This is a genomic window from Fulvivirga imtechensis AK7, from assembly GCF_000331535.1.
GTDB lineage: Bacteria > Bacteroidota > Bacteroidia > Cytophagales > Cyclobacteriaceae > Fulvivirga > Fulvivirga imtechensis.
Genome location: NZ_AMZN01000046.1, coordinates 57672 through 99991, shown reverse-complemented (window position 1 = coordinate 99991; position 42320 = coordinate 57672). Strand labels below are relative to the sequence as shown.

Below are 42320 nucleotides of genomic sequence, written 5' to 3'. Positions count from 1 at the left end.
GGTGCGTGTGGCATTGAAATTCTTAACGCCATTTTCTCAAGGCCGTTCTGAAAGCTATGTCATTATCCTCAAAATCAACTAAAGTTGTTGGTTGCCTCGGGATGACGTCTTAACTTAAGAGCATTGGAAGGGCCAGGGGAGGTTTGGGGAGTCCGAAATCCGGGCACTGTATCGAATTCAGGTTAACTTAAGAGCATTAAGGGCTCCCTAAAAGGAGTTAGCGAAAAGCAAAAAAAAGAGGCTTTCTCAAGCCCCCGATTATATGATATCCTGAGGGGGGACCTTGAGCTAGCCTCCGATTAAAAGAAAAGTGTTACCCTAATTAGAAAGATGATTATAAGTCATCTTCCACTTCTTCACCTTCCTCATCAAATTTTACCGCTTCAGTAACACCTTGTGGGTTAATGAAATGGATTTCGTAAACTACAGCGCCAGTTCTGGGATCGGTAGTTTTATAAGCTTTCGATGCTTTTCTGTCAGCATAGTCAGCTTGAATAGACTCATTTACAGCGGAAGGAAGCTGAGTAATTTGCACTTCAACTTTTTCTCCTTGTTGAGGAGTCTGTTTTTGCTCCATTGTTTGGTCACCTTGATCTTCAACTTGAGCTACTGCCGACTGATTGAACGCTACTACTCCGAATATCAACGCAGCAGCTATGGTTTTGATTAAAGTTTTCATATTCATTCTTAGTTTTAAAGGTTTACTAATTATTTTTTTAATCTGCTTAGCCATAGTATCATAACCGTGCCAAATACAGGCTCAGGCACACAAGAAACTGTATATCAGCAAGTAAGAAAAATAAGGGATTTTAATACCGGAAGATGCTGCTTTAAAGTTGTTGGAAAATCCAACACCTCGTAGGGGCGAAAGCGGAACAAGTGTGGCCGTAGAGTACTTTTGCTATGAGCTGTGTAGGGATGGAAGCGCTGCTAATTTTCACAAAATGAGCCTTTGCCTACCCATATTTTTTTAACATCTGGTTTTATGATACCGTCTTTTACAGCCGGGTCAGCCGTCAACACCTCATCTTCGACAGCACCTTGCATTACCATAATGCCTCCGTCACTGTTGTCGAAAAATCCTTCCACGATCACATTACCCGTTTGCAATAGTTCTTTTAGATATGCATCGTGCTGTCGCAGTAGCTCGGGGGCCTGCTGTACGTTAAATTTTGTTATAAAGGTATTGTACCTGATAAAGGTATAGGTTGCAAACTCAGCATCTTCATTTACCTTACAAGCGCCACCGTGCCGGACGTTCCAGGGCAGAATTTCGATATTGTAACGATCAGCCCTGATAGCAGGATCGGTATTTATCCATTCGCTGGCCTCTTTAGCGGATTGCGTATTTAGGATAAAGATCCCTCCGCCCCCTTCGAAAGGCCCTGCCACTATTAATTTGTCCTCTTTTGCAAGGCGCAGAATATTGGCCATATGACCGGCCTGTAAGCTATCTACCTGCTTTTTAGGAAGCACTTCTTTATCAGGTTTGCTGTTGAGAAATACAAACATGTATTTTTCCTGGGCTGCTGCTGTAATGCTAAACAACAGCAATGAAATCGAAAATAGTTTTCTTAAGATCATAGGTGAATGTAGAGTAGCTGCCACATTAAAATTGCACGGAGGAACCAAAAATAAATATAAAACTCGCAATAACCACATGTAGACTCGGAAAAAGCGGGTTTACATATTGCTCAACATCAAAGGAACGATAATTGATTTCAATTGTAAAACGTTCGATTAATTAAAATGAAATGATCAAAGCATTGGGAATAATACTGCTGCTGACCGGAGTTGTTGGCCTTATTCTGGGAGTATTTGGCATATTCGGAACACCACTTGTTGTGCTCAACTCATGGGCGTTGGCCATACTTGGGCTGATATTTTTCTCCTCAGGAATTGGGTTACTAAAACGAACCGGTGACACCAACAGATGAGCCTAAAGTTGTAGCAAGCCGTCTATCAGCCTTTCCATATCATCACTGGTATTATACAGGTGTGGCGCCACCCTGACCGCATCTCCACGCACAGACACCAGGATGTTTTCCCGGGCCAGCAAAGTCTTGAGCCGTTGCTGGTTGATACCTGCTTTGGCTCTTATTCCGAACAAATGTTCTCCACGATAGCGACTGTCTTCCACGATAAAATTGCTGTCATTTAAGCGCTTCAGCGCCTGTGCTGTAATTGAAGCACAATACTCCTGTATATTGGAAGGTTTCCAGGCATTGATCTGTTTCAGCGCTTCCAGCATCATAGGCACAAGTATAAAATTACTATGTTCCCCCACTTCATACCGCAATGCACCCGGTTGGTACGCGTCCTGATAGCTGACTAATGAAGCAAAATCCTCACTATCAGCCCTGTTGATCCAGTTTTCTTCAATAGGTTTTCCATAATCAAAATACTTACCATAGTAGGCCAACCCTATGGAATATGGTCCAAAGAGCCATTTATAACCTGCGCAGATCAAAGCATCAGGGGCTATTTCTTTAATATCGAATGGCAGTGCGCCTATAGATTGGGTGCCATCTATGACAAGTAACGCACCCACAGAATGGGTTTTTTCTCTTATAGCTTTTAAGTCGAACAGCGTGCCATCTGCCCAATGAACGTGAGCCATGGCCACAACTTTGGTGTTGGAATCAATCGCATCAAGTATCTTTTGATTCCACAACCTGCCCCTGTTTTGGAATGTATCCGGTGCCTTGATAGCTTTTAAGGTGGCTCCACTTCGTTCGCAGAGGTTTTTCCAGGGATAATAGTTACTTGGAAATTGCTCTCCCATAGTAATAATGCTCTCCCCGGGTTTAATATCTATGTTATTTGTCACAGAGGCTATTCCATAAGAAACTGAAGGAATTACTACAATTCGCTGATACTCTTCAGTGCCAATAAGTTTGCCAAATTCCTGTCTCAGTATCTCCGTTTCTGAGAAGAAATCCTCCGGGGCCACACTGGCAGGGTTTCTCTTTCTTCGTATTCCGGCTATACCCGCTTCTTCAACGCTTTTAAGCATTGGAGACATATAGGCGCAGTTCAGGTATATCTGGTTATCCGGCAGGTTGAACTTTTCGGATTGATTCTTTAATAATTGTTGTACTTCCATATTAGTGCGAATATAGCTACTCAAGGTTCAATGAATCTCTTAAATAGCTATCAGTAGTTTTATTTCTGGACCAGTAATCTATGTGGAGTTTCTTGTCAAAAACTGCCTCTGTAGTTAATAACTTACCCCCAAGGCCATTATACGATTCTTTCCAGGAAAGGATATGGTAAGGAAAAGCAGCGCTAAAACTTATAGATAGTTTGCGATTAGGGAAAGTCAGGGTATAAGTGGCTGTATCAGATTCTTGTATCAGCTCAGCAGTAGTGTCAAGAGGTTTTAAGTTATCATGAGCCATGCGAGTAAAAAACAGTCCCGGTACTACTTGTATGTTCCCGGTAGGCAGCGATTTGTAATTTAGCCTGATCCGGTTCCAAAGCTCGTCTTCAAGCAGCGCTGCATCTACTTTAGTTTCAAGATCTCCCTCCTGTTCAAAATACGAATAGGATCTTGTATTATAATGTTTACCGTCCAGATTCATCTGAGAAAATACATGTCCGCACCATTCCTGGCTTGACATAGTTAGCTTTAAAGTTTTGGGATGGTGATAGCTATCTATTGGCGTAAATGATGAGAGCATCATGGAGTAGGGATAGATACCCGTAGTAAATTTTTTAGTATAATTAAGCTTCATTACCGTTACATGATCGACTCCCGCTTGCTCCGGCTGATCCAATTTCACCTGTTTTGATCTGGAAAACGGTTCGGTTACAAAGATCAACACTGCCTTTCCATCATGGATCTCTCCGTAGCGTGACTGTTTTAAATTATAAGTAGCCACTTCTGCTTTTCCGGTGTACCAGTAATCATGAAATTGATCTTGGGTGTATGGCACGGCTACAGTATCTGAAATAGATCCTGTGCTTTTCTGACAATGGCTCAGGCTGGCGATGGTGAGCAGGGAGAGTATAAGATACGGCATAATTTTCATGGTCGGCTATGATTCACAGGTTAGAAAAATGTTCATTGGCTCAACTTTTACCAAAAGATACATATTTAACATTTTTATTAATAACTAACATGCTCTTTTGCAATTGGTATTAGCATCATATAAAGTTCTATATTTACCGGGGTTAAAGAAAATCTATATTTACTAAACAATTGGAGTGAACCAAAAAACCATGAAGATCTTTGGCCGGGGATGGTAAGAATTGACATTATTGTGTTACATCGTTGCGTGATACAAAAATTTGCCATGCCTTGTGTGAAACGTCAAGCCATTCTGCAGTAATGAGTTAAGCTTGTAGAAAAAGATACAAATGTTCAATATTCAGGAATTGCAGATGACAAAAACGAAATTTGCCGGATGGTTTTAGATCAATTTGTTGTATATTCAGGTATAACCTCTTTTTAACCGGGGTTACTTATATACTATAAGACTTATTAATGAAATGTATAATTAATATAAGTTGTTAGTTGGATGATAGAAGCGAATACATATCGTGGGATCGACTACGTGAGGGTTGGGGACTTGCCAAATGATCAAAAGGAAGCTATTCAAAATTGGCTGAATGAGGATGTGGTGATCAAAATACAAACGGAAACAGCACTATTGTCAGATTGTATTTTATACAAGGATTATCAACATTGGTTTGAGAAGATATTTACCAGTATAGTTCCGGTTGAAAATGAAAAAGTGAAGCCTGAATTTAAAACCCAGGCCAATCCTGTAGGAACACTGGCACTTGCTAATCCCAAACACCGATAGGAACAAATTCCAGCACATTGCCTTCCGGGTCATTGAAATAAAAAGATTCCTGGCCGCTTTTCCAAACCAGTTGATCGATGATTTTTATGCCCAATGAGGCTATTTGTGCTTTCACCGCATCATAGTCTTTTTGTTCTACCTCAAAGGCAAAGTGTTGATTTCCCTCTGCATAGTGTGGAGGAGGGGATTTTTTTGCCTTACTGTCCTCGGGATTGAAACATAGCAATACAGATGACCCTGCTCGAAAGAAGATATGCTTGCCGGGCTCATGGTGGATGATGCCTAAGCCCAGCTTTCCATGGTAGAAATCCTTGGCTGCGTCTAAATCTTTAATATACAGGCAGGTCTCTTTAATTTTTGTGATCTCTTTCATATCCGATTCTTTTGACAAAACGCCTCTTTTAATTGTACATATTCCTCCCAGATGTTGATGAGGATCTTTCCGGCAGGCAATACATCGTTTATCGCAGCAGAAATCTGACCAATTTCAAGTTCGCCTTCCTCGAGGTTGCCTTCAAATATGCCCAGGCGCGATCTCCTTTTACCGAGTATTGCCATTAATTCTTCTCTGCTTGCCCCCAAAGCTTCCGCATTGCGAACAGTTTCATAGAATTTGTTTTTTATTAATCTTACGGGAGCCAGCTCCTTAAGTGTCAATATGGTATCTCCCTCCTGGCTGTCCACTACCTTTTGCTTAAAGTTAGGATGCGCGGAAGACTCTTCACTAACGGCGAACCTGCTGCCCACCTGAACGCCATCAGCTCCCAGCGCCATGGCGCCTAACATACTCCTGCCAGTGGCCACACCTCCGGCTGCAATTAGCGGCACCGAAATAGCCTCTCTTATCATGGGTAGCAAACAAAATGTAGTGGTTTCTTCACGACCGTTGTGCCCTCCGGCCTCAAAGCCTTCAGCCACCACGGCATCCACTCCCACCTCTTCGCATTTTTTTGCGAATTTAATACTTGATACTACATGCACTACCGTGACTCCTTCGGCCTGCAGGGTTGCAGTCCATGTTTTAGGATTGCCAGCCGAAGTGAAAACAATTTTAACACCTTCTTCAATTATTACCTTCATTAACAGGTCGATATCAGGGTATAACAAGGGTACATTAACACCAAAAGGCTTTTGTGTGGCTTTCTGACACTTTTGGATGTGTTCACGAAGCACCTCCGGATACATAGAGCCCGAGCCTATAAGCCCAAGTCCACCGGCATTGCTTACCGCAGAGGCAAGTCTCCAGCCACTGCACCATACCATTCCGGCCTGAACGATCGGATATTGAATCTTAAAAAGCTTATTGATCCTGTTTTCCATAGTATTCTTTGTTGACTTAGCAAGGTGGTTTTTTCAAATGTAAAATTATTGAAAGACAAAAAGCAACCGCTTATAGGTTACTTCGGCCAAACTAACGGAATTTAGAGCAGGAATACTGTTGTTTAAAGGCTATTATTCTAACTTTGCAGCCAACCATTTAATGATCACGGAAATACGCTTATAGTGAAAATCGATAGCTTGCTGACAAAATTTCTCATTTGGCGCATTAAGCATGTCAGCAACAAGAATTTTGTATTATTTCTTGGGGGGATAATTGGAGTTATTGCCGGTTTTGCGGCGGTACTGCTGAAAGAAACCGTACATTTTATCCAGCACCAGCTCATCAGTGAATTTAGTGTTGAGAGCGGCAACTATTATTACATTGGCTTCCCGTTGGTGGGTATCTTAATAACCGTGGCCATTGCCAAATGGCTCCTCCGGGAGCGATTGGGGCATGGCATAACCCAGATCCTGTACGACATATCCAAAAACTCCGGCATTATTAAGCGGTCTAAAATGTACTCCCGTATGATTACCAGTGCCATCACAGTCGGTTTTGGGGGTTCTGTAGGTTTGGAGGCGCCAATAGTGGTTACCGGCTCTGCCATTGGCTCAAATGTGGGCCGGCTGATGCACATGAACTATAAAAAACGTACCCTGCTTATAGGCTGTGGCGCTGCCGGGGCTATTTCGGCTATATTTAACTCTCCTATTGCCGGGGTAATATTCAGTATGGAGGTGATACTGGCAGATGTTACCATTGCCATGTTCATTCCACTGCTGATCGCTTCGGTGACGGGCGCCCTCGTATCGCTTACACTTCTTGGAGATGATGTGTTGTTTTCATTCAGGCTGGTGGATAGTTTCAAAGCTAGTGATACCCCCTACTATATTTTGTTGGGAATTATCTGCGGCCTTGTATCAGTTTATTTCACCCGCATGACCTATAAAATAGAGGGCTGGATCGTAAAGGTAAAAAACGTGTTTGGCCGGGCCATCGTAGGCGGTATTTTGTTGGGCCTGATCATATTTTTATTTCCTCCGATCTATGGAGAAGGTTATAACACAATAAAATTACTTCTGGCAGGCAGGGAATTGGAGATCTTAAATACCAGTCTTTTTTTTGATGAGATAGATAACGTTATCCTGGTATTTGGATTTATATTTTGTGTGATACTTATAAAGCCCATTGCCTCGGCGCTCACCATCGGGTCAGGTGGTAGCGGAGGTATTTTCGCCCCCTCATTGTTCCTGGGTGGTGTCACCGGATTTTTCTTTGCCGCTGTTCTTAATGTTATCACGTGGGGTGATGTAAGTACCAGTAACTTTACCCTGGTAGGAATGTGTGGGGTGATGAGCGGCGTGTTATATGCGCCACTTACGGCCATATTCTTAATAGCTGAGATCACCAGTGGCTATGAACTGTTCGTTCCCCTGATGCTTGTCTCTGCAATATCTTTCAGTACCAGCTCTTTCTTTGAAAAGCATTCGCTATATACCAAGCATTTAATCGAAAAAGGCGACCTTATACAATACGACAAAGATAAGCAGGTACTAAGTCAAATTGATCTTACAAAGATCATTGAAACAGATCTTCTTCAGATTCCCCCTAAAGCCACCCTGAAAGAGCTCGTTGACCTCGTGCGTGTCTCAAAAAGGAATATTTTTCCAGTGGTAAATGAAAAGCAGGAACTACTGGGAGTGGTGACTTTGGATGATATTAGAAATGTAATGTTTGACAGAGAAAAGCAGGAAAAAACCATGGTGAAAGCTTATATGCATAGCCCACCTGCTTCAGTATCGCCTCATGAAAATATGCAATCCGTAATGAGCAAGTTTGAGATATCAGGAGCCTGGAATCTGCCGGTGATTGATCATGGAAAATATGTGGGATTTTTATCTAAGTCCAGAATTTTTAACACATACCGGAAGAAGCTCATCCGCTCTCATCAAGAGTAAAAAACCCCCTGATAATCTGACATTTTTACCTCTCGATTGAATAAATTTTTATTTTCGTCATTTAAGCCTTGACAAATTCCCTGAAATGGTTAATTTCGCAGCCCCTGAGTTGTACCTTCCAAGTTGTCCACAAAGTGTCCATTAAATTTGATGCATATAACTAACTGTATTACAGCTAGTTATACAAATCACCTTTAGCTATGTGGATAACTTTCGAAAAATGTGGAAAACTTTTTATTGACTTTTTAGATTCTTTATTTTGTCTAACTGATCATCAAAAAGCCAGCTATTTTTTATAGCTGTAGATCAAAACATTACATCAATCATACATGTTGTTCTGTGTTTAAACATATAAATTTTTCTTTACTTTAGTCAACTATATATCCCGGTATAAGGCGATCTTTTTATGTTACCGTTCTGTTAAGGGAATATAAACGCATTATTATTGCAGTCAGAATTTTCATAAATGTGTTTAAACACAAGAAATTTGCTTTTTCTTGAAAAAATGCAAATTCGAACTTGGAAAGGCTCCCGTAAAGGAAGAACTTTATTGCTTTAAAATCGTATGTTATTTACATTGGAATAATTATCCCGATAGAGGCAGGTCCTTGATAGAGGATCGGGACAGGCGGATGAAGAAGTTGGAAATTGGGAAGACCAAAGATCGAGGCCAGACTGGAAATATCAAACACAAAGTAGCAACCATTAACAATTTAGCAATAACAGAAACATCAAACATGAAAAATATTTTACTCCTTTTGTTTTGTTCTGTCGTGATGTCCTTTTCGGCTCTCGCCCAAAAAACGGAGGTAATTAAATTTGACCGGCTTCAGGCTTTGATGGATAAGAAAGGTGATAAAGTCACAGTAATCAACTTCTGGGCGACATGGTGTGGGCCTTGTGTTAAGGAATTGCCCTATTTTGAGTCCGTTGCCGCTGTGCGTCAGGATATCGAGGTCTACCTTATCAGTCTCGACTTTGTGGAGAAGTTGGATCGTGTAAATTCTTTTATTGAAAGGAAAAAGCTGAAATCCAGGGTGCTGCTCCTGGACGAAATAGACTACAACTCATGGATAGATCGCGTGGATAAAAGCTGGTCAGGCGCTATTCCTGCTACATTATTGTTGAATCCTGCTACCGGTAAAAGAAAATTTGTTGAAAGTGAGCTGGAAGAAGGTGAACTTGAGCAGTTAATTGAGGAAATATCAAACTAAACCATAAATAAAGTCATGCTAAAGATCAATTTATTATCTATTCTCTGCCTGCTGGTGTTTTTTGCAGGAGCTGATGTTAACAGCGGTTACCAGGTGGGTGACATGGTAAAAGATTTCAAACTCAAAGGTGTGGATGGCAAAATGGTGTCGCTATCTGATTATAAAGACGAAAAAGGGGTGATCCTTATTTTTGATTGTAATACATGTCCTTTCTCAAAGGCATATCTGGAGAGAATTAAAGGTCTTCATACTGCATATGCTTCCAAGGGATACCCTGTTGTTGCGATCAACCCGAATGATCCCGGGCGTTCTCCTGGCGATTCTTTTGATGCAATGGTATCTTATGCAAAAGATAATGGCTATGAGCATGCCTATTTACAAGATGCTGAGCAGGCGGTAGCTAAGGCTTTTGGAGCCTCTAACACACCACATGTTTTTGTGCTGGAGAATGCAAAAGAGGGCTTTAAAGTGGCTTATATTGGAGCTATCGACAATAATACCAAAGATGCTGAGGCCGCGGATAAACGATATGTAGAAGATGCCGTGGATGCCCTGCTGAAGGGGAAAAAACCGGAGACCTCAAATACTAAGGCTATAGGTTGTACCATCAAGTGGAAGTCAGTCTAAGCTAATTTTCAACTCATTTACCGGGTCTGTCAAAATGTGGCAAAAATGCTTACATTTGGCAGACCTGTTTTTATTAGCATAAACATAACTCTCATTATAAAATGGCAAAACCAGATTTGTCTTCAATACCGGACTTTTATAAAAACTATGTTCGCAATGTACAGGAAGAAGATCTCATTCCGGCTCTGATCAATAATGGCAACCTCACTATCGACCTGATAAAATCAATTCCGGAAGCCTCGGGGAACTACCGTTACGCAGCCGGCAAATGGAGCATTAAGGAGGTACTGGCACATATGATCGATGCCGAACGGATATTTGCCTACAGGGCGTTGCGATTTGCCAGAAATGATAAGACAGCGTTACATGGGTTTGAGGAAAATGATTATGCCCCTGAATCTAATGCTGAAAATCGTAAGTTGTATAAAATTCTGGATGAGTATAACAACGTAAGGGCCAGCACGGTTGATCTTTTTAGTAGTCTCAGCGAAGAGATGCTCAACAGAACGGGAACCGCCAATGGCAACGAAATGTCAGTATATGCCATCGGGTTCGTTATTGCAGGTCATGATGCACATCACCGAAAAGTTCTGAATGAGCGTTACTTATCCAGTTGACTCCTATATTTCTCTGTATGAAGTTTAACCACTGCCTCGTTTTTGCTACCATTATTTTTATAGCCTGTGCTCCTGTAAAGCGGGGCCCGGTTGTTAAATCAATTGAAGCATTTGAAAAGGAGTTTAGCCATCACACGGGCTTTGTGCTTTTCGACCCCGATAATAATGAAATGCTGATCAATTATAATGGAGAAAAATATTTTACCCCCGCTTCGAATACGAAAGTACTTACTCTGCTGACAGCCATTAAAACCATTGGTGATTCTATACCGGGTATATATTATACTGAAGCTGTAGATTCGCTCATGTTTTGGGGCACGGGAGACCCATCGCTTCTCTACGAAAAGCTACCATCCAGCGCAGTGTTTAGTTTCCTAAATGATACAGAAAAAGACCTTTACTTTTCTTCATCGAATTTTTATGACGATCATTTCGGTCCTGGCTGGGCCTGGGATGACTATAATTACACCTTTTCAAGTGAAATATCCCCCATGCCGGTGTTTGGCAACTACCTTACCGTAAGCAAAATGGCCGAGCGGGATTATCTGCACCTGGAACAGCCTTATTTCAAACAATTCTTCTGGTTGGGGGATAGCATAAAAGATGATACGGAAATAGTAAGAGATATTAATTCCAATAATATAATCTACTTTCCTTCCATCAAAGGCCGCTCTTTCAAAGAGCAAGTGCCGTTTCACTATTCTGATTATCTATTGACAGACCTTCTGTCTGACACCTTAAACAAAAGAGTAACTCCTGTCAGAAAGGCCTTGCCCTCAGACCGAAAAATATTACGAAGCATACCAGCAGACTCGGCCTACCGGATAATGATGCAAGACAGCGACAATTTCATAGCGGAGCAATTGCTTTTGGTGGCTGCGGGTCTGCTTACAGATTCGTTAGACGCGGAAAGGGCGATAGAATACTCCATTGAGCATTATCTGATGGGAATCCCGGATAAACCAGTGTGGGTGGATGGGTCGGGTTTATCAAGATATAACCTTATTACACCACGCTCGATGGTTTGGATATGGAACGAACTTTATAAGGCTGTGCCTCCAGAGCGCCTGAAGTCCCTTTTGGCTGTTGGTGGTCAGGCAGGAACACTCAAAAATTATTACAGAAGCACTGCCCCTTATATTTTCGGCAAAACAGGTACATTAAGTAACAATCACAACATCAGCGGCTTTATATTAACAAAGAAGGGTAAGCTATATATTTTCGCTTTTATGAATAACAACTATCCTGTGAAGGCCATTACAGTAAAAAGAAGAATGGAGCAAATATTGTGGGAGTTGCATACTAATAATTAGTGTCTCTAAGAAAACGTCAATGTTTGCGTTACGCTGTCCCAAAAATGCACTTCCCGACAACTGTACGGGACTACCGCTTTTTGGAACTTCGTCCCGCACTTTGTCAGGAACGTTTTCTTAAAGCCACTTAGAGTTTTCTTACAAACACTAATTAATTAAAGTTTTTCTAATGAAGAAAATCATATTCGGTAGTCTATTATTTCTTACTACTTTTTTCGCCCTGGGCCAGGAAGTGGTGGATAGCCTTGATTTTAAGATTGGCCAGATGCTGATTGTTGGGTATCCGAAACAAGACATTGGGCCCAACGAGCAAACGATTGATGATATTGCCAAAGGCAGGGTTGGCGGCATCATTCTCTTTGAAAAAAACATCAAGGCTGACAATTCATACATCAAGCTTAAGCAAATGACCTGGCAACTCCAGAAAAAGGCGCCTCTGCCACTTTTGATAGCGATTGATCAGGAGGGTGGCAAAGTCAACCGGCTCAAGGAAAAGTATGGCTTTCCTAAGACAGTTTCAGCTAAATATCTCGGAGAAACAGCTAATTTGGACACTACAAGGTTTTATGCGGAAATAACCGCTGCCACGTTGGCCGGACTAGGCTTCAATGTCAACTTTGCTCCGGTTGTTGACTTGTCTATATTTAAAGATAACCCAGTGATAGCCAAGATCGAAAGGTCATACAGCGCTGATCCGGATAGTGTGGTTATGCATGCAGCGGCCGTTATTGATGCCCATCGCGAATTTGGTATCATCAGTGTGCTCAAGCATTTTCCCGGCCATGGCAGCTCTCATGCTGATACACACCTGGGCATAGCTGATGTAACCGGTTACTGGCAGTCCAAGGAGCTCACTCCGTATCAGAAACTGCTTGCTGAGGATAAAGTTGATGCCATTATGACCGCACATATTGTAAATAAACGCCTCGATGAAGAAGGCCTTCCCGGTACGCTTTCAAAAGCCATAATGACAGGACTATTAAGGGATAGCCTTCATTATGATGGTGTGATTTTCTCTGATGACATGCAAATGCACGCAATCACCAAGCACTATGGCCTTGAAAAGGCAATTAAGCTTTCTATTTTGGCAGGCGTTGATATACTGATGTTCAGCAATAACATCCAGGGGAGTGAAAGCAGGACAGTGGATGCTGTGCATAACATAATAAAGAAGCTTGTAGTAGATGGAGAGATCACCAGTGAAAGGATCGATCAATCTTTCAAACGCATTTTGGAGCTAAAATCAAAGCTCAATGAAAAACAATAATACCAAAATGGCCGTTCTCCTTGCACTGTCAAACCCTCGTGAGCGTATTGCTCCTTTTGTATGCGTTCATTCAGAAATCAGAAGCTGAGAGCTTCGAATGAGGACAGAAAAAAATTAACGATTCAAAACCAATTGTTGCAAATACAACTGGATAGCCTTCAGCAACTGCAAAAATATTAAAGCAACTGAACAGAGGCTCATAGGCTCGGCCAGTAGAAGTTTGAAAAGTAAATACAGATGAACGAACAAGAGATACTACCATACCACGTGATAGAACCTGAAACCGGTCGGGTGCCCATACTGATCAGCGTTCCACATAGTGGTACGGCTTTTCCTGATAATATTAGAGATCACTACGATCAAAAACTAATAGAAGCCCCTGATGATACGGACTGGTTTGTGCATAAGCTGTACGACTTTGCCCCCGCCATGGGTATTACTATGATACGCGCGGAATACAGCCGATGGGTCATAGATCTTAACCGTGATCCTGAAAGCGCTCCATTGTATGACGATGGCAGATTGATCACGGAACTCTGCCCTACCTCAACTTTTGCCGGTGAACCTATCTACAAAGATCACCACATGCCCGGCAGAAAGGAGATAGAGAGAAGGCTTGAGGTGTATTACTGGCCCTATTACAATAAAGTGTCAGAAATATTGAAAGCCCTGAAAAGTAAGTTCGGAAAAGTGCTTTTGTGGGATGCTCATTCTATCAGGCAGTATGTTCCGCTGATCAGAAAAGAAGTTTTCCCTGATGTTATCCTGGGAGATAATAATGAAAAAACCGCAGACCGCCTTTTGATTGAGACCGCCTTGGTATCTCTGAAAAATAGTAAACTGAAAGTAGAGCACAACTATCCGTTTAAAGGAGGACATCTTACCCGGTATTTTGGTAAACCGGAAGAAAAACAGCATGCTTTGCAACTGGAGATGACTAAGATCAACTATATGGATAACAAAGAGATCCATTATGATATCGACCGGGCCAATATAGTTCGTAAAAGGCTTAAGGCAACATTTGATAACCTGATCAAACAACTCAAATCATTGTAATGAAATGAGTATACCTGACATAGCCATCAGGATGAATAACCGGCAGTAGCAATAGAAGTCGGAAGCATCGGGCCAACTTTCAAAAAAACAGGAAACAGGAAACTGAATACTCAATACTAAAAATATACGCATGAAATCCTACAAGTTCAAAGCACTGCTGCAACAGGAGGGCTGGATTGATAATGCTGTTGTTACTATTGACAACAGCGGTATAATTAAGGAAATATCTGCTGGCACTGCCGGTGAAGCAGAAGTAGTCAATGGATTTGCCATGCCTGGATTTCAAAATGCGCATAGCCATGCCTTTCAGTATGCTATGGCCGGTATTGCGGAGCGTCATGAAAACCATGAAGCGGCAGATGACTTTTGGACGTGGCGGGAGGCCATGTACCAACTGGCCCTTACCATGGAGCCTGAAGATATTGAGCATGTAGCCACTATGCTATATGCAGAAATGGTGAGGCACGGTTATACCCATGTGGCGGAGTTTCACTACCTGCACCACGATAAAAACGGACAGCCATATAATAACCTTGCGGAGCATGGAGAAAGGCTGATAGCAGCAGCAGCGAATGCCGGCATAAAAATTACGCTGGTGCCAATGTTCTACCAAAAAGGTGGCTTTGGCATGGACCCTCAGCCACGGCAGCGAAGATTTATCTCACCCACCATTGCCGACTACTTCAGGCTGTTGGAGGCATCCCATAATGCAACAAGAGCCTATGAAGGGGCATCCCTGGGCTATGGTATCCATTCGCTACGTGCGGTGCAGCCCTCAGATATTAACACGACCATAAAGGAAGGCCCTAAAAACATACCGTTCCATATCCATATAGCAGAACAGCTAAAGGAGATAGAAGATGCTAAAATATATCTGAAGCAGAGGCCTGTAGAATGGCTGCTGAACAATACTGAGGTAACGGATCATTTCCACCTGGTACATGCAACACACCTTACAAAAGAAGAAATTCATGGCATAGCTCGCTCAGGGGCTAATGTGGTATTATGTCCCTCTACGGAAGGAAATCTTGGAGATGGTATATTTCCGCTGAAAGAATTTCAGAAAAAGGGAGGCAGATGGTCTATCGGCACAGATAGTCATGTAGGATTGAACCCACTGGAAGAACTGAGAATACTCGATTACGGCCAGCGACTGACTTCACACCAGCGCAACACTTTTGTTGCTTCAGGTGAGCCCGATAGTGGCGCTTATGGCTATAAACAGGCGCTGCTGGCAGGGAGAAAAGCAATGGGTAATGAGAACACTTACTATTTTGAGGCAGGAAAACCTTTCGATGCTGTTGTTTATAATGCAGAAGCTGCGCTGTTAGCCAGTTCTTCGGCTGAAAACAGGCTTTCCTCCATAGTTTATGCTGCTGATGTAGCTATGACATTGGGCACCATTATCAACGGAAAATGGAAGGTAAAAAATAATATACATAGTGATCACCGGGATATTGTGAACAACTTTGTGCAGTGTGTAGCCAAGCTGAAGATCAGGTAATTTTATTTTTCAGAACATCACAATCAGGTATTTGTTACAGTTTAAACCCCGTAATCTATGAAAGATGTAAAGCTAAAAGTATATCTCTCCGGTGAGATCCATAGCGACTGGAGGGGTGATCTGATCAATGAAGCAGAACGCCTTTTGTTGCCTGTGGAATTTCTGACGCCAGTAATTACTCATGATGCCAGCGATAATGTAGGAGTAGATATTCTGGGCGTTGAAGAGAACGACTTCTGGAAAGACCACAAAGCGGCTAAGATCAACGCTATCAGAATTAAAAATGGAATAGAAAAGTCAGATGTTGTTATTGTGAAGTTTGGGGAAAAGTACAGGCAATGGAATGCGGCCTTCGATGCGGGATTTGCTGCGGCCATGGGTAAGCCGTATATCGTTATACATCCGAAAGAGTTCACTCACGCACTAAAGGAAGTGGATGGCCAGGCAATGGCCGTGGCAGAGCATACTGATCAGGTGCTTAAAATTCTTGAATATCTGACACTGCAGGAGTAAAAGATCACTCGCTGCGTATACAGCGGCATCTCCGAGCCTGATTTTTGGTAGTTTCGTTAGGAGTTCCGGTGCTAAAGCTTATCCCCCACGCCATGTTGGTAGTGAGCTCGGTGGAAGTCCAGTACGCTTCCAGGGAATAGTCGCTGATCAGGTAATTCTGTTTAAATACTGCATCTAACTCCGCTCTGGAAGGTAAATACCAGTCGTCATAGCCATAGGCATTTAGGTCGTCACAAAGCTTAGCCGCATAGTTTCCGTCACCGTGCGCCTGTATCAAAGCGGCAGTATTAGCGGCCCCATCATGGTCAGAATCTGCAGCGGTATCTCCAAAAGGAGCGAAGATGATCCCGGAAGCATTATCGGTAGGGTATACGTAAATGCTCTTTCCTCGGAATCGTATGGCCACAGGTTGGGTTGGGTCAGGCAAGTGACCACCTGCCGATGGCAAAGTAACTGTGTTGCCGTTGGAAATGGAGAGCTGATTCCCATCAATAGACAAAGTTTGACTGTCATTATCAAGCGGCAAGGTAATAGTATTCCCATTGCTGATAGTCAATTGTTGTTCCTCAATGCTCAAAGTCTGAAGCTCATTGGTAGGGTCGGCATCTGCGTCATCCACATTATCGGCTGTTCGTGCATGGATGGCATAGGGGACGCTTAACAGTTGCACTTCGTTCAGTAGTTTAAACTGTGTGCCTCCGGTTTCATCAATTTCTATTTTTAGAAAATGATCACCACTCCCCCAGTTAATATCCCGGAAATTTTTGAAGACAGGGTTTCCCTTTCCTATCTGGAGGCTTACCATTCCGAATTCATCCGTGTTGGCTATGTGAAATTCGGCAAATACACGTTGTTTGTCCGTTGCCGACCGAAGTATTGTTACAATAAATGATACCTTTTTATTGGCCAGAGGCTCTCCCCCGGCACCTTGGAGTGCCGCCTGGTACCTGAAAGATGCAGGGCTTTGTGCTACCACTTCAAAAGAAGTGATACATATGAATACCAGCAGGATAGCAGTTAATCTATTCATAGCTCAGGCTTTTTGTTACTTTTAATTTTATCGGCTGTTTCATGGTACTTCCTTCCACTACCAGTATGTATATCCCCGGAACGTATGGTGACATTGATATTTGTTTCAACTGAGCCTGCTCGCCACCAAGTGTTTCCAATAAGGTTCCCCGGGTATCATATATTTTATACTGTAGGTCTGTTACACCTATTGGATTACTCCACTTGATATATAAGAAGTCTTGAGTGGGATTAGGGTAGATTTCATAATATACATGTGCCGGTTCAGTATCGATACTTGTTACGGTAAGGATAAGATTACTTCTGACAAAGCCCTGGCTGATGGTGACGCCACGAACTGTTGATGTACCGCCGGTTACTTCTCCTACACTCCATACTCCCTTTATGCCGTTGCTATGAAATGACCCTCCCGCAGGAGAAACCAGATAGCTATTGACATCCTGTGCTTGTGCCAATGCGGTAAACATAAAAGGTATAAGAACCAGAAGCCGCAGCATAGTAAATTAGGTTGATTTTTCGTCAGGACACACCTGTCTGTCGATTAATACAACACTTTATCGAAAAGTAACCGGAAACCATCCGGAGGGTAAAGTTGTTGATAGAGATGGCTAATAAGCTTAAAATTCGCTATTAAATTTCGTGGCAATTGCGTAAGTTAATATTCATAAGCGTGTTGTCTATGCCTTATTACAAACATTTGTTTGCGCTTCTATTAGTGTTTTTTCAGTTGCCTGTAGCCGGGCAACAGGTGGATACGGCTATGGCAGCCAGAGAATTGGTCAATGATATTTTATTAGGGAATGGTGTAGCCGTTGGCAATGTGAAATTTAAAGGGGCAAAATATGCCATAGGCATCTACGAAGATAGTTTGAACGAAATCGGAATGACGAAGGGCATTGTGCTAACCTCTGGTAGTGTTTTATTGATAAAAGGGCCTAACAAATCACCACGGACAGGCTGGGCAAGCAATGCCCCCGGTGACGATGACCTCAATGCAATAGCCAGAGGAGAAACTTATGATGCCTCGGTGCTCGAATTTGATTTTGTAACCGCCTCTGAAAACCTGGTTTTTGAATATGTATTTGCTTCGGAAGAGTACCTTGAATATGTGGGGTCCAAGTTCAATGATGTTTTCGGCTTTTTTATAGAAGGCCCCGGGCTTCCTAAAACAAATATTGCCAGGCTGCCTGACGGGAGGACTCCCATTACAGTAAACACAGTCAATAATGAGCAGAACAGCGAGTATTATCGCGATAATACTTATGTAAACACAACGGATCCTTTTGTATGGGATGTCCGAAACAGAAAAGTAGTGCAGAATAAATATTACCTAAAGGAGGAGATCCCTCCGAAATACAATATACAATTCGATGGATTTACCACAGTACTTGAAGCACGGTGGAAAGTAATCCCTAACCAGGTATATCATATCAAACTGGCCATTGCGGATGTTGGGGACGGCATTCTCGATTCGGGGGTAATACTTAAGGGTGGCTCTTTCAGAAGCTATGGTGAGCAACAGGTGGACATCAGCGCTCACTTCAAAGAAGTACCGGAACCACAAACAGCCATCACGAAAAAGGCATTGATACCGACAAGTACCGGTATTCGCACGAGAGGTATTCCCAGAGAAATGAAGATCGGGAATATAGAGTTTGATTTTGATAAATACGATATTCCTCCGAAGGCCAGCGATGTACTCACTCAAGTGATCGACCAATATCACCAAAATCCGAAGTCCACCATTTTGATCACCGGACATACTGACAACTGGGGTTCCGATGATTATAATGAGAACCTGTCTAAAAACAGGTCTGATGCAGTGGCCACAGCACTCCAGGCTCTGGGCATACCACAGGAAAGACTGGTAATCCAATATAAGGGAGAGCGGTTGCCACTATTGCCTAATGATACCTCGACCGGCCGGGCGAGAAACCGAAGGGTAGAACTAATAGTTGCGTACTAGTTGCTGGTGTCTGGTCACTAGCCGCTGGTCGCTGGTTACTGGTTACTAGTTGACAAGTGAGGTTAACAGGTATTTCTAGAAACTAGTCACACTAGAAACTGGAAACTGTGAACTGAGAACTGTGAACTGAGAACTGTGAACTGAGAACTGAGAACTGAGAACTGAGAACAGTTAAAGCCTCACCTCGTCTTCGTAGTCCACAGGCACTTTGATGGGTAAGCCATGCACTGTCACTTTTATAAAACCACGGTAGTGTACCTTCATTTTCTTGCCTCCCAGCATACTCAATACGCTTTTTAGAAGGCCTACCTCTTTCATATTAAAAGTAGCATCCAAAGGCACAGTAAACTCTGCATTTGCGGGTATTTTCGTTTTCATCGAATGCTCGATCTGGCCGATCTTCTTGCCTTCCAGCTCCACATCCACTTCTACCTTTCGAAGCTTCATGCTGACACGGTTCGGATTAAAAAAGATAGCGTCAGCATTAAGCAATGCCTCCTTCCCTGTTACTTTGGTCACCTCTACATTGGTTACTCTTTTTAGTACCGGAGCTTCCTCAGGTCTGGTGCAGCCGGTTAAAACGATTACAATAGCTATTATTGATATTAAGCATTTACTCCTCATAGGTCCAAGACGCATGTTGATTCAGTTTGTTACTTACTTAACTATAATCATACCAAATTATTTTTAATCAGACACAACGATCGTACATTTGCTGTGTATATACTACAATGAATATTACTACCGACTCACTGGAGTTCATAGCTGATAACCTGGCCAATCAGGATTATGCTATCGTGGACCATTTCCTTTCTTTGGAAGAAGTAAATGCCATTCTGGAAGTTTTCGCCCTTCATCAGGACAATGACAAGTTTAAAAGAGCCGGCATTGGAAAGGATGAAAACCTGCAGTACGACAGGAGCATCCGTGGCGATTACATCAAATGGATTGATCCGCAAAATGCTATGCCACCAGTAAAGCTTTTTTTAAGTAAAATAGATGAACTGAAGGATTATCTCAACCGTACCTGCTTCCTCGGCATAAAAGATTATGAAACACACTTCACGATCTACCCTCCAGGGTCATTTTACAAGCGCCACCTGGACCAGTTTCAGAACGATGGCGCCCGGAAGATCTCCTTCATATGCTATCTCAATAAAAACTGGCAGTCCGGTGACGGTGGTGAGTTAAGGCTTTATCTCGGTGATGAGGTAAAAGATGTGGCCCCCACAGCCGGAAAACTGGCATGCTTTAGAAGTGAGATCATTGAGCATGAAGTGTTGCTATCGAAAAAAGACAGGTTCAGTCTTACCGGCTGGATGCTGAATCATCCGGTAGGGCTGGGCTTTGTGGTGTAGGTGTGCTTAAGTTATTCTTGCAGAAAGTGGCAGGTTTTTCATTCACCATTATTTATCACTCTTCTATTTCCAGTTCTTCATAATAGTTTTGAAGCTCCAAAGCCCTGCTTTTAACAATCCGCATCCTAGTGCCAGCCGCAATCGGTCGCCACATGGTCCCCTCCAATTGGTTATAATAATGGGCATCAATGAGACTGAACTCCTTATCCCTGTACACGATCCACTGTCTTTGAGCCTCTTTTAGTGTTTCTTTATTTTCTTCGTTTAACGCAGCCAGATATAGCTGATAGTATTTGTTCAATTCTTTATCCCATGCTTCGCTAGCCTTTGTCATGCATTCTATTGCTGCCGCAGTTGGCGTAGCTTCTTCCAGGCATAGATCTAGTTCCTTATCTATAGGATGTTTGATCTGCGCAAATATTACTGAGGTAAATGATGAGAATACAACAGCCAATAAAATTCTTTTCATAGATGACATACATTAAAATAAATTTGAATGTACTAAATTTTCCGTTACCGGCTCACATAAAAACTGATTGGAGGTAAGCGACCCGCTTTATTTATCTTGTAAGAGTTTGTTTAACTCACTGATCCTCGCCAGGTGATGGTCATCGTGCTCTGCTACAAAAAGGAAAAGATCCACCACACGCATGGGCTGATGTAGCCTGGGGTGCAGGGCATACTTAAAAGCGTCTTCTTCGTTTAGCTGAGTTAGCTGTGCTACCGTTGTTTTCCGAAGATTCTGAAAGTCAAACAACAGTTGATTCACATCCTTTTCGTTATGCCCGGCAGCATCGGTTTTCTTATTCTCCAGGTCTGCGGTTCTCAAATATTCAGCGCCACCCAAAATATCCCCAAGTCTGTCTTGCCAAAGTGGCTCAAGGTCAACAAGGTGGCCGATATTCTCCTGAATTGACCATTTTTCCTCGTGTTGTACGGTCAGGTGTTCCTTAGGAATTAAGCCGATTTTATGATTGAGGCGAATGGGGGTGCCTTCCAGTCTTGCGATTATAGAAGGCAAAATATTCTGCTCAGAGGTAAACTCAAATTTTCGATCAAACCATTTTACTTGTTTCATTTCAATTGTATTTTGTTTTCCAGGTGTGTTTACATAGGCCTGCTTATGGCTAATACCATGTTATCTTCATTATCCGGGTCTTTTTTCTCACAAATAAGGCTAAAACCATTCTTTTCTAATAGAGTAAGAGAAGCTTTGTTTTTATAATGAGTATATGCTTCAATTTCAACAAGGGTTAATATTCCGAATCCAAAATCCAATACTGCCTGTAAGGCTTCCTTCATTATACCCTGATGCTGATATTTTGGATCCAGTTCGTATCCTATCTCCGCTTTTCTTTTGTCAACTGAGAAGTTCCATAAGCAAATAGAACCGATCAATTCAGGAGTCTCTTTTAAGGTGATACCCCAATAGAAATTCTCTCCATTTTCTATCCCTCTGATGATCCTTTTCAAAAAAGCTCTGGCATCTTCGAGACTACCGGCCTTTGCTCTTTTGATATACTTATTTACCTCCTTGTCAGACCGGAGAAATAAGACAGCCTCACCATCTTCTTCAGTTGGTTTCCTGAGTAAGAGGCGTGGTGTGGTTATTTCAGGGAATGGTACGAGTCCAGGCTTCATCCGATATGATGCTTTGCCAACTATTCCGGAAACAAAGACCGGTCAATGTTGGGAATTACATTTAATGCATTTTTATAATACAGTTTTTTCAGCACCTCATCGTCAAGGTCAAGGCCGTACATGCGCCAAAAGGCATGATAACGCTTGTAATACGGAAAGTATTCATCTGCAGTCTCCAATACGCGGAAATAAGTGTAATATTCCTCGGGATTCCAACTGTCTTTGCCAAACATTACCCTGTCCTGGTATTTCGAGAGAAACGCCTTGGCCGCTCGTGGCTGACGTCCCAGCTCGGCTATTACAGCGCCTATTTCCGAATACATATTCGGGTATTGGTCCATCAACTTTCCCAACTGTTCCAGGTCATTGCCATACCAGCCCAGGTGTGCATTAATAAATTTGGTGCTGGGGTGCTTTTCAAAAATATGGTGCTGTTCCTTCATTATTTGTTCCCAGGGAGCGGGGTCCGTGTCAGTACGCTTTCTGCCTGGCCTTACTTTGAGCTCCAGCCAGCGTTCATTTTGCTCATCATGAGGCTCCCAGAATTGCCTAGGATCAGCGGCATGGATCAGCACAGGGACCCCTAACTCACCACATTTCGCCCATACCGGATCCATTCGCGGGTCATCGATCGCTACACGCTGACCATCGATAACTGCCATGGTCTGGCTTTTATATATCTTAAGCCCGTTAGCTCCCAATTTAACATCATCTTCAATCTGTTTTACAGTGTTTTCAGTCCAGTCGCGCTCATTAATGTTGCTGATGTCAATGTTGGTGAATACTATAAAACGATTTGGAGCTGTTTTTTGTGCATTTTCCAAACTTCCTTTCAGGTGCTTTTCCGATCCTCGTCCCCGTCCGCTAAGGTTGACCATCACAGCCATATTAAGCTGGTCCATCTCCTTTATCAATAGCTTAAGATCCTGGTCAGGCATGTTAAACTGGTGATTGTGTACATCGATGAAAGGAAATTTTGCCGTGGTAACGATATGTTCCGGTACCACCAGGGTAGATGGTGGATCGTATTTTTCCCAGTCCATTCGGGGCTCACCGGTATCGCCATTGCCTTGTGCGGAAGCATAAGAAGTGGTAAATAGAAAAGATAGGAACAAAAGATATCTGTACATAGGAAAATTGTTTACACTACTTACGTATCCGGGAGACGGATGTTTTAAAAAAATGATGTGGCATGTGGGAGAGGAAGAGGCTCCCGTCAAAGGGGGAAAATGCTAGATCAAATTATCGTGAACTTTATTAGCACTGTCCTCCGCAGGCGGAGGTGGCCAAAGGCCGGAGGTGGAGAAATGCACTCAGGAGGAGAGTAGTGCAGTGTTTTCGATGCAAACTTGTCTTTCACTCAATACTAGCAGTTAGGTTGCCTGCTGCTTCTGCCGATTGCCGACTTTGTTTTTGAGGATCCTGAATATTTTCTCCGTTGCTCTACGAAAATTTCAGGATGACGTGGTGGTTTGCGATCGCTGTTTCCTCAGTTTCTTCTATGGTTAATGATGTATCATTATTCACAAAATCAACTGAAGTTATTGGATGCTTCGAGATGACTGAGCTTCTTAAAAGAGCTTTTCTTAAAGCCACTAACTAAAGAAAACATTGGGAGGGGAAAGAGGGGGCCGGGAGGCTTGACATTCCTCCACAGCACCCGTGCAATTTAATCTTTGAAGTGTCCTGACATAAATAGCGCTGCGCCGGCCAAAGCTGTATCTTTTAACAGGCTCGTCATTGCATTCTGATCACCTCCGATGGCAGCGGGCAAATGAATAGTCAGTACAAAGATCAATAGCATTGCTGCCAGAAGCAACGTAGCCAGTGACGCCTTCTTTTGAATAATAATGCTGATACTGGCGGCAATAAGTCCCGCGCCTGTGAGATAGATCCAGAATATGCCTCCGGGGATCCAGGATGGTACCATTCCGGCCATTTGTTGCCCGTTAATAAAATGAAATGCTCCAAAGAGCAAAAATGGGATGGCATATAGGTATTTTCCTATGGTAGTTTTCATGATATGTGGCTTTTAGGTGGTCGATCGTTGAAATGTTAATTTACTAAAAAATGAACCAGGAAGCAATGGAACCGGATTTTACAGTGATTTATCAATATTGTTTGAAATGGTTTATATTTGGTGTATATGAAAAAGAAGACGCATATTATGAGAACGCTGATAGTGTTGCTAGTTATGTTAATGCCATTGTCTGCCCTGGCACAGTCAGCAGATGAGTTATATCAAAAGGCGCTAAAAAGTATCGAAAACGATCAATATAAGGAGGCAATAGAACTTTTGAACAAAGTTGTAGAGTCTAAGCCGAAGGATAAAGAAGTATACAACAAACGAGGATTTGCCAGAAATCAGTTGGGCAACTTTTATGGAGCTATTGGTGATTATAACATAGCTCTTGAGATAGACTCGACTTATGCTGATGCGCTGCTGAACCGAGGGGAGGCTAAGTTTAACCTGGGCGATGATTACGGAGCGCTTGAAGATTATGACAAGGCTATAAAATACGAGCCCAAATCGGCACAAGCATATACGAGCAGGGCCTTTGCCAAATACAACCTCGAGGATCTGGAGGGTGCCTATTTCGATTTTTCAAAGGCTATAGAAATGGACCCTAACGATGCTGATAAGTACTTCAACAGAGGTGTTATCAAAGCTGAATTGGAAGAATACATCAGCGCCATTGACGATTATAATAAAGCCCTTTCTCTGGATGATTCAGATCCCGATATATATAATTACAGGGCGGTAGCCAAGTTCAACATCGATCAGGTAGAAGAAGCCATGAAAGATTATAACAAAGCTATTGAAATGGATACCACTGACCCTATCAAATATGAGAATCGGGCGCTGGCTAAAAGTACCCTGGAAGATTATGAAGGAGCGCTTGCTGATTACGATAAGTCTATTGAGCTTTTTGATGAAGACCCCGACACCTATAATCTTCGTGGAGTGGTAAAATATAACCTGGAAAACCATGAAGGAGCCATTGAGGACTATAGCAAAGCCATAGAGTTGGACCCATATAACCCCGTGTACTACGATAACAGAGCTTTGTCCAAAGTGGCTATTCAGGATTATAAGGGAGCGATAAGGGACTATTCTTACTCTATTGAGCTTTTTCCTACTGACCCTGAAACATTTCACCAAAGAGGCTTGGCAAAAATAAGCAAAGGGGATAAATATGACGGGTGCCTTGACCTGAACACTGCTGTTGAATTAGGCTCTGAGGATGCAAAGGACTCCATTAAGGAACACTGTAAGTGATCAAGTTGGCAGTTGGCAGAAGCAATAGGCAATGGGCTGAGCCTATTCATTTTGCGTATGTTTTGCCAGGTCGCTGATGGATTTTAATTTCAATTGTTCAGCATGCTCCTTTCTCATCATAAGGGCAAAGGTATTGTTGAAGCCAAGAGGAGGAAGCCAGGCAATCCGGTAACGGCTATCAAACTCCTTTTTTACATAATTATAGACGGTATCCTTGTGGTAGGGAAGGTTTTCAACGTGTACAGATCGCAATATTACCAATAGGCCTGTGCCGGTATATTCGGGATAAATATCTACCTCTCCTGTGTTTAAGGCATCAAAAAGCAATTTGGTGCCTCCAAATCCTAATTTTAGCTCCGTGGTGAGGCCGGTATAGTTTTCAATCACTATTTTGAACATCTCCGCCAGCAGAAAACTTTCAGTAAAATTTTTAGACCCGATGATAATATCCCCGGGGCCGGATCTTGTTAGCCCTGTTTTTAACCCTTCATTTTTCAGAAAATCTGCAGCAACTGCACGTATCTCCTCCCGCCTTTCATCTATGCGGTAGTTCATCTCGGCCATCTCTTCGTCCGTAATGAGACCGGCCAAAAGCATGAGTGCATACCGGATTTCAGGATACTTCTGCAGCATTTGTTCTCTTACAATAGGCGCAGCATGATAGGGTGGAAAATATTGCTTATCATCGTTGAGCTTCACCAGATCAAATGCTTCAATGCGACCATCAGTTGAAAAGCCGCTGATAACATCGACCTCTTTATTTTTAACGGCCTGATACATGAGGCCTATCTCCATTTCTTTAACATCCAGATGGAGATCATATACATTTTTTAATCCCATATAGCCATCTCCCCGTTCTATAAACTCGGATGGGAAACCGGCAACTATTTTTGACGGAGATGAGTTGGAAATGATCCTGGAAAAGATTACGACAGCTATAAGCATGGCAAAGGTGATGCTGATCGGCTTGATGAGCATATACACATGCTTTTGAATATAGCCCATCAAAATATCAAAAGTGAGCGCCATGAGCGCTGCAGGGATGGCTCCCGCCAGGATCATGTACGGATTGTTGGTACTGAGGCCCCGAAAAATAAATTCACCCAATCCTCCGGCAGCAATAAGGGCACAGAGTGTGGCTATACCTACATTGATAACAAAGGCTGTACGAATACCGGCAAAAAGTACCGGCATAGCCAGAGGAAGCTCTACCTTGAATAATACCTGCCTTGGAGACATACCCATACCAATGGCCGCTTCTTTTACCACAGGATCGACCTCAGTGATACCTGCATAAGTATTTCTAACGATGGGCAACAGTGCATAAAGAAAGAGTGCGACTATTGCCGGAAATACTCCAATGCCCAGGAATGGCAACAGAAAGCCCAATAAAGCAATGCTGGGGATGGTTTGCACAGCATTTACAAAGCCGATAACAGAGGAAGAGAGCGCCTTTTTCTTGCTGATGACGATACCAATGGACAGGCCAACGGTGGTAGCCAATATAAGAGACGTTACCGTTAGCCATAAATGCTCAACAGTCTGATCCCACAGCTCTGCCTTGTGCGTAGAGACAAACGATAAGAAGTTTTCAACCTGCTCCATGGGTGCTTCGGATCTTTTTACGATAGTTAAAGTACATCTGTAGCAATTCATGATCTTCATGAGTTTGCATGTATTCAGCCAGGGTTATGTCCTTTTCAACTTCAGCCTCACCAGCCCCGGCAGCTCTTTGCAGATCAGACAGGGTGATCAAGCTTAGCTCCAACTGAAGTTTTTGCCGGCCAATGAATTTTCGCACAAATTCAGTTTTAGGATGAAAAATAATCTCCGCGGGGGGTCCCAGTTGCTGCACCTTTCCTTCATCCATAATGCAAATGATATCTCCGAGAATAACGGCTTCCGTTACATCGTGGGTTACTAATACCATCGCTTTGTTCAAGGCGCCTTCAAGACGTTTGAACTCCATTTGCAACTCGTGGCGTGTAATCGGGTCCAGCGCTCCGAAGGGCTCGTCAAGCAGGATCAGATCCGGGTCGGCTGCCAATGCTCTGGCGATACCCACCCGCTGTTGCTGCCCACCGCTGAGCTCAGCAGGTTTTCTGTTCATCAGCTCGCCGGAAAGTCCCATCATTTCCATGAGCTCTTCAACCCGCAATTCGATCCTGGATTTAGCCCAGCCCAATAGCTCGGGAACAACACCAATATTCTGGGCTATTGTGTAGTGCGGGAATAAGCCGACATTTTGGATAACATACCCAATCCTTCTTCTCAAATCTACCGGCTTTAGCTGATCTGTATTGGTACCTTCGATCACCACAGTGCCTGTTGTTTTTGGCACCAGGCCATTGATCATTTTGAGTGTGGTCGTTTTTCCTGAACCACTCGTGCCAAGCAGTACCAGTACCTCTCCTCTTCCCACCGAAAAAGTGACGTTGTCAACTACTATGGAGCGGCCATAGGTTTTGGTAAGTGATTGGACTTCGATCATCTGTACAGGTAAATTTAATGCGAATTCGATATAAAACACTTAAAAATAGACGGTCATCCTGAGGTAGCCAACAACTTCAGTTGATTTTGATGATAATGACAAGTTAACCGAACGGCCTTGAGAAAATGGCGTTAAGAATTTCAATGCCACACGTACACTTGTAAATCACACTGTTTGAGCCCGTTGTTTCAAACGGGGCGAGTTTGTGTTTTATATCGCAGGCATTGAAATTTAGCCATTTGCTCACAGCCTTGACTTTTTTTGTTACTCTTTTGTGTCAAGGCAAAAAAGTAAGACATACGCTATGAAAAGTCAAAATAGACAGTTACAAACTGAACAGTAGGGTGTTGTCGTCTGGCTGTCAGCATGTAATGAAAACCCGTCATTGATAAGAGGAGGCTTAGCAAGGACACAAGATGAAAATCTCTGCAAGATGATAAGTCAAAGTTTGTAACCGCAGAGATAGCAGAGGCTTACTGGAGAAACACCGAGTGATTTCTCTGTGACCTCTGTGTCTCATCAGTTTGTTAGTATTACCTGATATTCATTACAATCCGGATCAAGGTTGTTGGTTGCAGTCCTTGAACCCGGGAGCCTTGAACTCCCTTGGGGAATATGCAGATTTACCTATAATTACAATACCTATTTTACTTCCACGCCTTTCCAAAAAGCCACACGTCCTTCAATTTGCTTTGCTCCTTCTTTCGTTTCCGGATAGTACCACGCTGCATTTTCATTGGTTTTACCGTTTACTTCAATATCATAATATGAAGCAGTTCCTTTCCATGGACAAACAGAATGGTGATCTGACTGCACAAAATGCTCTTTTTTAATAGCTTCTTTCGGAAAATAATGGTTTCCTTCTACCACTATTGTGTCGTCACTTTCAGCAATCACTTTATCGTTCCAAATGGCTTGCATAGTTCAATATTTTAATGATGTTGCGGACAAATATAAACCAGTAACAACAAAATGTGTTGTCTGTTCCCCGACAGGTATATACTTTAGGGCTTTTAACTGATACAAATATGTTAAAAGTTGGCTTTGTTGTTAACGGAAAAAAGAGGGTAAAGGATCGCTTTTTCATTGAATATAATACTGTGAAAGACAGTGAAAAGCAATTTGAATTTCAGGTGGCAGAGACTACCCATATTGGTGAGGCTACCGGGCTGTCACGGCAACTAATTGATCATGGCTGTTCGTATATCATTTCAGTAGGAGGGGATGGTACGCTGCACGAAGTGGTCAATGGTATTATGCAATCCAATAATTCTCAATGCATCTTAGGCACGTTAATGTATGGCACGGCCAATGATTTTTCCCGTACGGTACCGGCACCGAAGACAGTTGCGGAATTACTACGTGCGATTAAGTATGGAGCAACAAGAAAACTCGATATAGGCCTGATCGAATTGCCTTTGAAAGATGAGTCGCGTTATTTCATCAATATTGCCAGCATTGGTATGAGTGCGGAAGTGGTGAAAAGGGTGAATAACTCTTCCAAATCGTTAGGCCCGGAGCTTACTTTCTTCAGCGCTATTGTTCGTACTTTTATGGACTACAGTAATCAACCGGTGGCTTGTCATACACCCGGATGGCAATGGTCAGGGAAAGCCAATTCGCTTGTAGTGGCTAATGGCAAGTATTTCGGCAATGGCATGTGCATTGCCCCTGATGCAGATCCGGCCGATGGACAGTTTTCTGTGATGATCAGCGGAGATGTGAAGCTGATTGACTACTTGAGAAATGTTGTCAAGATTAAGAGAGGAAAGAAAGTGGATCATCCTCAGGTATTGTACAGAGCGGCAAATGAACTCCATATCACTTCAGCAAGTGACAACTGCTTTATTGAGGCAGATGGTGAATTTATCGGGACCTTACCGGTAAATATTTTTATGAAAAAGGAGCAACTGAACTTGTTGATATAAAAAGGACTGTCTCAAAATTTTACATGATCAAATGATAATGCTTTTTTGAAACAGCCTTCTATTCTTAATTATAACCTCCCAATCCTGATAATATTGCTGCTCCGAATACAACGGCAATTAGAATATACAGACCAATAAAAATGGCCATCCAGATCAATGTGGCTTTGGCCCAATTCGCTTTGTTGACATTCGTATCACTTCCAAAGCCCCATACAAAGAGCATGATAAATCCGATTAATGGAATTGCTGCTATCAGGATGGTGATCATCCAATCTTTGACAGACATAGCTTCTGTTCTGGGATTTACTCCTGCGGGAGAGTCTAATGTAGTTTCCATAGGTGATATAAGTTTTGGTTAATACAATCTATAAATTATTCTGCAATCGTCAAAGCCGCCTGGTGTTCAATAATTGGAGATTGAGGCAGGTGATTTCATTACAAAGGCAGGCTAGACAGAAGAGCTGCTGAGAAATCTTTATTAAGTAATGTCTCTAAGAAAACGCCAATGTCCGCGTTACGTTCGTTCCAAAAATGCTCTTCCCGACAACTGTAACAACTGTACGGGACTACCGCTTATTGGAACTTCATCCCGCCCTTTGGCGGGAACGTTTTCTTCAAGCCACTTAGAGTTTTCTTTCAAACACTAAGTATATCTAATCTAATTCTGAATCCCGGAGACTTTTAGTGAAAAGAGGCTGTCTCAAAAAGTCAATTCGTCATTCCAAATTTGATTGGAATCCCCTAAAAATATGTAGAAATTAATGGGGGATTCTTAATCAAGTTTCGGATGACTGCCAGAAGGAGACTTTTGAGACTGCCTCTCTATTTTTAGAATATTTATCTAATTACTTTTCACAACCAGGGTACTCGCAAGAATATCATGCAGCGCCTGTTTCTTTTCTGTAAAACCAGCCATGATATATCCGATCAGTAGGATTATACCTGATACGATCTTTCCAAAGTAACGTCCTGTGGCCTGGCCGAAGCCTATTCTCTCACCATGCATGTCTGTTACTCTCAGGCCTAAGGCGATCTTTCCGATAGTAGCCTGTTTGCTACTTGATTCCATAAGGGCGAAGTACAACCAGTACAAAACAATATTGATGAGTTGAATAATCATCATAGACCCCGCGAATAATGAAGCAAAGCCAGCGATCTCTTCATCGGACATTTCTCCTCCCGGAAATGTTCCGTAAGCGCTAAAGCCAAGCAGTCCGAGGATAGGCATGATAATAATCCAATGCGCAATACCCAAAATGATGGCATCAATGATGTACGCTACAAATCTCAGCCAAAACCCGGCATATTCGGTCGGGGCATGTGTTGATACAGGTGAATCTAATGTTGTATCCATAGAAAAATTTTGATTGATAAATTTAGTTATTTCACTACATATGTGCTGGCAATCATATCATGTAACGCCTGCTTCTTTTCGGTAAAAGCTGCCATAATATAACCGATCATTAATATCATACCTGATATGATCTTGCCAATATACCGCAATACAGCCTGTCCGAAATTGATCCTTTGTCCGTCTTTGCCAATTACTTTAAGCCCCAGAGCCATTTTACCAACAGTACCCTGTTTGGCACTTGATTCCATTAAGGCAAAATACAGCAAGCCAATGCCTATTTGTATTAATTGAAGCACCAGGCCGGCACCGGTTAACATTGCTATCATAGCGTCCATCTGGCCTTGGCTAACCTCTCCCCCTGACATACTTTCGTAGGCCCCGAACCCTAAGGCCCCAAATATGGGGACAATGATAACGAAGTTGACAATGGATAGCACAATTGCGTCAATAATCCATGCAACAAATCTGATCCAAAAGCCAGCATAGTTGCCGGAAGAGGCTCCTGCCGATGAGTCTAATGTTGTTTCCATAGTTTAAAATGAATTTTGGTTGGAATACAATCTATAAATTATCAGACAATCTTCAAAAATAATCTTGGATTACTTCTCTAAAACCATTACACACATGGAGCGTTGGTCTTCAACCACAACGGTTTTGAAGGGTTCAAGCTTTTTCAAACCCAGGTCTTCTAATAGGTTTTCAATATCCTCAGGTGCAAGCCTATAGGAAAACGAAGTGTCTGATGGGTCCGGCAGGCCTATTGTGGTGGCCATTCGTATAAACAGCACCCCTTTTTTATCCAGTACCCGGATGAGTTCATAGATCATTTGATAAAAGGCTGTCCTATCTTGCGCAAAGTGAAGTACGGCACTGCAAATAATGGCATCAAAGAAATTGTCCTTCCATGGCAGCTCCTCAACGGTCCCATGAAGAAAGTTATCCTTTGGGGTTGATTTATACATCATTTGCACCATTTTTATAGCCATAGGATTGGTGTCAATACCGTAGATGTCATACCTGTTTTGCTCGAAATATCTAAGGTTACGTCCTTCGCCACATCCTGCATCAAGTATTCTTTTACATCCCTCAAACCGGCCCTTCAGTATCTGGTCCAGCAGGTAAATATCAACATTGCCAACGGCATTATTCAGATCTTTGTAGTGCATCTTTTAATGATTTATGAAATTCCTGTTTGCCACAGTCAATTAATTCTTTGCTTCTATAAAATTCGAACATACCACATGTTTCCCGCGAGATTCTTACCACGACATCTGGTTGGCTGTGCTCAATAATGTATTCCGAAATTCTGTCTTGCATGAGGTCGACAGACTTTACTACCAACTCAAAATAACTGAGCCTTTTCTGTTTGGTGCTGTTCTTTGGAAAGAAGCTGTTCCATTTTTCTATGAGTGGTGCAAATCGACCCTTTTCCTCTATCAGGGTTTGTTCCTGCTCTTTCAGCATACAAGGTACGGCTGCATTGACATCCGAAACGACAACAACATCACATGCTGATTGTTTAACATACGCTATGGGAATAGGGTTTAACACCCCTCCATCAACTAATTCAATGCCTTCCACCATACTTGGTTTTAACACAGAAGGGATGGCTGCTGAGGCCCTCAACGCTTTAAACAGGCTACCTGACTTAAACACCACCTCTTGTTTATTGACAATATCAGTTGCCACAGCAGCAAACGGGATTTGCAGGTCTTCAATATCGCAATCGGGGATAAAGGCTTTCATCTCATTAAAAACACGATCTCCGCGTACAAATCCCTGGGTACTTAATGTGAAGTCCATAAGCTTAAATACATCGATTTTATCCAGGTTACAGACCCACTCTTTAAATTCAGGCAGTTTACCTGCGGCAAACACTCCTCCTACTACTGCCCCCATGGAGCTACCGGCAATGGATTTGATCTCATATCCTTCTTCAAGAAGGCCTTCTATCACTCCGATATGTGCTACTCCCCTTGCGCCACCGCTGGAAAGTACCAGAGCTGCTGTTTTTTTAGTCATCATGCTGGTTACTCAATCAGGTTTAGGTCATATTGTCATCTGTAATTTCACAACATCTTATTAGTGTCGCAAGCTGAACCGGTATTTATTTATAAATTAATGGCTACAATGAAAGAATCACTGAAAAAAAGATTTGAAACCCTCGAGGCATCAAAAGCCAACCTGCTGTCATTGGTAAGTGGTGTGAGCCAAGAGGAGTTGAACAGCCCCCCTGAACCGGGCAAATGGTCAGTAGGGCAGTTGTTGCACCATTTGTTGCAAGTGGAGGTGCTTTCTTTACAGTATATGAGAAAGAAAGGGAGTAACCTGTCGGATAATGATAATACCTCTGTGCGGGAGCGACTTCGCATGTTTATGCTGAAGACTTCTCTTGCTCTTCCGCTTAAGTTTAAGGCCCCAAAAGTAGTGAGTGAAAACATGCCTGAGGAAGTTGATCTTCAGGACATAAGGGAGTCGTGGGAAGCAATAAGAAGTGAATTGGATCTTTTTATAGCTAACCTTCCTGATGATAAGCTCCGGCACAAGATCTTCAGGCATCCTTTTATTGGTATGATCAACATTAGTCAGGTACTGTCTTTTTATCAATCCCATTTTGATCACCACTTGCCACAGATTAGGCGCCTTTTGTCAAAAATAAAGAATGAAGCAGATCGAAACTGATTGTTAGCCAGTGGTTTTTTATATAAATTCCCTGCGAAACTTAACCGATATGAAACGACCTTACTTGCTTTTCATCTTATTGAGCCTTTTTACAGTCGTCCAGGCACAAACACTTCAGTCTCCTGAAGAATTCCTTGGATATGAGCTGGGGGAGAGGTTTACCCGCCACCATAAAGTTGTGGAATATTTCAAACATGTTGCTGAAAGCCAGCAGAATGTACAATTGCAGCAGTATGGGGAAACCTATGAGCATCGACCATTGATCATGGCCATTCTTTCTTCACAAGAGAATATGGCCCGACTTGAGGAGATCAGAATATCCAATCTGGCTCGCACGGGTTTATCAGATGGACAGGCATCTGTTGGAGATGTGGCACTCGTATGGCTCAGTTATAACATCCACGGCAACGAAGCCTCTTCCATTGAGGCTTCAATGAAAACCATCCACACGCTATTGACGGATAGTAAGGCAAAGGAGTGGCTGAAAAAGACCGTTGTCATTATCGATCCCTGTGTCAATCCGGATGGAAGAGATCGTTATGCAAACTTTTATAATCAATACGGGAATAAAAACTTCAACCCTGACGGAGATGCCATGGAGCATCACGAGCCCTGGCCGGGAGGGCGCCCTAACCATTACTTGTTCGACCTGAACAGGGACTGGGCATGGCAAACGCAGAAAGAATCGGCAAGCCGGTCAAAGGTATATCACCAGTGGATGCCTCATGTACATGTCGATTTTCACGAACAGTTTATTAACAACCCTTACTATTTCGCCCCTGCAGCGGAGCCTTTTCATGAAGTAATTACCCCGTGGCAGCGGGAGTTCCAGACAACGATTGGTAAAAATCATGCAAAATATTTTGATGCTGAAGGCTGGTTATATTTCACCAAAGAAAGTTTCGACCTGCTTTATCCCAGCTATGGCGATACTTATCCTACCTACAATGGCGCCATTGGCATGACCTATGAACAGGCGGGTCATGGATATGCAGGCCTTGGTGTACTAACCGAATACGGTGATACGCTTACGCTAAAGGACAGGGTGGCCCACCACTTTACCACCGGCATTTCCACGGTTGAAATAACCGCGCAAAATGCACAAAAGGTAGTTGAAGAGTTTGCCAGGTACTTCAAGCAGAATATCAACAGTCCCGCAGCTACTTATAAAACCTACGTGGTGAAGGGCACCAACCATGCTGATAAGATCAGGAGTTTGGCGAGCTTTCTCGACAAGCACCATATCCAATACGGCACTACACGCATAAGCAAACCTGTAAAAGGATACAGCTATCTGTCCAAGTCATCAACATCAGTGTCTGTTGGCGCTAATGACTTAGTTATCAGCACGTATCAACCCATGTCTAAATTGATTACGGCATTGTTTGAGCCTGTTGCTAAACTCTCCGATACCCTTACGTACGACATCACTGCATGGTCGCTACCTTATGCCTATGGCCTCGATGCGTATGCGCTAACAGATAAAGTGGATATTAGCGGCAAGTACACAGTGAGCCCGGCCACAACACCGAAACCGGAAAGCAAAAATGTATATGCCTATATGTTGGAATATAAAAGCCTTCAGGATGTGAAATTTTTAGCGGCTGTTTTAAAAGAGGGTATTAATGCACGGGTGGCTCGCAAGCCTTTACAAATAGAGGGTAAATCTTTCGGGCGGGGGTCTATCGTAATAACCAGGAGAACCAATGAGCGGTTGGGTTCGGAGTTTGATAAAAAGATAGCGCAGTTGTCAAAAAAATATGACAGAAATGTGGTGCCTGTGTCTACCGGCTTTGCTGAAAACGGCACCGACCTCGGTTCGGCTGATGTAGCGCGGATAGAGACCCCAAAAATTGCGGTACTGGCAGGACCCCAAACTTCATCGCTGAATTTTGGTGAGATATGGCATTTCTTTGAGCAACAGATCGATTATCCAATCACCAATATTGGTATGGATTATTTCAGTTCAGTAGATCTAGATGATTATAACGTGCTGATTGTACCCCATGGATGGTATAGCGTGTTTAATGACGATATATTGGCAGAGATAAATTCCTGGGTGAGAAGTGGTGGCAAGCTGATAGCCATTGGCTCTGCGCTGAATTCGTTCAAGGACAAAAAGGGCTATGCACTGAAGGAATTTGCCACTGAAAAGGAGAAGAAAGAGGAAGAAAAAGAGCCTACTATTGAAGAGCAATTGCAAACCTACGCTGAGCAGGAGCGGGACCAGTTGAGCAGTGAGATCTTCGGAGCCATATTTAAGATCAACCTGGATAATACTCATCCCCTGGCGTATGGCTACGATAAGGAGTACTTCACTTTGAAAACCAACAACCTGAAATTTGCTTTCCTTGAAGAAGGTGGCAACGTGGGCGTTATCAAAGGAAAAACCGAACCTGTAAGCGGTTTTGCCGGCTACAAGGCCACGGAACGCCTGGAAAACAGCCTGGTGTTTGGTGTTGAAAACAAGGGCCGGGGGCAGGTGATCTATATGGTGGACAACCCACTGTTCCGTGCTTTTTGGGAAAATGGTAAGCTGCTGTTCTCCAATGCTGTTTTTATGGTGGGTAATTGATGGGAAGATTTGCTCCTTTTCCTGGCCCAAGTGTTACGCAATAGCGTCACTTGTGTCTCCATTTCAGTTTTTAAGCCTGGTGGATTAAGCGCGGAGGAAACGAAGGAGCAACAGAAATTATAAACCACCACGTCATCCTGGAATTGACGGTAGTGGATAATTGAATAATCATCTGACTATCAGCATGTAATGAAAACGTGTCATTGGTGTCCCAAGGGAGAGATATATACATCTTTAAAGCAGCTACTTGTGCATAGATTCCTCTCCCAATATGAAACTAAAGAACATTATGCCCTCCTTCAAAGGAGAAAAATACTAAACCAAATTATCGTGAAACCTTAAAACACTGTCCTCCGCTGGCGGAGGTGGCCAAAGGCCGGAGGTGGAGAAACTGAAGAGCACCGAACGTCATCGCTAAAGTCTCCCCGATCTGGGAAGATGCCCGAAGGACAGAGGGTACCCCTTACCCACCTCTGTATCTCCTCCCAGGAGGAGAGTAGTTCGCGTGCTTTGGATGAAGATTCGTTTTTCACTCAAGACTCACGACTCAATACTAAAGACTAAAAAATTGCCGACTTCCATAAACCTACCGGGCTTCGAAAGCTTGTCGCTAAAGTAACGTACTTCCGACTTCGGTCTTCCGACCCCAAAACCTCCCTCTGCCCCTCTAAGGGTCTCCAAAGGGGAAAATACTAAACCAAATTATCATGAAACCTTAATAGCACTGTCCTCCGCTGGCGGAGGTGGCCAAAGGCCGGAGGTGGAGAAACTGAAGAGCACCGAACGTCATCGCTAAAGTCTCCCCGATCTGGGAAGATGCCCGAAGGACAGAGAGGTACCCCTTACCCACCTCTCTATCTCCTCCCAGGAGGAGAGTAGTTCGCGTGCTTTGGATGAAGATTCGTTTTTCACTCAAGACTCACGACTCAATACTAAAGACTAAAAAATTGCCGACTTCCATAAACCTACCGGGCTTCGAAAGCTTGTCGCTAAAGTAGCCTTCTTCCGACTTCTGTCTTCGGGCTTCCGACTCAATACTAATAACTAAAGTACGATAGCCAACTTCGGATTTACCGATGGCTTCGATTCCTTGCGATGACCGTAAGAGATTGGTGTAGATTAGATTGAATCGTCAATGAAATAGAGTACTCAAGACCAACATAGAGAAAAATCTCTGCACCCTCTGTATTTTCTCTGTGCTCTCTGCGGTTAAAACCAACTATATAAACGAACACCCGTCTATTTCCAGGATTACATCCTTTCCAAATGCAGTTGATGGAGTTTGATAACCCGGAGTAAACTCTCCCTGTAGGATCTTTTCAGCAAACAACACGGCTGTTTTATACGTGAGGGTATACCCATTGGGCGTGATGAGGCGCAACTCTTTGCTTTGACCATCTTGTTCCGCCTTGCCCCACAGATACATTTGGCTTTTCTGACGCCTTACTTCTGAAGGTCCGGCCGGTTTTTTATCCGCCTGTTTTTTGAGGTAATTCTTAACCCATTTCATTCTGACCAGGAACCTGAGCCTATGCATCCATTTAAAAAGGCGCACTTGTTTGGGAGTGGCGCCAATATACACTTCGATGTTTGGGATTCCAGTGCTAAAATAAGCCGAAGCCACATCACCCCAGGAAATGCCCATTGAGATCTTCTCAAAAGGGCCATAATTTATCTTTTTTACACGCTGGCCCAGCGGATAGCTTTTCAGTTGATGTTCCTTACGAACGATCTGCCCTTCTCCCGAGCCTTCAATGGCTGTTTTTGCAGTACCCCGGGAGCTAAATCCGCTGGTGCTGGTAAACGCCAGCTCCAAATTATTAGCTCGTGGAACAAATGATTTGAGGTGCGCAGCCAGGCAGTCTGAAGGTACAACGTCAAAACCAGAGCCGGGAAGCAGCATGACCTTCTTTCGCCTGGCCTCATCTCCATAAGCATGCGCCATTTCAAATACCTGATACTCACCGGTGATGTCCAGGTAGTGTGTTTTGGCTTCGAGGCAGGAATGGATCATTTGGCGGGCGGTATACTTAAATGGGCCGGCACAGTGGATCACCACTTTTACGCGCGACAGTAAGTCAACCAGACGATGGCGGTCATTGAGGTCCACGGCATGGAAGGGATAACCGGTTTCATGAGCTATTTTTTCCAGTTTTTTCAGATTTCTACCGGAAAGGATAGCTTTCAAGCCCTTCCTTTTGGCTTCCCTGGCTATGAGCTCACCTGTATATCCATATGCACCATAGATGAGTACGTCTGACATTAACCCAGTCTTATATCATCAGATAATTCATTGCGGTTGTCCCGTGGTTTATTAACCCCTGCACGCTCTAAAAGTTCTCCACATAAATGAATTCCTTTGATGATACCACTGGCCGGATCTTTCGCTTTTATACCTTCTATGACTAGTTTTACTACAGCCTGCCACTCTTCCTGCTTCACGTTTTCGTTGATGCCGGAATCACCGATCACCTCTACCATATGCTCAAAATGGCTAACAAAGATCAATATCCCTGTTCTTTTTTTGGTGTTGAACACTTCCTCCTCCAAAAAAGCGATCAATGCCTTCTGTTCTACACGCTCGACCATAAGCTCTTTGGGCACGAATATTCTTTTTACTGTTTCCGAATACCTGGCCAGAACAAAGCCTAGCACACCCATGGAAAGTGTGAAAATAATGATCTCCAGGGGAGTTATTGGAAAAGGCAGTGCCCAGGTATAGGATAGCAACCCTACAATGAATAGCGCTGCTATTACGAATATGATCGCCCCTCGAAGGGCAGCTATCTCATACTCATCACTCTGATCAACAAAAAACGGAACGATCTCACCGGAAGTTTTACTTTCGGCTGCTTCTACAGCTTTCTTTATCTGCTGTTTTTCTTCTGCTGTAAATTTAAAACTGTTTTGTGCCATAATATTTTTACTTTACCAGCTACCTGAGGCCCCGCCACCACCAAAGCTACCACCGCCCCCGCTGAAACCACCGCCTCCGCCAAAACCTCCACCTCCACGGCCCCCAAAGCCACCTCCGTAGTATCCGCCACGGCTTCCACGACCCCCGGATAAAGCAAGTAGCGATATGAATACATACATGAATATCATAATAAATGCCGCACTTAAGCCGGCAAACAACAGCCCGGTGATCATAGCCCCTCCTGCTCCCAGCGACAACCCCTTCCATTTGCCCATTTTTTTACTGAGAACCTGCCCGATGATCACAAATACGATCACCAAAAAGAAGTAAGGGATGTCCGAGTCTTTCGTTGATGTGCTCTGTGGTGAAGGCTCGGGCAATTCTTCACCCTGTACCGCGCTCACTAAGGCATCCAGACCCTCCTCGATACCCGCATAGAAGTTTCCCTGACGGAAATTGGGTGTAATATAGGTATCGATGATCCTTTTCGCTGTGGCATCAGGTATGGCGCCTTCCAGCCCGTACCCTACTTCAATTCTTATGCGCCTGTCATTTTTGGCAATGAGCAGGATCACTCCATCGTCCACGCCTTTCCTCCCTATTTTCCACTGCTCGGCCAGCCGGATAGCATAGTCTTCGATCGGCTCAGGATCGGTGGTGGGTACGATCACGACAACGATTTGGCTGCCCTTATCACTCTCAACAGCCTGTAGCCTTCTTTCTAACTGCTCTACCTCGATGGTAGACAGCGTATTTGTCAGGTCAGTTACTCTATGCCAAAGTTCGGGAACAGGTTGCAGGTCCTGGGCATAAACAAACAGGACGGGAAACTGTAAGAAGAAGAGAAGGAGTAGCTTTTTCATCGGAGTATGTAAACTCTTTTTTAACATGTTGATAAACTTACTAAATAATCATTAATTTAAACCAATTGTAACTATCTAACTATGGCAAAACGAAAAGTACTGGTACTGACAGGCGGTGGCGACTGCCCGGGCCTGAATGCCGTAATACGAGGTATCGTTAAAAGAGCCAGAACCGAATCGGATTGGGAGGTGATAGGAAGTATGGAAGCCTTTAACGGGGTGATGAAGGAGCCGATGGAGCTAATGGACCTTAATGAAAAAACCACGGCAGGCATTCATGTGAAAGGAGGAACTATCCTGAAGACGACAAACAAGGGAAATCCATTTGATTTTCCTGTAAAGCAACCTGATGGCACTTATAAGATCGAAGACCGCTCCGGTGAGCTTATCGACAGACTAAAGAGTATTGGAGTAGAAGCAGTGATAAGCATTGGCGGTGATGGTTCGCAGCGGATCTCTCAGATGCTGTATGAAAAGGGGGTAAATATCATAGGTGTTCCTAAAACCATTGATAACGACCTGTCGGGAACTGATTTCACTTTCGGTTTTCGGACGGCCGTCCAAATAGCCACAGATAGTTTTGATAAACTGGTGACCACTGCTGAGAGTCACCATCGGGTGATGATCATGGAGGTGATGGGAAGAGGCGCCGGATGGATAGCTTTGCATACCGCTATAGCCGGGGGAGCAGAGGTATGTTTGATACCGGAGATCCCGTATGACATTAAGAAGGTGGTAGAAAGGTTAAACCAGCGCTACAACGAAGGAAAAGGTTTTGCCCATATTGTAGTAGCGGAGGGGGCGGTACCCATAGAGGGTACTGTTACCAGCAGGGAAAGCAAAGAAATTGGTTATGAGCACAAAAGGCTTGGAGGAGTGGCCTACAGACTTTCCGATCAGTTGAAAGAGGCCGGCTGTGAGGCTGATATAAGAGAAACCGTGCTTGGCCACACCCAAAGAGGAGGTACACCCATTGCCTTCGATAGAATACTGGCAACCATGTTTGGTGTGAAGGCTTTTGAATTGGTGCTGAAGGGGAGTTATGGAACGATGGTTTCTTACAAAAACAATAAGATCACTTCTGTATCATTGAAGGAAGCTACCAGCGAATATAATACGATCAATACTTCTTCATTTATGGTTCATGCGGCCAGAAGCATCGGTATTTCGTTTGGAGATTAATCCCGGAAATTGTCAGTCAAAATAGTGTCTCTAAGAAAGCGTCAATGTTGCGTTGTGCTTGCCCCAAAAGTGCTCTCGTGCCCTTAGTACGCTCCGTTTTTGGGGCTTCATCCCGCTCTTGGAGCGGGAACGTTTTCTTAAAGCCACATAGAGTTTTCTTACAAAAACTGAATACTTTATAAATAAGTATAGGAAGTATTTTAAAACCAATAGACAGATAAACAGTTTATCTGATAAACAAAAATTCATTTTATGGCGGATGAAAAGGAAATTCCCGGATTGAAAAAGACTACATTGGGAGCAGGATGCTTCTGGTGTGTTGAAGCTGTTTTTCAACAACTGGAAGGGGTGGAATCGGTGATATCAGGGTATACGGGTGGTAAAATTAAAAACCCTACCTACAGAGAGGTGTGTAGCGGGCTGACAGGACATGCCGAAGTGGCCCAAATCACCTATGATCCACAGGTGATCTCTTTTGAGGATATACTGGAGGTTTTTTGGAAAACACACGATCCTACCACACTCAATAAACAAGGAGCCGATGTAGGCACGCAATATCGGTCGGCCATATTTTATCATGACGATGAGCAAAAGAGAATTGCGGAGGTCATTAAAGAAGAACTAGACAGATCCGGGACCTTTGAAAAACCGATAGTTACAGAGATCACTCCTTTGGAAGATTTCTATCCGGCAGAAGATTATCATCAAAATTATTTCAACCAAAATCAGGAGCAACCCTATTGTCAATATGTAGTAGGACCAAAGGTTGAAAAGGTAAAAAGAGTATTTAAAGAAAAGCTAAAAGCATAAAGAAAGCTGCTCAAAAGTCATCCGGTACAGGATAACTTTTGAA

Annotated in this window: 44 protein-coding genes; 19 read left to right on the top strand and 25 right to left on the bottom strand. The window is 43.2% G+C overall.

Going from position 1 to position 42320, the window contains the following annotated elements; all coding sequences use genetic code 11:
• Positions 1 to 334: 334 nt before the first annotated feature.
• The gene (locus C900_RS13660) at positions 335 to 733 is read right to left on the bottom strand and encodes a hypothetical protein (RefSeq protein ID WP_157494026.1); all 399 of its coding nucleotides are present in this window, start codon (positions 731 to 733) and stop codon (positions 335 to 337) included.
• A gap of 197 nt (positions 734 to 930) precedes the next feature.
• Positions 931 to 1584, bottom strand: coding sequence for a YciI family protein (locus C900_RS28475; RefSeq protein WP_009580553.1), 654 nt, complete (start codon positions 1582 to 1584; stop codon positions 931 to 933).
• A gap of 170 nt (positions 1585 to 1754) precedes the next feature.
• Between C900_RS28475 and C900_RS13650 the strand changes: the two genes are divergently transcribed.
• Positions 1755 to 1937, top strand: coding sequence for a hypothetical protein (locus C900_RS13650; protein WP_009580552.1), 183 nt, complete (start codon positions 1755 to 1757; stop codon positions 1935 to 1937).
• Between the two features lie 2 nt (positions 1938 to 1939).
• On the opposite strand, the gene C900_RS13645 is transcribed toward C900_RS13650, so the two are convergent.
• Both C900_RS13645 and C900_RS13640 read right to left on the bottom strand, forming a co-directional pair.
• A complete protein-coding gene (locus tag C900_RS13645; RefSeq protein WP_009580551.1) occupies positions 1940 to 3106 on the bottom strand; it encodes an aminotransferase class V-fold PLP-dependent enzyme in 1167 nt (388 codons plus the stop codon).
• Between the two features lie 16 nt (positions 3107 to 3122).
• On the bottom strand, positions 3123 to 4025 hold the full coding sequence (locus tag C900_RS13640) for a hypothetical protein (RefSeq protein ID WP_009580550.1): 903 nt from the start codon (positions 4023 to 4025) through the stop codon (positions 3123 to 3125).
• Positions 4026 to 4523: 498 nt separating this feature from the next.
• On the opposite strand from C900_RS13640, the gene C900_RS13635 reads away from it, so the two are divergent.
• Complete coding sequence (locus C900_RS13635) at positions 4524 to 4811, top strand: hypothetical protein (protein ID WP_009580548.1); 288 nt, start codon at positions 4524 to 4526, stop codon at positions 4809 to 4811.
• Here C900_RS13635 and C900_RS13630 read toward each other — a convergent pair.
• A complete protein-coding gene (locus C900_RS13630) occupies positions 4792 to 5184 on the bottom strand; it encodes a VOC family protein (RefSeq protein WP_009580547.1) in 393 nt (130 codons plus the stop codon). The two genes, C900_RS13635 and C900_RS13630, sit on opposite strands and share 20 nt — an antisense overlap.
• The gene (locus tag C900_RS13625) at positions 5181 to 6131 is read right to left on the bottom strand and encodes an NAD(P)H-dependent flavin oxidoreductase (RefSeq protein WP_009580546.1); all 951 of its coding nucleotides are present in this window, start codon (positions 6129 to 6131) and stop codon (positions 5181 to 5183) included. Before C900_RS13625 ends, C900_RS13630 begins: the two co-directional genes overlap by 4 nt.
• A gap of 183 nt (positions 6132 to 6314) precedes the next feature.
• Here C900_RS13625 and C900_RS13620 point away from each other — a divergent pair, with 183 nt between their 5' ends.
• The 9 genes from C900_RS13620 to C900_RS13580 all read left to right on the top strand — a co-directional run bounded on the left by C900_RS13620 (position 6315) and on the right by C900_RS13580 (position 16201).
• The gene (locus tag C900_RS13620) at positions 6315 to 8090 is read left to right on the top strand and encodes a chloride channel protein (protein ID WP_157494025.1); all 1776 of its coding nucleotides are present in this window, start codon (positions 6315 to 6317) and stop codon (positions 8088 to 8090) included.
• 737 nt (positions 8091 to 8827) lie between these two features.
• Positions 8828 to 9304 (top strand): TlpA disulfide reductase family protein, encoded by a 477-nt coding sequence (locus C900_RS13615; protein WP_040496784.1) that lies wholly within the window; start codon positions 8828 to 8830, stop codon positions 9302 to 9304.
• 15 nt (positions 9305 to 9319) lie between these two features.
• Positions 9320 to 9931, top strand: a complete 612-nt coding sequence (locus tag C900_RS13610) for a thioredoxin family protein (RefSeq protein ID WP_009580543.1) — start codon at positions 9320 to 9322, stop codon at positions 9929 to 9931.
• 101 nt (positions 9932 to 10032) lie between these two features.
• Positions 10033 to 10548, top strand: a complete 516-nt coding sequence (locus C900_RS13605) for a DinB family protein (protein ID WP_009580541.1) — start codon at positions 10033 to 10035, stop codon at positions 10546 to 10548.
• 17 nt (positions 10549 to 10565) lie between these two features.
• Positions 10566 to 11861 carry a D-alanyl-D-alanine carboxypeptidase gene (locus tag C900_RS13600; RefSeq protein WP_009580540.1) on the top strand — a complete coding sequence of 432 codons (1296 nt, stop codon included), beginning with the start codon at positions 10566 to 10568 and terminating at the stop codon, positions 11859 to 11861.
• A gap of 169 nt (positions 11862 to 12030) precedes the next feature.
• Positions 12031 to 13128: a glycoside hydrolase family 3 protein gene (locus tag C900_RS13595; RefSeq protein WP_009580539.1), complete on the top strand. Its 1098-nt coding sequence runs from the start codon at positions 12031 to 12033 to the stop codon at positions 13126 to 13128.
• A gap of 237 nt (positions 13129 to 13365) precedes the next feature.
• A complete protein-coding gene (locus C900_RS13590; protein WP_009580537.1) occupies positions 13366 to 14184 on the top strand; it encodes an N-formylglutamate amidohydrolase in 819 nt (272 codons plus the stop codon).
• A gap of 130 nt (positions 14185 to 14314) precedes the next feature.
• Positions 14315 to 15688, top strand: a complete 1374-nt coding sequence (hutF, locus tag C900_RS13585) for a formimidoylglutamate deiminase (RefSeq protein ID WP_009580536.1) — start codon at positions 14315 to 14317, stop codon at positions 15686 to 15688.
• Between the two features lie 57 nt (positions 15689 to 15745).
• Positions 15746 to 16201 carry a YtoQ family protein gene (locus C900_RS13580; RefSeq protein WP_009580535.1) on the top strand — a complete coding sequence of 152 codons (456 nt, stop codon included), beginning with the start codon at positions 15746 to 15748 and terminating at the stop codon, positions 16199 to 16201.
• A 4-nt stretch (positions 16202 to 16205) separates the two neighbouring features.
• Here C900_RS13580 and C900_RS13575 read toward each other — a convergent pair whose 3' ends face one another.
• Both C900_RS13575 and C900_RS13570 read right to left on the bottom strand, forming a co-directional pair.
• On the bottom strand, positions 16206 to 17231 hold the full coding sequence (locus C900_RS13575) for an Lcl domain-containing protein (RefSeq protein ID WP_009580534.1): 1026 nt from the start codon (positions 17229 to 17231) through the stop codon (positions 16206 to 16208).
• On the bottom strand, positions 17224 to 17727 hold the full coding sequence (locus C900_RS13570; protein WP_040496769.1) for a T9SS type A sorting domain-containing protein: 504 nt from the start codon (positions 17725 to 17727) through the stop codon (positions 17224 to 17226). The genes C900_RS13575 and C900_RS13570 overlap by 8 nt, the downstream gene beginning before the upstream one ends.
• A gap of 149 nt (positions 17728 to 17876) precedes the next feature.
• Here C900_RS13570 and C900_RS28470 point away from each other — a divergent pair, with 149 nt between their 5' ends.
• Positions 17877 to 19196, top strand: coding sequence for an OmpA family protein (locus C900_RS28470; protein WP_157494024.1), 1320 nt, complete (start codon positions 17877 to 17879; stop codon positions 19194 to 19196).
• Between the two features lie 171 nt (positions 19197 to 19367).
• Here the strand turns inward: C900_RS28470 and C900_RS13560 are convergent, their stop codons facing one another.
• A complete protein-coding gene (locus C900_RS13560; protein ID WP_040496768.1) occupies positions 19368 to 19820 on the bottom strand; it encodes an LEA/WHy family protein in 453 nt (150 codons plus the stop codon).
• A 107-nt stretch (positions 19821 to 19927) separates the two neighbouring features.
• Between C900_RS13560 and C900_RS13555 the strand changes: the two genes are divergently transcribed.
• Entirely contained in the window at positions 19928 to 20554 is a 627-nt protein-coding gene (locus C900_RS13555) for a 2OG-Fe(II) oxygenase (RefSeq protein ID WP_009580530.1), read from the top strand.
• Between the two features lie 55 nt (positions 20555 to 20609).
• Here C900_RS13555 and C900_RS13550 read toward each other — a convergent pair whose 3' ends face one another.
• The 5 genes from C900_RS13550 to C900_RS13530 all read right to left on the bottom strand — a co-directional run bounded on the left by C900_RS13550 (position 20610) and on the right by C900_RS13530 (position 24215).
• Positions 20610 to 21023, bottom strand: a complete 414-nt coding sequence (locus tag C900_RS13550) for a lysozyme inhibitor LprI family protein (RefSeq protein WP_040496767.1) — start codon at positions 21021 to 21023, stop codon at positions 20610 to 20612.
• A gap of 87 nt (positions 21024 to 21110) precedes the next feature.
• On the bottom strand, positions 21111 to 21632 hold the full coding sequence (locus tag C900_RS13545; RefSeq protein ID WP_009580528.1) for a DinB family protein: 522 nt from the start codon (positions 21630 to 21632) through the stop codon (positions 21111 to 21113).
• A gap of 29 nt (positions 21633 to 21661) precedes the next feature.
• Positions 21662 to 22195 (bottom strand): GNAT family N-acetyltransferase, encoded by a 534-nt coding sequence (locus C900_RS13540; protein WP_009580527.1) that lies wholly within the window; start codon positions 22193 to 22195, stop codon positions 21662 to 21664.
• Positions 22196 to 22215: 20 nt separating this feature from the next.
• Complete coding sequence (locus tag C900_RS13535) at positions 22216 to 23325, bottom strand: amidohydrolase family protein (RefSeq protein ID WP_009580525.1); 1110 nt, start codon at positions 23323 to 23325, stop codon at positions 22216 to 22218.
• 539 nt (positions 23326 to 23864) lie between these two features.
• The gene (locus C900_RS13530) at positions 23865 to 24215 is read right to left on the bottom strand and encodes a DoxX family protein (protein ID WP_009580523.1); all 351 of its coding nucleotides are present in this window, start codon (positions 24213 to 24215) and stop codon (positions 23865 to 23867) included.
• A gap of 126 nt (positions 24216 to 24341) precedes the next feature.
• On the opposite strand from C900_RS13530, the gene C900_RS13525 reads away from it, so the two are divergent.
• Positions 24342 to 25475, top strand: a complete 1134-nt coding sequence (locus C900_RS13525) for a tetratricopeptide repeat protein (protein WP_083867497.1) — start codon at positions 24342 to 24344, stop codon at positions 25473 to 25475.
• 42 nt (positions 25476 to 25517) lie between these two features.
• On the opposite strand, the gene C900_RS13520 is transcribed toward C900_RS13525, so the two are convergent.
• From C900_RS13520 to C900_RS13510, 3 genes are all read right to left on the bottom strand, one after another.
• On the bottom strand, positions 25518 to 27131 hold the full coding sequence (locus tag C900_RS13520) for an ABC transporter permease/substrate-binding protein (RefSeq protein WP_245558432.1): 1614 nt from the start codon (positions 27129 to 27131) through the stop codon (positions 25518 to 25520).
• Complete coding sequence (locus C900_RS13515; RefSeq protein WP_009580517.1) at positions 27067 to 27966, bottom strand: ABC transporter ATP-binding protein; 900 nt, start codon at positions 27964 to 27966, stop codon at positions 27067 to 27069. Before C900_RS13515 ends, C900_RS13520 begins: the two co-directional genes overlap by 65 nt.
• A gap of 642 nt (positions 27967 to 28608) precedes the next feature.
• Positions 28609 to 28887 (bottom strand): DUF427 domain-containing protein, encoded by a 279-nt coding sequence (locus tag C900_RS13510; RefSeq protein WP_009580516.1) that lies wholly within the window; start codon positions 28885 to 28887, stop codon positions 28609 to 28611.
• A 107-nt stretch (positions 28888 to 28994) separates the two neighbouring features.
• Between C900_RS13510 and C900_RS13505 the strand changes: the two genes are divergently transcribed.
• On the top strand, positions 28995 to 29894 hold the full coding sequence (locus tag C900_RS13505; protein WP_009580515.1) for a diacylglycerol/lipid kinase family protein: 900 nt from the start codon (positions 28995 to 28997) through the stop codon (positions 29892 to 29894).
• Positions 29895 to 29958: 64 nt separating this feature from the next.
• On the opposite strand, the gene C900_RS13500 is transcribed toward C900_RS13505, so the two are convergent.
• The 5 genes from C900_RS13500 to C900_RS13480 all read right to left on the bottom strand — a co-directional run bounded on the left by C900_RS13500 (position 29959) and on the right by C900_RS13480 (position 33273).
• Entirely contained in the window at positions 29959 to 30231 is a 273-nt protein-coding gene (locus C900_RS13500; protein ID WP_051052847.1) for a hypothetical protein, read from the bottom strand.
• Between the two features lie 504 nt (positions 30232 to 30735).
• The gene (locus C900_RS13495; protein WP_009580512.1) at positions 30736 to 31248 is read right to left on the bottom strand and encodes an RDD family protein; all 513 of its coding nucleotides are present in this window, start codon (positions 31246 to 31248) and stop codon (positions 30736 to 30738) included.
• 26 nt (positions 31249 to 31274) lie between these two features.
• A complete protein-coding gene (locus C900_RS13490) occupies positions 31275 to 31778 on the bottom strand; it encodes an RDD family protein (RefSeq protein ID WP_009580511.1) in 504 nt (167 codons plus the stop codon).
• Positions 31779 to 31847: 69 nt separating this feature from the next.
• Entirely contained in the window at positions 31848 to 32414 is a 567-nt protein-coding gene (locus C900_RS13485) for a class I SAM-dependent methyltransferase (RefSeq protein WP_009580510.1), read from the bottom strand.
• Positions 32392 to 33273 carry a patatin-like phospholipase family protein gene (locus tag C900_RS13480; protein WP_281169002.1) on the bottom strand — a complete coding sequence of 294 codons (882 nt, stop codon included), beginning with the start codon at positions 33271 to 33273 and terminating at the stop codon, positions 32392 to 32394. The genes C900_RS13485 and C900_RS13480 overlap by 23 nt, the downstream gene beginning before the upstream one ends.
• Before the next feature lie 105 nt (positions 33274 to 33378).
• Between C900_RS13480 and C900_RS13475 the strand changes: the two genes are divergently transcribed.
• Together C900_RS13475 and C900_RS13470 are read left to right on the top strand one after the other, a co-directional pair.
• A complete protein-coding gene (locus tag C900_RS13475; RefSeq protein ID WP_009580508.1) occupies positions 33379 to 33930 on the top strand; it encodes a DinB family protein in 552 nt (183 codons plus the stop codon).
• Between the two features lie 49 nt (positions 33931 to 33979).
• Entirely contained in the window at positions 33980 to 36505 is a 2526-nt protein-coding gene (locus C900_RS13470; RefSeq protein ID WP_009580507.1) for a M14 family metallopeptidase, read from the top strand.
• A gap of 1219 nt (positions 36506 to 37724) precedes the next feature.
• Here C900_RS13470 and C900_RS13465 read toward each other — a convergent pair.
• From C900_RS13465 to C900_RS13455, 3 genes are read right to left on the bottom strand one after another with little or no spacing between them, the layout of a single operon-like run.
• Positions 37725 to 38768, bottom strand: coding sequence for a saccharopine dehydrogenase family protein (locus tag C900_RS13465; RefSeq protein WP_009580506.1), 1044 nt, complete (start codon positions 38766 to 38768; stop codon positions 37725 to 37727).
• A complete protein-coding gene (locus C900_RS13460) occupies positions 38768 to 39421 on the bottom strand; it encodes a TPM domain-containing protein (RefSeq protein WP_009580505.1) in 654 nt (217 codons plus the stop codon). Before C900_RS13460 ends, C900_RS13465 begins: the two co-directional genes overlap by 1 nt.
• 12 nt (positions 39422 to 39433) lie before the next feature.
• Positions 39434 to 40285, bottom strand: coding sequence for a TPM domain-containing protein (locus tag C900_RS13455; protein WP_009580504.1), 852 nt, complete (start codon positions 40283 to 40285; stop codon positions 39434 to 39436).
• Between the two features lie 81 nt (positions 40286 to 40366).
• Between C900_RS13455 and C900_RS13450 the strand changes: the two genes are divergently transcribed.
• On the top strand, positions 40367 to 41467 hold the full coding sequence (locus tag C900_RS13450; protein ID WP_009580503.1) for a 6-phosphofructokinase: 1101 nt from the start codon (positions 40367 to 40369) through the stop codon (positions 41465 to 41467).
• A gap of 252 nt (positions 41468 to 41719) precedes the next feature.
• Positions 41720 to 42277 (top strand): peptide-methionine (S)-S-oxide reductase MsrA, encoded by a 558-nt coding sequence (gene msrA / locus C900_RS13445; RefSeq protein ID WP_009580502.1) that lies wholly within the window; start codon positions 41720 to 41722, stop codon positions 42275 to 42277.
• Positions 42278 to 42320: the final 43 nt, after the last annotated feature.

Excerpts from the sequence above, each read along its gene's own strand:
- C900_RS13635 (WP_009580548.1), top strand. The coding sequence starts at position 4,524 with ATGATAGAAGCGAATACATATCGTGGGATCGACTACGTGAGGGTTGGG.
- C900_RS13580 (WP_009580535.1), top strand. The coding sequence starts at position 15,746 with ATGAAAGATGTAAAGCTAAAAGTATATCTCTCCGGTGAGATCCATAGC.
- C900_RS13610 (WP_009580543.1), top strand. The coding sequence starts at position 9,320 with ATGCTAAAGATCAATTTATTATCTATTCTCTGCCTGCTGGTGTTTTTT.
- C900_RS28475 (WP_009580553.1), bottom strand. The coding sequence starts at position 1,584 with ATGATCTTAAGAAAACTATTTTCGATTTCATTGCTGTTGTTTAGCATT.
- C900_RS13600 (WP_009580540.1), top strand. The coding sequence starts at position 10,566 with ATGAAGTTTAACCACTGCCTCGTTTTTGCTACCATTATTTTTATAGCC.
- C900_RS13495 (WP_009580512.1), bottom strand. The coding sequence starts at position 31,248 with ATGGATACAACATTAGATTCACCTGTATCAACACATGCCCCGACCGAA.
- C900_RS13595 (WP_009580539.1), top strand. The coding sequence starts at position 12,031 with ATGAAGAAAATCATATTCGGTAGTCTATTATTTCTTACTACTTTTTTC.
- C900_RS13520 (WP_245558432.1), bottom strand. The coding sequence starts at position 27,131 with ATGAATTGCTACAGATGTACTTTAACTATCGTAAAAAGATCCGAAGCA.
- C900_RS13485 (WP_009580510.1), bottom strand. The coding sequence starts at position 32,414 with ATGCACTACAAAGATCTGAATAATGCCGTTGGCAATGTTGATATTTAC.
- C900_RS13570 (WP_040496769.1), bottom strand. The coding sequence starts at position 17,727 with ATGCTGCGGCTTCTGGTTCTTATACCTTTTATGTTTACCGCATTGGCA.
- C900_RS13530 (WP_009580523.1), bottom strand. The coding sequence starts at position 24,215 with ATGAAAACTACCATAGGAAAATACCTATATGCCATCCCATTTTTGCTC.
- C900_RS13555 (WP_009580530.1), top strand. The coding sequence starts at position 19,928 with ATGAATATTACTACCGACTCACTGGAGTTCATAGCTGATAACCTGGCC.
- C900_RS13450 (WP_009580503.1), top strand. The coding sequence starts at position 40,367 with ATGGCAAAACGAAAAGTACTGGTACTGACAGGCGGTGGCGACTGCCCG.
- C900_RS13500 (WP_051052847.1), bottom strand. The coding sequence starts at position 30,231 with ATGGAAACTACATTAGACTCTCCCGCAGGAGTAAATCCCAGAACAGAA.
- hutF (WP_009580536.1), top strand. The coding sequence starts at position 14,315 with ATGAAATCCTACAAGTTCAAAGCACTGCTGCAACAGGAGGGCTGGATT.
- C900_RS13540 (WP_009580527.1), bottom strand. The coding sequence starts at position 22,195 with ATGAAGCCTGGACTCGTACCATTCCCTGAAATAACCACACCACGCCTC.
- C900_RS13660 (WP_157494026.1), bottom strand. The coding sequence starts at position 733 with ATGGCTAAGCAGATTAAAAAAATAATTAGTAAACCTTTAAAACTAAGA.
- C900_RS13465 (WP_009580506.1), bottom strand. The coding sequence starts at position 38,768 with ATGTCAGACGTACTCATCTATGGTGCATATGGATATACAGGTGAGCTC.
- C900_RS13575 (WP_009580534.1), bottom strand. The coding sequence starts at position 17,231 with ATGAATAGATTAACTGCTATCCTGCTGGTATTCATATGTATCACTTCT.
- C900_RS13470 (WP_009580507.1), top strand. The coding sequence starts at position 33,980 with ATGAAACGACCTTACTTGCTTTTCATCTTATTGAGCCTTTTTACAGTC.
- C900_RS13645 (WP_009580551.1), bottom strand. The coding sequence starts at position 3,106 with ATGGAAGTACAACAATTATTAAAGAATCAATCCGAAAAGTTCAACCTG.
- C900_RS13455 (WP_009580504.1), bottom strand. The coding sequence starts at position 40,285 with ATGAAAAAGCTACTCCTTCTCTTCTTCTTACAGTTTCCCGTCCTGTTT.
- C900_RS13590 (WP_009580537.1), top strand. The coding sequence starts at position 13,366 with ATGAACGAACAAGAGATACTACCATACCACGTGATAGAACCTGAAACC.
- C900_RS13480 (WP_281169002.1), bottom strand. The coding sequence starts at position 33,273 with ATGATGACTAAAAAAACAGCAGCTCTGGTACTTTCCAGCGGTGGCGCA.
- C900_RS13640 (WP_009580550.1), bottom strand. The coding sequence starts at position 4,025 with ATGCCGTATCTTATACTCTCCCTGCTCACCATCGCCAGCCTGAGCCAT.
- C900_RS13525 (WP_083867497.1), top strand. The coding sequence starts at position 24,342 with ATGAAAAAGAAGACGCATATTATGAGAACGCTGATAGTGTTGCTAGTT.
- C900_RS13535 (WP_009580525.1), bottom strand. The coding sequence starts at position 23,325 with ATGTACAGATATCTTTTGTTCCTATCTTTTCTATTTACCACTTCTTAT.
- C900_RS13475 (WP_009580508.1), top strand. The coding sequence starts at position 33,379 with ATGAAAGAATCACTGAAAAAAAGATTTGAAACCCTCGAGGCATCAAAA.
- C900_RS13460 (WP_009580505.1), bottom strand. The coding sequence starts at position 39,421 with ATGGCACAAAACAGTTTTAAATTTACAGCAGAAGAAAAACAGCAGATA.
- C900_RS13625 (WP_009580546.1), bottom strand. The coding sequence starts at position 6,131 with ATGGAAAACAGGATCAATAAGCTTTTTAAGATTCAATATCCGATCGTT.
- C900_RS13560 (WP_040496768.1), bottom strand. The coding sequence starts at position 19,820 with ATGAGGAGTAAATGCTTAATATCAATAATAGCTATTGTAATCGTTTTA.
- C900_RS13510 (WP_009580516.1), bottom strand. The coding sequence starts at position 28,887 with ATGCAAGCCATTTGGAACGATAAAGTGATTGCTGAAAGTGACGACACA.
- C900_RS13605 (WP_009580541.1), top strand. The coding sequence starts at position 10,033 with ATGGCAAAACCAGATTTGTCTTCAATACCGGACTTTTATAAAAACTAT.
- C900_RS13505 (WP_009580515.1), top strand. The coding sequence starts at position 28,995 with ATGTTAAAAGTTGGCTTTGTTGTTAACGGAAAAAAGAGGGTAAAGGAT.
- C900_RS13630 (WP_009580547.1), bottom strand. The coding sequence starts at position 5,184 with ATGAAAGAGATCACAAAAATTAAAGAGACCTGCCTGTATATTAAAGAT.
- C900_RS13615 (WP_040496784.1), top strand. The coding sequence starts at position 8,828 with ATGAAAAATATTTTACTCCTTTTGTTTTGTTCTGTCGTGATGTCCTTT.
- C900_RS13545 (WP_009580528.1), bottom strand. The coding sequence starts at position 21,632 with ATGAAACAAGTAAAATGGTTTGATCGAAAATTTGAGTTTACCTCTGAG.
- C900_RS13515 (WP_009580517.1), bottom strand. The coding sequence starts at position 27,966 with ATGATCGAAGTCCAATCACTTACCAAAACCTATGGCCGCTCCATAGTA.
- C900_RS13490 (WP_009580511.1), bottom strand. The coding sequence starts at position 31,778 with ATGGAAACAACATTAGACTCATCGGCAGGAGCCTCTTCCGGCAACTAT.
- msrA (WP_009580502.1), top strand. The coding sequence starts at position 41,720 with ATGGCGGATGAAAAGGAAATTCCCGGATTGAAAAAGACTACATTGGGA.
- C900_RS13550 (WP_040496767.1), bottom strand. The coding sequence starts at position 21,023 with ATGAAAAGAATTTTATTGGCTGTTGTATTCTCATCATTTACCTCAGTA.
- C900_RS13650 (WP_009580552.1), top strand. The coding sequence starts at position 1,755 with ATGATCAAAGCATTGGGAATAATACTGCTGCTGACCGGAGTTGTTGGC.